This window comes from Rhodococcus sp. G-MC3 (assembly GCF_030063335.1).
In the GTDB taxonomy this organism is placed as follows: domain Bacteria; phylum Actinomycetota; class Actinomycetes; order Mycobacteriales; family Mycobacteriaceae; genus Rhodococcoides.
In genome coordinates this window covers 1-56,545 of sequence record NZ_JASISW010000015.1, presented here as the reverse complement: position 1 = coordinate 56,545, position 56,545 = coordinate 1, and the positions used below count along the sequence as shown (strand labels likewise).

Below are 56,545 nucleotides of genomic sequence, written 5' to 3'. Positions count from 1 at the left end.
GGGTCACGAGTGCGGTAGTGGCCGAACAGTTCGAGCTGCTGCAGTGCGGCGCCCATATTGTGTGCCACTCGGTCGTGGAGGTCGCGGGCTATCCGGCTGCGTTCGTCCTGCTGAGACGACAATAATTTGGTCAACAAGTAGTCGACGTACGGAATGGACCCGACCGCCAACCGGCGCTGTATCTCCCGCTCCAGTGCCGTGCCGAGTTTTATCACGTCGGTCGACGGCAATGCCGCGTCGACGAGTACCGGAAACAGGGCCTCGAACATCAACGACGCGGCCCGCAGCGACTGTGTGGGATGGATACCCGAGCGGGCGCGCTGCTCGCCGATGTCTTCACTTGCGTCCGGGAGTGGTACTTCGCGGAAGTCGCCGTGCAGATATGTCGGGCCGATTGCGCGAACCACGGCCTCTGCCTGCTGGACGAGTTGTGGGCGGATAGCTGACGTCGGGCTTCCTGCGTGTTCGAGGAGATCGGAATACGCAGTCACGGATCGCGCGATGAGCCGATCCACATCGACTGCCACGTTCACCCGCCCTCGTGTTGCGCCCGTCTTCGTACAGAGAATGTAGCGTGTTCGGACACTCGCCACGGACTGGTATTCGCCCGAGCCACTGGGCGGAACTACAACTTTGGTCGCAGCGGGCGCTGTACCTTCGTCGCACAATCATCGGTTGAGCAGTCGCCCTGAAGTAGATTTCGTCCAGTGGAGACGCGCGTTCTCAGGGCTTTCGTAGCAACGTTGGTGGTCGCCGCATCGGCAATGTTCGCCGTCAATCCGGTTGCTGCAGAGGCTCAACCGACGATGGCGCTGCAGTCGGCGGTCGACGATTGGGCGTCGGCGATCGGTGCGCCCGGCATGACGGCTCAGATAGTGGATCTCGGCGGGGTAGTGGCCGAGGCATCGACCGGTGTCGACGGCAACGGCGCACCGGTCGACACCGCGACACCGTTCGTGTGGGGGTCGGTATCCAAACAGTTCACCGCAGCGACCGTTCTGGGCCTCGAACGCGACGGTGTGATCGACACTGAAGAGCCCGTCGTCGACGTCCTGCCCGAGGCTCGGCGGATGCTTCCCGATGTCGCGGTCACGATCGGCGATCTGGTCCACCACACCAGCGGACTTCCGCACGACATCACCGTCACCGACGACTGGACCCGTCGGGGATCGGCGACCGACGCCGTGGCGTCGATCTCGCAGCTCGACGACACCTCGGAGCGCGGCACTTTTCGGTACTCCAGCCTCAACTACATGCTGTTGCAAGCTGTCGTCGAGCAGGCGACGGGGGAGTCGTTCTCCGTTGTTCTGCGCCGAGTGGTGCTCGAGCCTGCCGGGGCAGGTGCCACGATCACCGATCCCGATGAATTCACCCGCGTCGTTCCGCCCGGTCATGTGCCGTTCTTCGGTTCGTCCAAGCCCATCGATGTCGGTGTCGATTCGGCAGGGCTCGGCTACGGCTATCTCGCCGGTTCCGTCGACGACCTGGGTCTGTACGCGTCCTGGCGCCTAGGTCAGTTGCGGGAAGAAGGCGCTGGAGACGAGGTGGAGACCGGGCAGGGCACCGAGTACGGCAACGGCTTGTTCCACGAGAACATCGGCGAACAGAACGTGTGGTGGCATGCGGGTGCGGTGCCTGGCTACTACACGTACGTCGCGATGATTCCAGATCAGGACAAGGCCGTGGTGTTGGCGACGAATCGGTACGGCGAGATCGAGGCGGAGCGCGTCGCGGCAGTCGGGAGGAATCTCACGACCTTGATTCTCGACGGTTCTTCCAGTGAGCTGCCCACATCGATGGCTCGCACCGCGCTCGGCATCATGCTCGGAATTCTCGCGGTAGTCGTCAGCCTCATCGTGTGGTTGGCGGCGAGGATATTCACCGGTGCGTCCACCGAACGCTCGCTCGCCGGAGCCGTCGTGCGAATTCTCACTACCGTCGTTCTCTGCGGCATTGCGGTGATCGGCGCCCTCGCAGGGGTGACTTCGATACTCGGGGCGAGCCTTCTCGTTATGTGGCGTTGGGCTCCGGATATCACGTTGACCTTGTGGATTCTGCTCGGCGCCGTGCTCATCGTCGCGGCGCTCGTGGTGGCCAACGAGGTTGTGGGCTACAACCAGCGTCGCAAACCTACTGGCCAGTAGGTGTCGTTTACAACCTCTGCCCCGCACAGTGTCCCGTCGAAAGTTTAATGTTGGGGTTGGACGTATCCAAAAGACGACGTTGAAACTGAGGCAAAGGCGAAACATGACTGCGAAACAGCCGACCATCATCTACACATTGACCGACGAGGCGCCGATGCTTGCGACGCACGCGTTCTTGCCGGTCGTGCGTGCCTTCGCCAGTGCGGCTGACATCGACGTCGCATCGACCGACATCTCGGTGGCAAGCCGCATACTTTCCGAGTTCCCCGATTACCTCACCGAGGATCAGCGGGTTCCGGACAACTTGGCCGAGCTGGGTCGACTGACGCAACTGCCCGACACCAACATCATCAAGCTGCCGAACATCAGCGCATCGGTGCCGCAGCTCCGCGCGGCCATCAAGGAACTGCAGGACAAGGGCTTCGCCATCCCCGAATTTCCGGGAAACCCGAAGACCGACGAAGAAGCAGAAATCCGCGACCGTTACACCAAGTGCCTCGGAAGTGCCGTCAACCCGGTTCTCCGCGAGGGAAACTCGGACCGTCGTGCGCCGAAGGCCGTCAAGGAATTCGCGCGCAAGCACCCGCACAGCATGACCGAGTGGTCCATGGCGTCGCGTACCCACGTCGCGCACATGCGTGAGGGCGATTTCTACCACGGCGAGAAGTCGACGGTCGTCGAAGGCGACCGTGAGATCAAGATGGAGCTCGTAGCCGCAGGCGGCGAGACCGTCGTACTCAAGCAGCAGGTATCGCTCACCGACGGCGACGTCATCGACAGCATGTTCATGAGCAAGAAGGCGTTGCTCGATTTCTACGAGCACGAGATGCAGGACGCCTACGAGACCGGCGTCATGTTTTCCCTGCACGTCAAGGCGACGATGATGCGGGTCTCGCACCCCATCGTCTTCGGACATGCTGTGCGTGTCTTCTACAAGGACGCATTCGCCAAGCACGGCGACCTGTTCGACGAGCTGGGCGTCAACGTCAACAACGGTCTCTCCGATCTCTACAGCAAGATCGAGACGCTGCCCGCGTCCAAGCGAGACGAGATCATCGAAGACCTGCACAAGTGCCACGAGACTCGCCCCGAGCTCGCCATGGTCGACTCGGCTCGCGGCATCTCCAACTTCCATTCACCCAGCGATGTCATCGTCGACGCATCCATGCCGGCGATGATTCGCGCGGGCGGCAAGATGTGGGGCGCCGACGGTCGTCCCAAGGACACCAAAGCGGTGAACCCGGAGTCCACCTTCTCCCGCATCTACCAGGAGATGGTGAACTTCTGTAAGACCAACGGCGCATTCGATCCGACGACGATGGGCACCGTCCCCAACGTTGGTTTGATGGCTCAGAAGGCCGAAGAATACGGTTCGCACGACAAGACCTTCGAGGTCCCGAAGGCAGGCACCGTCAATATCACCGACATCGCCACCGGCGAAGTTCTGCTGACGCAGGAAGTCGAAGAAGGCGATATCTGGCGTCTGTGCATTGTCAAGGATGCGCCGATTCAGGACTGGGTTGCGTTGGCAGTGCGACGCACACGCGAGTCCGGAATGCCGGTCGTCTTCTGGCTCGACCCGTACCGCCCGCACGAGAACGAGCTGATCAAGAAGGTGCGTACGTACCTGAAGGATCACGACACCGAAGGTCTGGACATCCAGATCATGTCGCAGGTTCGCGCCATCCGCTACACGATGGAGCGCCTGGTCCGCGGACTCGACACCATCTCCGCGACGGGCAACATTCTGCGCGACTACCTGACCGACCTGTTCCCGATCCTCGAACTCGGCACCAGTGCCAAGATGCTCTCCATCGTCCCTCTGATGGCAGGCGGCGGACTGTACGAGACCGGTGCAGGCGGATCGGCTCCGAAGCACGTCAAGCAGCTCATCGAGGAGAACCACCTCCGTTGGGATTCGCTCGGCGAATTCCTGGCGCTGGCAGTGAGTCTCGAAGATCTGGGTCGCAAGACCGACGGTAAGGCCACTGTCCTGGGCAAGGCGCTGGACGCCGCGACCGGCAAGTTGCTCGAGAACAGCAAGGGACCCTCGCGCACCACCGGCGAACTCGACAACCGTGGCAGCCAGTTCTACCTCGCGCTGTACTGGGCGCAGGAACTCGCGAACCAGACCGAGGACGCGGAGCTGGCCAAGCACTTCGCTCCGCTCGCGAAGTCGTTGGCAGACAACGAGGACACCATCGTCAAGGAGCTCAACGACGTGCAGGGTGAGCCCGTCGAGATCGGTGGCTACTACTACCCCGATCCCGAGGCCACCGCTGCTGTGATGCGCCCGAGCAAGACGTTCAACGACGCGTTGGTGGCGGCTCAGAAGTAGGCGGCTTCGCCGCCCGTGCGTGGATAAGCACAGCAGGACGTACTTTTCCGCTCACGGGGCTGGTCTCATTTGAAGGGTCCATTCATACGATTCGATCGTATGAATGGACCTTGCGCGCGTTCAGGACAGTCATACCTCACGGCATTCAAGCTTCACGGCAGTGTCGTCTCACGATCTTTGCGTGGCAGCAACATCTCGATGAATGCCCGCGAGCTCGCACTATGGTGGCGCCTCGGAAGCTGCACCACCGAGATGGTGCGGTACGCCTTCGGCTCGAGTGGGACATACGTCAGCGGCGCGAAGGACATCATCGGTACGACGAGTTCCGGCACAACCGTGATACCAAGTCCCGCGGCGGTCAGCCCGGCGACGGCGCCCACGTTGTGAGCTCGAACGACGGGCCCGACGTGGACGCCTGCATTGTCCAGAGCTCGTCGCACAGGTCCGTCGATGCTCGATTCCGGACCGAACGCTATGAACGACTCGCCCGCCAGCTCGGTCCAGTCGACCGAGTCGCGTCCGACGAACCTGTGGTCGGACGGTACCGCGCAGACAAAGAGATCCCTCGTCACCGGCTCCGCGTCCAGTCCGTCCTCCCGTTCCGCAGCGGCGGCGAGAGCAAAGTCGACGGAGCCATCTCGTACCGCAGACAGCACGTCGTCGCGCAGGCCGTCCTGAATGTGCACGGTGACCTCGGGATGCTGACTACGGAAGTCGACGATGTACTGCGGCAGGTACGTCGCCGCCAGGGATGGCAAGCAGGCGATGGTCACCGTGCCGCGCTCGCCGGAGACGAAGCGCCCGATCTGTCGTAGGCCCTCGTCGAACTCGAACAGAACCCGGCGGGCGAACGACGCCACCTCGCGGCCGTCTCCGGTGGGTGTCACGCTTCTGGTGGTGCGCACGAACAGGCGGACCTTGAGCCGCCGTTCTGCCTCGGCAACTGTCCGGCTGAGGCTTGGTTGGGACACGTCGAGCGCCCCTGCTGCTGCCGTAAAACTGCCGTGATCCGTCAAGGCCACAATTGCCCGCAGATGCGCGATGCCGATATTGATACTCACAGTGCATAAACCTATGCCCTATTGATGTTGGACCGCATGAGGTGACCCACGCAACAATCGACATATTCGATGAAGGGGTTCACATGCTTACTCTGTTGGGGTTCACGACCATGGTCGTGATCCTGGGCTTGCTGTTCACGCAACGCGTGGCTGCAATCGTGGCCCTGGCGGGTGTTCCGCTGGCCGCGGCATTCATTGCCGGAAACTCTCCCTCCGAGGTCGCAGGATTCGTCAAGGAAGGCCTCGGCGGAGTCGTCGGCGTCGCCGCGATGTTCCTGTTCGCGATCGTGTTCTTCGGAATCATGCGCGACGCCGGATTTTTCGACCCGATCATCGCGCGGATCGTACGCTGGGCCGGAAGTGCACCCCCCACCGTCGCGGTCGCGACGACAGCACTCGCCGTCGTTGCCCACCTGGACGGTGCGGGCGCAGTCACTTTCTTGATCGCGGTACCCGCGATGCTGCCGATCTACGAGCGACTCGGGATGAGCAGGCTGGTCCTCGCCACCTGCGTCGGACTCGGTGCCGGCGTCATGAACATCGTGCCGTGGGGTGGCCCGACGGCACGCGCCGCGGCAACGCTGGGGGTCGACTCGAACGAACTGTGGGTTCCGTTGATCCCCGCCCAGATCGCCGGTGTCTTCTTCGCGCTCGGCGTGGCGTACTACCTCGGCAGGCGCGAACGGACCAGGCTTGCCAAGGTTGCAGCCGGTGACGTCTCCGCCGAGGTGGAGGAGTCGACGGCCCGTGTTGGAGAACGTTTTCCGGTGGCCGCAGGCAGTGGTAGCGCGGGAATGTCGGGCGGTGGTGGCGATCATTCCGAACCCGATGATCCACAAGGCAAGGCCCCGGAAAGCGACGCAGCCGCGGGGGACGACCTGAAACGACCGAAGCTGTACTGGGTGAACGTCACCCTCGTTCTCGCAACGCTTGGCGTCCTCATCTCGGCGATCATTCCTCCTGAAATGTGCTTCCTGATCGCGACAATCGTTGCGCTGCTGATCAATTACCCCGGGATGAAGGCGCAGTCGGCGCGAATCGACGCCCATGCGACCGGTGCGATGCTGATGGTCGGCACGTTGCTTGCCGCCGGTGTGCTGCTCGGGGTGCTCGAAGGCAGCGGCATGATCGAGGCCATGGCGGTCAGCACGGCCAATGTCATTCCCGACGGCATGGCACCCGCGCTCCCTCTGATCGTCGGCATCCTGGGGGTCCCGATGAGCCTGGTGTTCGGACCGGACGCCTACTACTTCGGTGTGCTGCCGGTGCTGATCGAGGTCGGCGATCAATTCGGTGTCAGCGCAACCCAACTCGCGCAGGCTTCGATGCTCGGTGAGGAAACCGTCGGCTTCCCGATCAGCCCGATGACCGGTGCGTTCTACCTGCTCGTCGGCCTCGCCAAGGTCGATATCGGTCGCCATATTCGACACACGATCGGGTGGGCGTGGCTCGTAAGCCTCGGCATGCTCGGTGTCGCCGTGCTGACCGGTGTCATCCCGGTGTGGGCGTCATGACGCGCCGGGAGACGGTCCGGCTCGGGGCAGGCGCCGGCTTTGCAGGCGATCGCATCGACCCGGCTGAAACATTGGCCAAGCGCGGCGCGCTCGACTACTTGATCTTCGAGTGTCTCGGTGAACGCACCGTCGCGGCCGGGCAGGCTCGCCGATTGGTCGATCCGAATGCCGGTTTCGACCCGCTTCTTGCGGCGCGGATGCGCGCAGTGCTCGGTGCGACGACGGCGCAGGGCACCACCGTGGTAACCAACTCCGGTGCGGCCAATCCTGTTGCGGCAGCTGATGTGGCCGCCAAGGTGGCGGCGCAGGTGGCTACTCGCTCCACTCGCGTCGCTGCAGTGACCGGGGACGATGTGCTCGCGGCCGTCCGCAAGCACAATCCGGTCGTGTGGGAGACCGGCGCGCTTCTGTCCGAGCACTCGGAGGAGTTGGTGTCGGCCAACGCATACATCGGTGCCGATGCAGTGCTTCCCGCGCTCGACGGGGGAGCCGATGTAGTCATCACCGGCAGGCTTGCCGATCCAGCTCTGTATCTGGCACCCCTGATGTTCGAATATGGTTGGGCCGCGGACGATTGGGAGATCCTCGGTGCGGGCACCGTCGTCGGGCATCTGCTCGAATGCGCCGGCCAATTGACTGGCGGCTACTACGCCGACCCGGTCACCAAGCCGGTGAAAGGGCTTGCGAACTTGGGGTTTCCGTTCGGTGATGTCAAGGCCGACGGAAGCGCGGTATTTGGAAAGGTCGAGGGCACCGGAGGCGAATTGACCATCCGTACGTGTGCTGAGCAGCTGCTTTACGAGGTGGGCAACCCGGCGAGCTACCTGACGCCCGACGTGACTGCTGACTTCACCGGGGTGTCGTTCGAATCTGTCGGGTCGGACCTGGTGGCGGTGAGCGGTGGACGGGGCTGTGAACGGCCGGACGAGCTGAAGGTGACGCTCGGGTTTCGCGGTGGGTGGATCGGCGAGGGGCAGATCAGCTACGCCGGCCCTCGCGCTCGCCAGCGGGCTGAGCTTGCAGGAGAGATTGTGGTGCAAAGACTCTGGGATGTGCACGGCATCCCGTCGGAAGACGTCGGTATCGAGTACGTCGGAACCGGTGCAGCTTTTCGTGGGCTCGGACCCGCAGTCGATGCTCCGGAGGTTCGGCTGCGCGTCACCGCGAAAGTCGCTGACGCGGAGTCGGCTTCCATCGTGGGGTGGGAAGTCGAGAGCCTGTATACCAACGGCCCTGCGGGCGGCGGTGGCGCGAGGCGCGGTAGCAACGAGGTGCTCGCCATCCGGTCGTGCCTGATCCCCCGCACATTGGTGTCCACCGCAGTTCACATGACGGAGGTGAAGGTATGAGGACCGTCGACGATGTCGCGGATGTGCGTACCGGAGACAAGGGGGACACGCTCATCCTTGCTGTCTTCCCGCGGACCGACGAGCACTACGAGTTGCTGACGCGGGTGCTGACAGCCGACGCGGTAGCGTCGCATTTTGCGCCTTCGGTGACCGGGCCGGTGCGGCGATCGGAGATGCCGCTGGTCTCGGGCCTGGTTTTCGAGCTTCCGGGTGTGCTGGGCGGGGGAGTGACCGGATCGCCAGTCCTCGACGGGCATGGCAAGTGTCTGAGCTATCACCTGCTGGGGATGCGGTTGCCCTGATCGTTGTCGGTCACGGTGCCGGACTAGACGACTGGTCTACTAGCGTGTACGGTCGGTGACATGCCAGTGACCGAAACAACCGACACGCGAGAGGCGATCATCGCCTGCTCTCAGCGTCTGATGGCCCGAAAGGGTTATACGGCAGTCGGGTTGAGTGAGATCCTGGCAGCGGTGCACGTCCCGAAGGGGTCGTTCTACTACCACTTCGCGTCGAAGGATGCGCTCGGCGAAGCGATGCTGCGGTCCTATTTCACGGACTACCTGGCGGACTTCGACGAGATCCTGAGCCGCAGTGACCGAACATGGGCGCAGCGGATCATGGACTACTTCGCATCGTGGATCGAATCGCAGAGCAGTTTCGAGTGCTCGGGCAAATGCCTGGCAGTCAAGCTGGGAGCCGAGGTCGCGGACCTGTCCGAGTCGATGCGTATCGCGTTGAAGGACGGGGTCGCGGCGATCATCGAGAGGATTGCGCGTGCCATTGCAGGCGGTATCGACGAGAAGTCGGTGACGCTGGTGGGGGACCCCCAGATGGTCGCGGCGTCGCTGTACGACCTGTGGCTCGGCGCAAGTGTGACCGCCAAGCTGAGTCGGACAACGGACTCGATGGACAACTCTCTGGTTCTGACTCGAAAGATCCTGGGGATCTGAAGCCTTGTCGCACCCTGAGCGGCATGGTCGTACCAAGTACTAGTCGACCGGTCTACTGGTCGCCGATGAAAGGAATATCCATGAAGGTTCTGATGGTTCTGACTTCCCACGACACGTTGGGCACCACTGGTCGCAAGACTGGTTTTTGGTTGGAAGAGCTTGCTGCGCCGTACTTCAGGTTCAAGGACTCGGGCGCCGACATCGTGTTGGCATCGCCTCTCGGTGGCAAGCCGCCACTTGATCCGAAAAGCAACGAACCCGACTTCCAGACGGACGACACTCACCGCTTCGAGGCCGACGAAGCTGCCACCACACAGCTCGCGGACACCGTCGTTCTGAGCTCGGTCGACGTCTCCGAGTTCGACGCCGTCTTCTACCCCGGTGGCCACGGACCGCTATGGGATCTCGCGGACGATCGTACGTCGATCGCCCTCATCGAAACTGCACTGCACCAGCAGATCCCGGTTGCTCTGGTCTGCCACGCGCCCGGTGTGTTGCGGCATGTCGTGAATGCTGACGGACAGCCTCTGGTGCAAGGTCGCAAGGTCACCGGATTCACCAATGGTGAAGAAGAGGGCGTCGGCCTGACCGATGTAGTGCCGTTCCTGGTCGAGGACGAGCTGATCAAGCTGGGCGGCGACTACAGCAAGGGCGACGATTGGGGTTCCTACGTCGTTCGCGATGGCATCCTGATTACCGGGCAGAACCCGAATTCGTCGGCAGCGGCTGCGGCTGAACTCATCGAACTGGTCGGCGGTACGGCCGCTAACTGATGTGGTTCGCTTGAATGGTCCTTTCATACGATCTGATCGTATGAAAGGACCGTTCGCTCGTTCATGGGTTGGTGGCCACAGGGTTTCGTGGCGGGACGACAATGACATTCGGGGCGCCGTTGTCGCGAAACCACCGTTGAAGTTCGTCACCGCCGATGATGTGGGGTTCGTCTGAACCGATGTCGATTGAGTCTTTGACATTGCCACTCATGCCGGTGATGTCTGCGCCACCCAAGCGCGCGTCGCTGAGGTTCGCGTTCCACGGAGCGGATGCCCACTCCGCGTTCGCTAGAATCGCAACGGTGACCGACCGGCCGATTACGCTCGATACCCTGGGCGCTTGGGTGATCAAATGCAATCCACACACCACCGACCTCGCGCCCATGGTCACTGCGGGACGGGCCAACGAGTGGTGGTGCGTGGCAGAGAACTACCGAAGCCGTTTGATGGCTCCCGAGCAACCAGTTCTGTTCTGGGTCAGTTCACATCGACTGCGTGGGCTGTGGGGAGCGGGTCGTCTGACGGGTGTCGCGGTGCCCGGTCCCCGGTGGAAAGTTCCGACGGATATCACGCTTTTCGACGAGCCGATCCTCGCGGCCCGGCTTTCAGCGATTGCGGAACTTCACGCACTGGAAGTCTTTCGCTCGCCGCAACAGTCGAACCCGTCGTGGATCGACCGCGACGCCTGGTCCACTGTCCGTGCATTGATGCCGTAGACACGTAACTTCGATCAGGCCCGCACCGGCGGCACGCTCTCCCGGTCCGCGGTGACGGAGACACGAATCCGTCCGAGCACCACCACGACTATCAGAGCGGCGAATACGGGGATGCAGGCGAGCAGCACTATCGTGCTCGTCTTGGTCCCGAGGCCGATGAGAGCGCCGCCGACAATCGGGCCGATGACCGAACCCAGACGCCCCATCGACGATGCCCAGCCGACGCCGGTCGCAGCGGTCCGCTGCGGGTAGATCGATACCGCCACTGCGGCCTGGCCGATCATGCCTGCTTGCAAGCCGAGGCCGACACCGCCGAAGACCAGCAACAGCAAAGCCTTGTCCGGTCCGAGGAATGCCGAGATCACCAGGAAGACGATGGCTGCGGCGGTAGTTCCGGCCAGGACGGACGTCATCCGGAACTTCAGCACGCCGACGATGAGGATGCCGGCACCGATGATGCTTCCGACGCCGAGCGCGGCAGATCCGAGTGGGGCAAGTCCGGTGCTGAAGCCGTAACTGATCAGCAAGGTTGGTAGCCACGACGAGAAGATATAGAACACGGAGAACACCAGGAACGAGAAGGCCCACAACAGCAATGTCCGTGTGCGAACTTCCGGATCGAAGAGTCGGGCGACTGAAGCGCTGTGCTTGGCATCGGAGACGGGAACATGGCCGGTCGTGGTGCGCTCGTCTGGAAGCCCGAACCATAGGAACGGGAACAGCACGGCCGAGGCGGCAGCGCCAAAGACGAATACCGACGGCCACCCGAAATTGCTGACCAGTTGGCTACCGGCGATGCCGGCGATCAACGCGCCGAGCGAGATACCCATCGTGACGAAGACGGCGATCGATTGGCGCAAACGCGCTGGGTTCAGCGCGGTCGCCTGAGAGACAGCCGCAGGCATGACGGCACCGAGGCCGAGGCCGGTCACGAACCGCAAAGCGGTCAGCTCGAGGATGCTGCTGGACCAGGCTGTAAGCAGAGAACCGACGGTGAAGACCGCTACGGCGAACAATATGACGTTTCGGCAGCCGAACCGGGCGACCAACCGTCCCACCGCGATGTAGCCGATGGCGACGCCCAGGCTTGTCAGTGCCAGGGCGGGTGTGAAGTGCGATGCCGAGACGTCCCAGTCTCGTGCGAGAGAGGGGATGGAAAGTCCGAGGGCGATGGTGTCGTAGCCGTCGAGCACGACGGCTACGAAGGCCAGCGCGAGCACTGGCCAGTTCGTCCGTGTGATGTCGGTGGCGTCATTTCTTGTCATGGTCGGTCCGCTCATTATGCGTCCTGGAGGTTGTGTCGGCACCTGTTGCGCCGAATCAGACAGGGTGTACGTCCATGGATCGGACGGAAGGAATGAAGCCGTGAGCCTCGATCTCGACACTGAGATCCGGTTCGATCAGTGCTGCTACTTCGAGAAGCGTCGAGCAGGGGAAGTCGCCGGTGAAGACGTCAGCGCGTGCACGCCCCACGGCAGCTTTGTCGTCCATGTCGATCAGGTAGATCCGAAGCGAGACGATGTCGTCGACCTCGGCGCCGCACGCTTCGGTCAGGGCGGTAATGCGTCGGAACGTCTCGACGGCCTGCGCGTACGTGTCCGTGCCGCCGACCGGGCCCGACGGTGTGCCCGCGTGCATGCCGGAAAGGAAGAACTGGTTGCCGATGACGCGGGCGTTGCTGAACATCCTGGGCCGAGGAGGTTCAGGGACGTCGGGATGGGTGATGCGAGTCATGGCGCGAGAGCTTTTCGGCGTTCGTCCGACTCCCGTACGAGCCGCTCGCGCACGGGTACGAAGTCGTACGTCGGATAGAAGTCTGTGGTGAATGTTCCCCAGGCTCGGCGTTCGAGTTCGACGTTGACCGCGGCCAAGCGGTGTGCGGGGAGCCGAAGCGTGACAATCTGCCCGATTCCCATGGCCACCACCCAGGACACGATCTCGCATCCCTCGGGCGGGAATCCGTGCCACCAGTCGTTGTCGTCGAGGCGGCCCTGTAGCTGTTCGAGATTTCTACTCTGATCGTGGCGTAGAAAGACCGTCAGCATCAGAGTGTCGTCGGCAGTCATGTGTTCGCGGCTGCGAGTTGGTCGGCTTGGGTGATCGCGTCGGACCGGTACAACCGCCGAATTCGCGAGACGCCCAGGTCGTGCTGGTACAGGTGTTCCTCGTGGTCGGCGTCGGACGCGAGCACCTCCAGCACCGCACGATCCTGCTCGAGTACTTGCCAGTGCTTTGCTTCGAGGACGGTTCGGTACAGGAACCGCCACGACTCGCGCTCCCAGTCGCTGACGCGTCTGGTGCGCCAGTGGAAGATCGCGGAGTTCTCGGCATCGACGGGAGTGCTCATTCCGACAATTCCGAACACACCGCCGGGTCCGGCTCCGGGCCCGTACGGAATTTCCAGATCGACGAAGTCCATGCACCCCCGAACGAACTCGACCCAGTCGAAGTTGACGCCGCGTTGATCGGTCTTCTCGAAGAAGAAACCGCGGTCGGTCTCCCTGATGCGGAAGCGTGCCGAGACGTCGCCACCGAACATCGAGTGCGAGTCGCGATGCAGGAACGCCCCGTGCATCGGGTCGAGAACGTTGTCCATGTAGAACCGCCAGGGGCCGGCCCACTCGGCGTAGTTGGGGAACCACGACACCTCGGGATCGGCCAGTCGGTTGGGTAGCACGAAGGGCGTGGGCACCGAGTCGTTCGTCAGTGGAACGAACGCAAATATGGTGTCGGCGGCTTCGACCACCTCGAGGGACACCGTCGCGCGTCGGCCTTCGAGCGCGCATCCGGGCATGCCGGGAACGGAGACCACTGTGCCGTCGCCGTCCACCTGAACTCCGTGATACATGCACGCGATGCGGTCGCCCAGATGTTGGCCGGCCGAGAGCGGCGCACTGCGGTGCGGGCACCGATCCTCGAGCATGCGCACTGTGCCTTGGGCGTCACGGAACAGAACCCAGTCGACGTCGAGACGGCGCACCGGCACCATCGCACCCGGGTCGACCATGTGCGACGGCAGGATTGGATACCACCGATCTCGTATCCCGGTCGCGGCGATGTCCTCGGCTCCCAGATGGCGACGGGTGCCGACGGCAAAGGTCGGGCCGGATCGGCGACTCGCGGGGCGCGTTTCGGTAGTGGTCATCTCAGTTCCCCAATCTGCGCATCTCGGCGCGAAAGTTCTCGGTGGTCCACGGGCCGCCATCGGGGCCGTGAAGGCCTAGATCGTTGAGCCCGGCGACGACACCGTCCAGGGTGTCGACTCCGCTGGAGTAGATCTCGGTGAGCGATCCGGCGAGTTTGCGTTCGTAGGGCGTGATCGGTTGCGGGTGCGTTTGATTCACTTCCAGATACGGCTCGCGGGCTGTGCGAGTTGTCATCGGGATGCTCCTTCGACGAGGGGAGTGGGCGGGGTCAATGCAGTTCCCGAGCGACGGGCCAGTCCTTCGGCGATGGTGACGAAGGACGAGGTCCACTCGTGGAACGATTCTCGGTTGCCGGTGTGGACGGGGTGAGTGCAGTCGTCGATGACGACGAATACTGCGTTGTCGATGTCGCCGGCGAGGTGTTGAGCGACAGTCAGGTCGGTGGTCGGTGGTCGGGTCCGGTGCGGATGCGACGACGAGCGTCGGAACCGTTACCGCGGCAAGCAATTCGCGGTGTGTCTCGACGTCGAAGACCGGGTCGGCGAGGATCAGGCTCACGACAGTATCCGGGTGCTGGACTGCTAGTTCGACGGCTGCCAATGCGTCGACCCCGGCGGCGAAGACGTGGGTGGGAATCTGGGCGGACACTGCCATCGCGGCACCGTCGTCCCACCAACGGATGGCGGCGACGGCGGTCATCGGTCGGCCTCCTGAGGAATGTGGACGGGCGGCACGAAGGCACCGGGGGTTGGCTGGATCGACGCGACGTCGACCTCGATGAGGCTGGGTCCCGTGCGTTCGACTGCTATGTGCAGGGCGTCGGCGAATGCGCCGGAGTGTTTGATCAACTGGTAGGGGATGTCCATCGACGCTGCCAGCAGATCGAAGCGTGGAGTGTGCAGGTCGACGCCTGCGCGGCGGAACCCGTTCTTCTCCTGCATGTTCCGGAGGACTCCGTAACCCCCGTCGTTGAATACCACGACGATGGCGTGCGCGTTCGATCCGGCCAACGAAGCCAGCTCGCCCAGGTGGACCGCGAGACCGCCGTCGCCGACGATGATCAGGGTTGGGACGTCGGGCCGGCCGTGGGCGGCACCGATCCCCATCGCGAGGCCTTGGCCGATGCCGCCGCCGAGCGGGAAGATGTTCGTTTCGCGTTCGAGGATCGGCAGCAGTCGGTTACCCCACTGGCTCGAGGGGATGGTGACGTCGCGGGCGATCGGGGAGCGTTCGGGCAAGATGGACCGGATCGCGGTGCAGATCTCGGCGTAGCCGCCGATGTACTCGGTCAGGTCCGCGCGTACGTGCTCACGCACCTCGGTGACGCGGGTCGTCCAGCCGTCCTTGGGGCCGACCTGTTCGGCCAGGGCGGCGACGACTGTACGGGCGTCACCGGTGATGCCGACAGCGGCGGGGTACACCCGTCCGATCGTCGTCGGCTCGATGTCGATTTGAATGATGTTGTCGGGCAATCGAAGGCTGTACGACGCTGTCTCGTTGGACCGGAAGTGGGTTCCGATGGCGATGAGAAGGTCGGCGTCGGCGAGCAGCGCGCGCCCCTGCGGCGTGGTGGCAAAGTTGCCGACGACCAGTGGGTCGGATTCGGGGACGATCCCGCGGCCCGAGTTGCTGGTGATGATGCCGGCGCCGAGGCGGTGCGCCAGGTCCGTCAGTTCACGGCCTGCGCCTGCTGCGCCGCCGCCGAGCCAGAACAGCGGCGTTTTGGATTCGCTGATCAGCTCGACAGCGCGAGCGATGGCCGCGGGGTCGGGATCTGCGACTGGCGACTCCGTCATCTCGAACGGACGTTGCTTCTCGGGCGACGCGAGGTACTGCAGGTCGGTCGGCCACTCGATGCTCGCCGGTCCGTTCGGGGCCGAGCGAATGCGGCGTATCGCGGTTTCGAGCTCCACCACAACGTCTTTGACGTCGGTGATGGTTGCGCTGTGCACCGAGATGGCGTCGAGGAGTTGTGGTTGCTTCGGAGACTCGTGAATGACGCCGCGGCTCGGTGCCGGACGGCCCGGGGCCAGAAACTCGGTTTCGATCTGGCCGGTGATGTGCAGAACCCGGCTACCCGCGGTCAGGGCCTCGATCATCGAACCCGCTGCGTTTCCGGCGCCGGTGCCGGTGCTCGTCAGCGCGACGCCGATGCCTCCGGTCGCTCGGGCATAGGCGTCGGCGGCGTTCACCGCGGCGGCTTCGTGTCGCATCTCGACGAACTGCAGATCGCGGTCCACGGCTTCGACGAGCGGAAGGTTGTGGATGCTGATGACGCCGAATGCTGTGGTGACGCCGTGGCGTCGCATCACGTCGACGAGCACGTCACCGCCGGTGCGGCGGGTGCTTGGCTCTGTGGTCATGTCATTCTCCTGGATCTGCTTGGGTGAGTCAGACGTAACGGTGGACGCCGCCGCCGACGTCGAGAGATGCGCCGGTGATGTAGCTGCTGCGGGGAGACAGCAAGGCTGTGATGGGGAATGCCAGCTCGTCTGCGGTACCGAATCGGCCGAGACCGATGCCTCTGTCGGCGGCGATCTCCGCACTCCAGTCCGCGAAATCCAATTCGGTATCGCTGTCGCCGTGGCGACGTTGCCACTGCCCGGTGTCCACCAGCCCGAGTAACACCGAGTTGACTCGGATGTTCTCGGCGGCATAGTCGTTGGCCAGCGAACGGGAGAGGTTGAGCAAACCCGCCCGCGCAGCGGCCGTAATGGCCAAGCGTGACTCCGGCTGCCGAGACAGTATCGCGTTGACGACGACGATCGAGGCCGAATCCGACGATGCCAGCGCCTTCTTCGCAGCGCGCACCACGTTGAGTGCGCCGAAGATCTTCAGGTCGAATTCTGTTCGGATGTCGTCGTCGGATGTGTCGTCGACGGTGCTCATCAGGGAGCGGCCCGCGTTGCAGACCACGCCGTCGAGTCCGCCGAGACGGTCGATCGCCTGCGACACGAAGTTCTCGACCGACTGCCGATCGGTGACGTCGCACGTCGCGGTCACCACGTCGGTGATCTCGGCCAGTGCTGCTGTTGCCTCGCGGAGCCGAGGTTCGTCGCGTGCGCACAGGGCAAGCCGGGCGCCTTCTCCGGCGAGCATGGTCGCCGTCGCGAGCCCGATGCCAGAGCTTGCGCCCGTGATCAGGATTCGACGGCCCTTCAATTGCAGGTCCATTGATTTAGCTCCTCAGCGGAAGATGAATCCGCCGTCGACGACGATGGTCTGGCCGGTCACGAACGCTGCGTCCTCGGACAACAGGAATCGCACGACGCCTGCTACGTCCTCGGGCGTCTGCTCTCGGTCGAGAGCACGGCCGTCGGTGTACGTGCGATAGCGGGCGTCGGGGACGCTTTCGGTCGCCTCGACTCGGATGAGGCCCGGCGCAACAGCATTGACTCTCACGCCGAATTCACCGGCGTCTCGCGCCATCGACCGGGTCATGCCGATGACCGCCGCTTTGGAGCTGACGTAGTGAACGAGCCGCGGTGATCCGTACATCGCGACGTCCGAGGCGATGTTGACGATCGACCCCTCGGACTTGGCGATCGCGGGCCATAGATATTTCGACACCGCCCAGGTACCGCGAATGTTGACGGACGTGACGCGGTCGAACTCGGATTCCTCCAGTTCGTAGAAGGTTTTGCCGCCTACACCGTCGGCGATGGCCGCGTTGTTGACCAAGCCGGTGACGTTCTCCGAACCTACGCGGTCGGCGAGCGCCCGTACCGAGTTGCTGTCGCCGATATCGGTGACGATCGCTTCGGCGTCGTAACCATTGCTGCGCAATGCTTCTGCTGTGTCGTGAGCCGTCTCGGGATTGCGTTCGGCGACGATGACTCGCTTGCCTTCGCTGCACAGTCGCTCAGCGATGGATCGACCGAGCCCACGGCCGCTTCCGGTGACCACTACGGTGCCGCTCACGACAGACGCTCCAGAAAGTCGGTGACGAGTCCAGCCGCCACCGCGGGTTGTTCCTGGATGGCGACGTGGCCTGCGTCGGCGATCTCGTGCAGGGTGGCGCCGGGAATGCGGTTGGCCAGCAGGCGTGATTCATCGACGCCGGTGACCACATCGGACTCACCGAAGAGAACGAGAGTCGGACAGGTGACATCCGAGAGCCGCGGTCCGTGGTCGGTCGACGCCATGAACTCTGCTGCAGCGCCGAATCCTTCGATGCGCAGGGCTGCCATGGAGGTTCGCACCGATTCGACGATTGCGGGATCGGACCCGGGTGCGACGAGCCGCGGGGCGCGTTCGGTCGCTACGGAGTCGGGACCACGTCGTGCCAGTTCTCGGGCACGAGCGCGCATGGCCTCCGCCTTCTCCGGTGAGGTGCCGCTGCCACGAGTGCTGTCCGCCAGGACGAGGCCTGCCACGCGATCGGGCCGAGCGAGAGCTGTTGTGAGGGCGAGCACTCCACCCCACGAGGTCCCCAGCAATACCAGCGGCTTGTCCGGGGAGATGGCGTCGGCGACTCGGAGAACGTCGGCGACGAAATCGTGCGAGTTGTCGGCAGGATCGGCGGACTCGCCGTATCCGGCGGCGTCGAGGCACCACGCGTCAATTCCGCGATCTGCCAACTCTTGCGCCAGCGGTGCGCACGACTGCGAAGATCCGCCGATGCCGTGCAGCAGAAGAACCGTTACGGCGGACGGCACCCGGGGCTGATGCCGGACAAGATGCAGACCGTCGACGACGGTCGATGCCGTTGCCGTCATGTTCGTCACGACACGGCCTCGAGTTCGGGTACCGGTATGAAGTAGTCGCGGTGCTCGGCTCCGAAGTGGATCCGTGCGCCCAGATCCGGAATGCCGGCCATGGCGGAACGGACGGCTGCGGTCGGCGGGCCTGCGGTGCCCCACTGGTCCGATAGTTCGGGAGTGCGGCGCCAAGTCCGGCAGAGCCATGCGTCCTCGTCGATTTGCTCGACTTCGGAGGTGTATTCGCAGACGAGTCCCGCAGGATCGGTGAAGTAGGAGAAGGTGTTGTCGCCTGGTCCGTGTCGGCCGGGTCCCCACTGCGGTGTGATGCCGTGTGAGCGGAGGCTGCCGATGCCGCGCATGAAGTGGTCGATGGTGGGCATCTCGTAGGCGATGTGGTTGAGAGAAGTCCACGGCGCCTGGTTCAACGCGATCACGTGGTGGTCGGAGTTGCACCGCAGGAACGTCATCTGTCGCTCGGACCAGTCGGAGATTCGCATGCCGAGGACTTGGGTGTAGAACGCGGCGGTGCGTTCGATGTCGACGGTGTTGAGGACGACGTGAGCAATCTTGCGGGGAATTGCACGACGGCCGGTCGGATCCTGGGCCGGGACGGCGTAGGCGTCGGCAGAGAGCTCGACGATGCGGCCTTCGGGATCGACGAGACGCAGCCCGTATCCGCCGCCGGCGTGGTCGAGCATTCCGGGCTCGCGCAGGATGGGCACGCCGATGCGGTGCAGGGCACGCGCGGCGTCGTCGATCTCTTTCGGTGATCCGACGGCAAAGCTGATCCGTCCCAGAGCATTCGAGTCGCCGCGCTGTAGGTCGAGTACATGGTGATCGGTGCCCGTTGCACGCAACCAGAAGCGGTCGCCGTCTTCGTCGATCGTGCTCAGTCCCCACACCTCGTGGTAGAAGTCGCGGGATGCGGTTGGGTCAGGCACTGTCAGCGCGACGGATCGAAGGCTGCGCAATGCGCACACGGGCTGATCGGTCAGCAGGGGCTGACGATGGGTGGGCACGCGGTCGGCAGGAGTGAAGCCTGCGGAATGACTCGGGTTGGGCGAGTGCATGATTGATTCCTTCAGAGATCGAGGACGAGTTCGGCCGAGCGGCATCGGGATACGCACGGAAACATGGTCTTGTTCGCAGCGTGTTCCGATTCGCCGAGGAGGAAGTCGCGATGGTCGACGTCGCCTTTGATCACGCCGACTTCGCAGGTTCCGCAGATGCCTTCGGTGCAGGAGCTGGGTAGGTCCAGCCCGGCATCGAGCAGTGCGTCGAGCACCGATTGGCCGGAACCGACTGCGACGCGTTCGCCGCTACGGTCCAGCACCACATCGAACGCGGTGTCGCCGCCCTCAGGAACGATGGCTTCGGGTGCAGCGAATCTCTCCGTGCGCAGCGCCGCGCCGGGTGGAATCGCGGCCGCGACCGCATCGAGCAGCGGAGCCGGTCCGCAGCAATAGACAACGGCGCCGGCGCCCAACCCGCCGAGCAGGGCGGAAAGATCCGGCAACCCGCCCTGCTCGTCGTCGGCGTGAATTGTCGCGGTCTCGGTGGCGGCTACCTCATCGACGAAGGCCATCGATGTTCGAGAACGTCCGGCGTAAAGCATGGTCCAGTCGTGGCCGGTGCTGCTGAGCTTTCGCATCATCGCCACGATCGGAGTGATGCCGACGCCGCCGGCAATCAGCACATGCTTTGTGGCATCCTCGTCCAGCGCAAACGCGTTCCGCGGCCCGTCGACCTCGATCGAGGCGCCGACGGACAGCTTGTCGTGCACGTGGGCACTTCCGCCGCGTGACTGCTCGGCTCGCAGTACCGCAACGGTCCACTGGCTCGTGTCCCGCGGGTCCGAGCACAGCGAGTACTCGCGGACGAGCCCTCCCGGGAGACGAAGAGCAACGTGGGCGCCGGGTTCCCACGTCGGCAGCGGCGCACCGGTCGGGTCGACCAGGGTGACACTGGTGACGCCGTCTGCCTCGTAGCTCTTCTGCTGCACCCGCAGAGTTCTCGCTGTGTTCTCTGACATCGGAAGTTCCTTCTGTGTGGGCTCGATTGACGCGGGTCAGCGCGTGACGCCGTACATCTCCGAGCTCGGTGGGTACGTCGGCAGCTGGGGCTTGGGAGCGCCGATGACGACGCAGAACAGGGCGTCGGTATCGCCGACGTTGGCGAGGCTGCGCGGGACGCCCGCCGGGACGCGGATGAGGTCGCGGTAGCCGAGGCGTCGGACAGCTTTCTTGGTGCCGTCCTCCACATCGTGGACGGCCACTTCGAGTTCGCCTTCGAGGACGTAGAAGACCTCTTCGACGTCGTGGTGGGTGTGCTCGGGTCCCACCGCGCCTGCGGGCAGACGCATGTTGGAGAAGGTGAAGTGCTCGGACGGAAGTGAGCGTGAGTCACCGTCGTGGTTGCCTGTTGCGCCCGAGCCGATGTAGCGAATCTGGGCCCGCTTGAAGCGGTCGCCGCCCTTCGCTGCCTGGAATCCCAGCGTGTCCCAGTCCTCGAAACGGGTTTCCTTGCTGGCGATGCACGAGTCGATCAAGTTCTCGAGATCGAAGGTGGTCTTCTCGGGAGCGGTCATGATTGTTCCTTCCGGGTTGCGGTAGAGGGTGGTCGGGCGGGGGACTCAGGGTCGGTAGGCGATGGCTTCGATTTCGACGGTTGCGCCGTAGGGCAGGGCCGCGACTTCGACGAACGACCGCGCGGGGCGAGGTGCGGTGAAGATGTTCTGGTAGTGACGGTTTGCTGCGTCGCGGGTCGCGACATCGGTGACGAAGTAGGTGGTTTTGACGACGTCGGTGAGCGTCATGTCGATGGTTGCGAGGCGTTCGGTCATCCGTGCGACGGCCGCATCGAGTGCTGGTTCGACGCCGTCGACTGCTACGCCGTCGGAGTCGACGGACAGTGCGCCGGAGACGAATCCGAATCCTGCGACCGCATAGGCGGGGCTGTACGGGTGAGCGGTCTCGTTGGTGAATGTGTTTGTCATGGTTGTCCTTTCGTGCTTCAGTTCCGGCCCCAGGCAAGCGGGGAGTCGGAGATGTCGAGGTAGATGCTTTTCTGGTTGGAGTAGTGGCGAACCGCGTCGCGACCTTTTTCGCTGCCGAGTCCGCTGTCGCGCAGGCCGGTGAACGGAGTCGATATCGAGAATTGCTTGTACGTGTTCACCCAGACGGTGCCGGCGTCGATCGCTTTGGCGATGCGCAGTGCGCGTCGGTAATCCTGGCTCCAGATTCCGCAGGCGAGTCCGTAGGCGCTGTCGTTGGCCTGCTCGACCAGGTCGAGTTCGTCGTCGAACGGCATGATGACGGCAACCGGGCCGAAAATCTCTTCCTGGCAGATGGCGTCGGTGTTCACGACGCCGGTCAACACGGTAGGTGGGTAATACGCGCCCTCGGCAAGCGGACCCTCGGTCGGCACCGCGCCACCGCACAGTGCTCGAGCCCCGGCATGTAGTGCAGCGTCGACCATTCGAGCCACTGAATCGCGATGTGCGATGGTGATCATCGGCGCGACGTCGGTGCTCGGGTCCGTTCCCGGACCCATCCTCAGGTGCCGCGCCCGCTCGACGAGTTGTGTCGTAAAGTGCTCGAACAGGCTGCGATGAACGAAGATTCGCGAACCGGCGATGCAGCTCTGGCCGCTGGAGGAGAAGATGCCGTACAGCACGCCCTGAAGCGCACGTTCTACGTCGGCGTCGTCGAAGACGATCGTCGGCGACTTGCCGCCGAGTTCGAGGGTGATCGGCATCAGTTTCTCGGCCGCCACGTGTGCGAGGTGGCGCCCGGTGGTGGTGCCTCCGGTGAAGGTCACCTTGGCGATGCCGGGGTGACGAACCAACGCTTCCCCTACCGTTCGTCCCGGGCCGGGGAGTACGGAGAGCAAGCCCGCGGGCAGTCCCGCCTCGTCGCACAGGCGAGCCAGCAGGAGCGTCACCCACGGCGCCCAGACGGGTGGCTTCGCAACCACGGCGTTTCCGGCTGCCAGTGCAGGAGCTATCTTTTGGGCGTCGGAGGCAATGGGGGAGTTCCATGGGGTGATAGCTCCGATGACGCCCATGGGCTCGTACGTCGACATCGTCATCCACGGTCCGCGGGGTGTCGTGAGGGCGCCGTCCATTGTCTCGACCGCCGCTGCCATGTAGCGAAATGTGTTGGCAGCGCTCATTGCCAGCGCACGTGTCTCGGTGAGAGTCTTCCCGGTGTCGAGGGTCTGCAGTGCACCGATCCGGCCGGCGTTGTGCTCGAGGGAGTTGCCGATGCGATGAAGAACGGCCGCCCGCTCGTGTGGCAACTGCGAGGACCAACCGCTGCGGTGCGCGGCCGTGAGGCCACCTTGGACGGCGGCGTCGACGTCATCGACCGTTGCTGCGTGCAGGGTGGCGAACACGGCGCCGGTGGCGGGGTCGACCGTCTCGATCTCGTCTCCGGCGCCGCGGGTCCAGCGACCGCCGACATAGATGCTGTCGAGCAGATCGGCGGTGGGCGGTGTCGCTGTGACGGGGGGAGCGGCGAGTGTCATCAGTGGTGTCCGTTCGGCAGAGGCTGTGTTCGAAGCAACAAAGTATCTTTGCGCTAAGACAGTTGTAATCCCTTAGCGCTAAGACGTCAACGTGGCAGCGGGCTTTCCGAGCAGGGTTTACGTCAGATTTACCGAATGGAAACGAAGGAGATGCAGGTCACATGGCGTGTGCGCCGGGTCACTTTTGTTAAAAAAATATTTTGCTACACCGACGTGATCGCCGAGGTTTTCTCTCCGGTGGGGCCATCCACCATGCGCGCGGAATTTTCCAGACGTGCCAGGAGGGCTGAGAGGGTCTTCACGTCGTCCTCGTTCATATCGCCGAGCATCGCGCTCAGCTTCTTGAAATGCTCGTCCGCGACGTTGTCGACGAGCGCACTGCCGGTGGGGGTGAGTTCGACGTAGACCACCCGGGCGTCGCCGGCATCCCGAGAGCGCGTAACGAACCCGGCGTCTTCCAGCCTCTTGACCCGAAGTGACAGGCCACCCGTCGTGACCAACGTCTGCTCGGCGAGTTCACCCGCAGTGAGGCGATGATCGGGTACCGCACGCCGTAGGCAGGCGAGGACATCGAACCCGGAGTCGGTGATGTCGTGTTTCTCGAAAGTCTCGGCAATGCGGCTCTTGTACACCAGGAAGCTGCGATGTAGTCGGCCGAACACTTTCAGCCCGGAGACATCGAGTTCGGGGCGTGCGACAGCCCAGTGCGACACGATGACATCGACTCCATCCATGGACCCAAGCTACCGCGCATCGTCGCGTTCTACGGTTATCCGGGTTGGTTGGGACGTCGTCGTAGGTATCGCGAGCCGCTGGCCATCGATCGCGAGGTGGCGGACCTCCGGAGTCAATTCAGCTGTCGGACAACGTCAGCGGCCGGTAGTGCGACGGGGAACAGCTGATGGCTGCCCTTCATGCCCTTGAGTTCGACCTCGCGCGGTGTACCGAGCGAGATGTCATGTGCAGTGCCGATCGCTTCACGAACCGTCTCGCTGACGAGGATTTCCCCGCCCTCGGCCTGATTGGCGACCCGGGCAGCCATAGCCACGTTCAGCCCGAAGATATCGTCGCCGCGTCGCACCGATCTGCCGACGTGCACGCCCATGCGTACCCGGATCTGGTCCCAGCGATCTGGGTTCTCGGCAAGCGCCTCCTGCACGCAGATGCCGCATCGCACCGCCTGGGCTGGGTCGGAGAACGCGATCATGAAGCCGTCGCCCTGATTTTTTACGACGTGGCCGCCGTGCTCGCCGACCTGCTTGGAGATCAGTCTGTTGTGCTTCTCGAGCAGTTTCATCCACCCGCGGTCGCCCAACTCCTGGTTGCGCGCGGTAGATCCTTCGATGTCCGAGAACATGACGACGATGTCGCCGTTGGCGGTCATTCTGGCCAGGTCGGGGCGTTCGACCCTTGCCCAGCCTGCGAGGTCCTCGACGGAGTTCCGTACGGTCGCGCCGAACCCCTTGTTGATCAGCGAATCCGCAGCACTGAACGTTGTCTTGATGGCGAGCGGGACCAGGCCGCGGCGGCGGCGGCGCGGTGATTCGCTGAGGGCGCGTTCCAAGGCTGACCGAGTGGATTTCAGCTTCCTGCTCGACACGATGAGGAGAACACCGAGCGCGATGATGACGGCGAGCTCGACTCCGGCTGCAACTATCCACAGGATCACAGCGCCCATCATTGTCTGAGTGTCATCGTGGGTGTCAATCAGCCCGGTGTGGCGGCTTCAAGAGGCGGAACCGATGGTGTCTTGGAAGCGTCGACAGAGTGGGTCGACGCTTCCCTGAGGTTGATCGGTGCCTTCATGTCCAGATCGCCCACCTCGTGTGACAAGTGATTCGTGGCGGACACCTGGACTGCGATATCGGCGTCGTGCATCTCGACTAGTCGGAGCTCGACTACTCGACTGGGTAGGAACGCCGCCATCGCCGATGCTGCTTGATCTCTGGAGTCCCAATCTGGCGAACAAGATGCGGCGAGCAGATTTGCGATTGGCTCTGTGGTCATGAAATTGGTTTCACAGTTGAAGAACTCGGGAAGCGCTGCACTACTTGTCCTTACGCGCACAATGGCCGAATAGCTGTTCGAGCTCGGCTAGCCCGGATCTCACGGAGGGATCCGCGCCCTCGGCGACGATGGCTCTTGCGTCTTGCAATATCGGCATGTCGCGTAGGCCTTGGAGCTCCTGAAGTAAGTATGCGATGTGGTCGGCGTCAGGGTCTTCAAGCCGTTCGCCGAGATCGCGCAACACGGCAGTGAGCCCTCGTCTCCCGCCTTGCGTGACCAACGCTTCGGCAGCAGCGGGTTGTACGGCAAGATTTGGATCCCTGAGCAACTCCGCGAGGCGGTGTTCGAGGGTGGAGTTGGGCAATAGCGCGCCCATGTCGACACACGCTTTTTCTCTCGCGGCCCAATCAGTTGACCATGATGCGGACAACAGCGAGTTGACAGCGTCGTCGGTCATGGAATCTCTGTGATTGTCATGGTGGTCATCAGTTGCAATTCGCATTCGCAATATTTGTGCGGCGTATCATCGATGTCCCTGTCACGTGTAATGGCCGAAGAGTTGTTCGAATTCGGCAAGTCCCAATTTAACTAACTCGTGCATTTCGTCGGCGACGACCGTTCGCGCTTCTTGCAGGACAGGAATGTTTCGTAAACCTTGCAGCTCCTGCAGTGTGTAAGCGATGTCGTCGGCGTCGGAGCCTTCCAGCCTTTCGCCGAGTTCGCGCAGCACACTCCAGCCCTGATCGCCCTGCTCGGGTCGTCAAGGATTCAGCTGCATCGGTCTGTATCGCGATGTCAGAATCGCGGAGCATCTAAACGAGTCGGCATTCAACCATGGGATCCGGGAGATATTTAGCCAACTCTATGGCTGCCTGGTCCCGCGATTCGAAGTCCGACGATCGGGATGCTGCGAGCAGTGCGCGAAGGGCGTCGTTTGTCATGGGATCTCCTCCGGTGTCAGGTCTTACTTCTCGTTTGAATTCGCTGGGCCTGGTCAATTCCGTCGCAGGGTCGCGATCGTGGACAATCTGGACTCTGTGAGGTGCTCGGCCGATACACCCAACTGACTCATGATTGCCCCCAACACTCATCCCTCGGTTGACCACCGCAGCGAGGGTCCCTGTCTGCTTGGACGCACGCCGACGGCGATCGGTTCCCCCGTCGGAGAAAATCCGTCGTTCGGCGACCGATCGCGGTTGTCAGGTCATCGAGTACCGCGACGGACGGTCTCTGAAATCAGGGAGAGACTTTTCGGTCAGCCCAGATCTGGTTTCGTTTGCCCGCCGTGATGGCGACGACTTGTTTGCACGAGGGGACGTCAGTTCACGTTCTGCAGAAATACCACGAAGACGAGTATGCCGAGCAGCAGTGCGGCGTTTGCTTTCCAATAGCGGCGCAGGATGGCCGCGAATTCACGCAAGAATGCTGTCGGAGCGTAGAAGCGAGCAGTTCGGGCTCCGGTCACATGGGCGGCCAAACCCAGATCACGCGTGAATGCGGCCGTCCGAAGGACGTGGAAGTCGCTCGTCACGATAATCATCGGTTCCGATGACAGCTCTCGCGAGTCGAGCAACTTCTTGGTCAACACGAGGTTCTCGTGCGTCGTTCGCGACTGCGTCTCGGCGAGGACCTGATCGGCGGCGAGGCCACGCGAGGTCAGGTAGTTCTTCATCGCTGTGGCCTCGGCCGTCGACTCGTCCGTCCCCTGCCCACCCGACATGACGAGGGCAGGCCGGTTACCGGCGTCGAGTTCGGCGCGGTACACCTCGAGCGCGCGATTCACACGGCTTGCGAGCAGCGGAGTGACGCTACCGCCAGCGCCCAAACCACAACCCAGAGCAACGACGGCGGCACTGCCCCTCGGCGGTTCGATATGACCGTAAATCAGTGCGTGCACAGCGAATGCCGCAAGCTGTATCGCCAAGCCCACCGCGAACAACACCGCGGTCCACACGCACGCGAGAAACCACAGGGGGAGTGAATGGGATTCGAGCAGCGCAACAATGGCGGTCAGAAAGCCGATGCTCGAGACCGTGACGACTGCAAATGCGAGAGGCAGCACCGTCGCCAGGCGAAGTCCCTCGCGCCTGATCACCACCACACCGTTCACGGCAGCAGCGCTGATGACGCCGATGACGGCTAGGAAAATGAACGTCGCCGCGATCACGATCAGTACTGCTTCGACGCGGACCTCCAATCGGTTGAGCAGACTGAGCGCCCCCAGCAACCAGGCGGTGAGAGCGGCGACGAAGACGAGTCCGTTGACCAACCGCCGTGGATCGCGCTTGAAGGCGACGGCCGATACGGCTGTCAGCACGACTGCGAGAGCGATGAAGAACATCTCCCGAATCTAGCGGCACCGACGGGAAGTCGCGTGTCGGTTCCGCACTGTTCCCGGCGGCCAGGCCAACGCGATTCTCATTGGCGAAATCGATGCGGCTTCACAGCTCGGTAGACCCTTGGCGCGGGGCCGTGAGCTTGTCCCAACCGGTTCATGCAATAACCGTTGCCGAAGCGGGCCTCCGCGGTAGGGCAGTCGGCGCCACTCGCGTCTTGAGTTGGCGGCGCGCCGCCGGGCGGCGATGATGCGCCGCCCGGCGGAATCACGTGCGCCAGATGGTTAGTTGGTTCCGAGCAGCGCGGTCATCTGGGCGTAGAACTCGGAGGGATCGCCAGCGAGTGATGCCTTGACCATCGCGGTCCAGTCGTCGACGATCACCTCGATCGAGCCGGCGGCAAGACCATCGAGTGAAGAGCGCGGCACGTCGCGGGGATCGATCTTGGGTCCGTCGTATCCGGCCGCGATGTCGGTGTCTGCTGCGCCGAGAAGCACACCCTGCACGAAGGTCCCCTGAGCGGCTAGTTCGAGGCGCACGCCGTTCGTCATATTCCACTCGGCTGCCTTTGCCGCGGAATAGGCACCAGAAGTCGGTGTGGCGAACCAGGATAGAGCCGACAGAACGTTGACGATCGCGCCGCCACCACTGGCGGCGAGGACCGGGGCGAATTCGCGGATCACACCGAGGGTTCCCCAGAAGTGCGTGTCCATTTCGCGGCGAATCTCGACCAGGTCGCCGGTTACGAGTGAGGCACCGGTCGAGATTCCGGCGTTGTTGACGAGCAGGGTGACATCGGATGCCGCAGCCGCCGCCGCGACGACGGACTCGGCGTCGGCCAGGTCGAGCCGGAGCGGCACCACCCTGCTGTCGTCGAAGTCGAGCGTCTCGGTCCGACGAGCCGTCGCATACACCTTGCGAACCCCACGTTCGAGTAGCTCGGCTACGAACTGGCGGCCGATGCCGCGGTTGGCGCCGGTGACGAGGGCAATGTGATCTGAGATGTCCATGGGGACCTTGCTTCCTTGTGAGTCTTTCGTTTCTCGGGTCGCTTCGGGCCCGATATCGACTAGGCTAAAACCTCACGTTGGCGTCAAGGTCAAGTCCGAGGCGAAACGACCGACTCGAGGAGCATCTGGATGCGCATAGGCGAGGTAGCACAGCAGGCAGGTGTCAGCACGAGAGCACTGCGCTATTACGGCGAACAGGGCTTGCTCGTCTCCGAACGCAGCCTCAGCGGCCAGCGCATTTACCATGAATCGGCCGTGGAGCGCGTGAAGCTGATCCAACACCTTTTCACCGCCGGCCTACCGAGCCGGACAATCTTGCAGTTACTGCCGTGCATCGACTCGGGTCAGAGCTCACCCGAGTCCTTCGACATTCTGACCGCTGAACGCGACCGCCTCACCGCCGCGATGGCAAGCATGGCTGCCGCCCGCGACGCACTCGACTCGATGATCGACATTGCGCATAACCCGACGCCCGAGCATTGCCCGGCTCTACGGGAAACCCCATGGGCGCCCTTTGATTCCGCCACCGCTCACGCGCACGTATGAGAAGCTCGGATTAGAGGGGTCAAGCACCCGCAGTTCAGAACAGTGTCGGCTGGGCGTGGCTGCCGAAGCGCGCTTCGCTTTTCCGGGCGCTCCACCGCTGTACGAGCCACATCTCGATGAGTTCAGGGCTGGTGCCGATATCGGTTGCCCAGCTAGTGAGGAGTTCGACGTAACGGTCGTAGCGCCGCCGGGTGAATCCGGTGACAGCGGGATCCTCCAACCATCCTTCGTGGATAAGGGTCGACACCCCGTATTGGTCGATCAACTGCGCCCGCCCGCCGTCCACGGACGCTTTGGCCGCCCACAGGAACGTGGCCATCAGGGACATTCCGACGCCCGGGGTGTCTGGCCATCCCGACCAGGATCCGTTCGCAAGCTCCGGGACCGCGCGGTCACGTAGGCACCGTTCGAGCACGGTCATTGTTTTGGCGACAGGATTCTCGTCGGGGCGCGTCAGGTGCGGGTTGTGGACGTCGGGGAATCTCCGCATCGCTTTGCGGTATTTATGGCTGCCCTGCCAGGCGGCGCAGAGAAACAGCAGGCCGAGCGAAGGGTGTTCGGCCTCGGCGAGATCGGTGTCGATACGAAGATCGTTGCGCTGTACCGTCGCGAGCCCGCCGGAGACAATCTGACCGTCGAGGTTGCGTCCGCGCAACCGGATGTCGTGGCCTGCGCGGTCGAGGTGCCTGTTCCACCAGTCGAGGTCAACCTCGACGCCGTCGTCGAGGACATTCAGGTCGTAGGTGCGCAGCTGGCACCATTGCACACAGGCCGATGGTGGGGCGAAGCCCTCGTCGAGTCGTGACATGCTGCCATCGTGGCATCAGGCACCGACAACTTTTTCCCAGTGAGTGTGCGTCGGCCGCTCGGTCCGATGACGTTTTCGTAGGGCGTCACTGCCCTCCCCGGATTTAGAAGTCCTCGCGCAACAGTGCGAAGACGAATGTGTCGGTCCACTCGCCTTTGCACCACCAGTTTCGTCGAAAATGCGCCTCCTGCTGCATCCCGACGCGTCGAGCAAGACGAGCGGAGGCGTCGTTGCGCGCGTCCATCTGCGCACTCACGCGATGTATCTGAGGTTCGCTGAACACGTGGTCGATCAGGGCGGTCACTGCTTCGCTCGCGTAGCCGCGGCCAGACTCGGCGGGGGAGAAGGTCCACCCGAGTTCGACGAGTGAGGGCGAATCGTCGATGAGCCATGCCCCGACGTTTCCTATCACGCGACCGTCCAGCTCGACGACACAAGCGATTGCGCCAGAGGCGAGATGGGTACGTTTCATTCGTTTTTCGACAGCGGCTACAGCATCATCGAACGTCCAGGCTTCGTAGAGCAGGTAGCGGCACACGTCGGGATCCGCGTAGTAGGTCAACATCCGCTCGGCGTCCGCAGGCTCGTAGGTGCGCAGCAGCAACCGCTCGGTGTGGATCGGCTCGGTCATGGCAACAGGGTAGCCAAGGCTGGTGTCAATTCCAGGTTGCCGCTTGCATCGACAGGGAGAAGCCGTGTCCGCCGCCGGCGTCGCAGACCATCGCGTCCATACGTGAAGTGCAGGTGAAGCCTCCGGAGCTGATGGACTCGTTGTAGCCCAGCACCTTTGAATTTTCGCTGCCGAATGTGCCCTGGTTGAAGCAGGTCGGCGTCACCAGGCCCGGATTGAGATAGAAGCCTTTGCTCAGTTGATCGATGGTGAAGGAGGGCGTCACGCAGTCGGCCCCGGCAGGTATCGGCGCGCTGCCTGATTGGCATCCGCTCGAGTACTGGCCCTCCGCGATTCGACAAAAGATCTTCCCACTCGGCGAGACCCATGCAATGCCGTTCCCTTCCTGCGCGAAACCGGCGGGGTCGACGACGGTGACAGGTGCGGATTCACTCTTCGTGACCTGCTGAGTCTGCGGCGTACCGGTACCGGGAGGCGCCGCCACCGAAGGCTCGGGTAGCGAAGTTGTCACGGGCGCAACGCCTGTGGCTGAGGGTGGCGCGGCAACGGGAGCGGATTGATCACCGCACCCCGTCAGCGCGGCGGTAGCGAGAGCCATGGCAGCGGTGACAACGAGTATTCGACGAATCATGTTCTAGCCCTTCTCAGAATGCGATGTTGACGTCGCGGGAGATCATGAAACCCGACCCGGATCCGCTGTAGCAGGTAACGCCGGCCTCGGTGGACCTGCAGATGTCGCCCTGTACGCCGATGGTCTGACCGTACTCGAGTACGCGCGGGTCGGTGTTGACGAAAATCCCCTGATTGGTACAGATCTGTTCGACGGTCCCGCCGTTGCGGATCTGGACGCCATAGGTGTTGTTTTCGGTATTGAGGCACAGGCGACCGGTGTTACCGGGAACCGAGTAGTGGACCTGGCATCCGACGTCGGTACCGGGAGCGTTGGAGGAATGGAATGCGCAGAATGCGTTTCCGCTGGGCGTCTTGAAGAAGTATTGGCCGTCGCCGCGCTCGAAGTCCCGTGCATCGACATTGACGTCGTCGCGATTGGGGACCGGCGGTATCGCAACAGGAGCAGAATTTGCGGCGGCTTCGGCAGGATCCGGTGTCACCACCTCCGGTGTCACCACCTCCGGTGCCGCCGCGGGTACTCCTGAGGAATCGGTGGCCTCAGGTGCGGCGGTCGCCAGGGATGTCGCCGGTGGCGCAGCAAGGTCGGTGCCGGCGCTGGGTTCGGTGGACCCGCAGCCAGAGGTAGCAAGACCGAGCACTGAAGTGAGCGCCAACGTAGCCAAGATCCTCTGAACCCGCGTCATCGAATGTCCTCACCGGTGACCGCAGACTGCCGCACCTTGTGACTAGGAAATCGGCGATCCCAGACGCGGCGTTAACGGATTCGATGTCACGACCCCGTCACGAATAGGTGTACGGGCGGAGCTTCGATGGTTGACGCTGCAATGGTGGCCGCATTGCGAAGGGCACAGGGAAAGTTGAAGTTTCACATTCGCGCTCGACCCGGAATGCCGGCCGCAACCAGCGTCGACACCACCATGTCGCCGCGATCCGGTAGTGACCGCGGCTGTGCTGTTCGACGTTATTCTTCGAGCTCAACGTCTTATAGTTGAGCTCGCGGAACTGATCGTCACGCAATCTACGCGTCACGCAGCCTGGTGAGTTCGATCAGAGCGACACGTGCACTGGCCAACAGTTGTTGTTCGTCGAGATCTTCCTCATCGCGGAGTCGGTCCTCCGATACGAACGCGTCGACATCAGAAAAGAGGCGGTTCACTGCGGCCGACACTTCCCGATCGAAAACTCCCGGTGTGTCCCTCACAAGGCGCAAGTATCGCATTTCGAACTCCTCGGCCGTGGACCTCCCAGCAACGAAATCCTCGATCGCGGGGATGAAGACAGTGCTTTGCTGAGCTGCGCCTATCGGTGCGGTCAAAACAGCCTCCCGTTGGTGAGTACTGATGCAAGCTGATCCTCGCCAAGCTTCCATCCGCTGAGAAATGACCCGTCCAAACGTTGCACAACAACAAGTTTGGAGATCGGATCGACGTTGATGATACATGGATCGCCTCGGTAGACTCCATCGAGATGTTGCGTTGAGGGGTTGGAAGAAAAGTCTTTCAAAGCCTGGGCGAACTCGTCGAACCCGGCACTTCCTTTCGGTGTCTCGATGCCGAAAGCCTCTGCGTGTTTGAACTTCTTCTCAACCTGTTTCCGATCTACCGTCAGATCAGTGGGCTCCAGATGTTTGGGAACGGAGGTCGGTTCTGGTCTGTGCGGCGGAGGTTCAGGTTCGCCGGGTCGTCGCTTCTTCTTGCCGAGCAAAAACGTCGCACGTTCCGTGATTCGGGCCACCTCACCTCCGACACGTTCGGTAGGTAGCTTCATCAAGACTTTGGCCCGTAGTGCTTCGACAATAGGTCGGATTAGTCTGGCAGCGGCTTTGGTTGCTCTCACAGCGTTCGCGCTGCCTGCGATTGCGGATGCCCCAAAGCTGACGAACGCGGCAAGTACTGAAATGGCCACCGTGATGCCTAGTTCGGTCATCAGAGCTTCGAGTATGCCGAGTATTTCGGCGCGGGCGTCACCGATCGACTGCTTGTGCTCAGTACAGGTGGTTGCGAGGGCACTGCAGGCTTGACGCAATTCCGACGTCAATTGGTCGAACTCCTCAGCGTCCTCGATGGCAAAGATGGACTCGGCCGCAATAATGTCGTTGAGATGCTGAATCGCACTCGAAATTAGGCTGTTCGGTGAATCGTTGTTGCTTGCGCGTGTCCAGATGTCGATCGCTGTCTGCAACCTGTCCGTGTCTCCGTTAGGGCACGGAATACCGATCTCATCGATCAACTCCGCGAAGGCTCGAAGTCCCGAACCTTGATCTCCCTCCGCTGATGGCGGATTTATTGGCGTGACCCGAGCAGTCAGAGGGTGGTCGGGCGGTAGGTCGGCTTGCGATTGCGAGTCGGCTGCGTCTGCGATGGCATAGTTTCGGCCCGCCTGCATCATCAGACCTGAATGATTATCGAGCGCCTCGATCAGCAGGTTCGACGAGGTCAGAAGATCCCTCACTGCGGAGTCGTAGTCGCGTGCCCAAAGCGCACCGGCCTCGTCGTTTCCACCCATGCATTCGCAATCCGCAAGGTCGTTCACGGACCTTTGCAGCCCATCCGACAGTGAGACGGCTGCCTCGGTGAAAGCTGCTGCTGCGTCGTAATAGCGAGTTGTGTCGACGTCGATCGTGCTTGGTGGCGCCATCAGTACCCGGCGAACATCTGCTTGTTCGCGTCACGTGCCAATTGGTAACTCTGCAAAGTGAATACCAGATCGACATGAACCGCCCCCAAGGTGCTGCGGAGCTTGGTCGCACGCGCCATCCAGTCCCTGTGCATTTCGCTGTGAGCGTCTGCGCTGTCGCCCTCCCACGATCTATGCAGATTGCCAACGGTTGTATTTATAGTTTCGAAGACCTCTCCCAAATGGTCGATCAGAGCGGAGAGCTGGTTGGCTGCTGTTTCTAGCTCCAAGAGGTCGACCCTCAGCTGGCTTCCCATCAGGACAGGTCCAAGAGAGAAGTTTTCACAGCGGATTCGTGTTCGGTGGTGATGACGGACTGAATGACCGCGCTGAGACGAGAGTGATCGAGGTCAAGCTCGCCCGTCAGCGTGCGAGCGACATCTACGAATTCTGACCATCGATTGAAATGCGCCGTCGCGCTCTCGCCAGCCCAGGATGTCTTCAGGGAGTCCTGCTCATTCGACGAGATATCAATGGCCTGCTTGAACGACTCAGATGCGTTGGCCAGGATCCCGAGAGCCTCGGAAAACTGCAGCTCGCTGGCGTGTACTTCGTGGTCGTCCACCCGTTCCTCTCCTGTCCAAGTGCCCCTGTTGACTTGGACGTCGAAAATCCTCAATTGGTTCCATCCATTTACGGAAGGATGGTGATTGTCGATGTGCGGATGTCGTCGTGCCCGGGATTGCCAGGTCACGCGCAGTTCTGGTCGTTCCCATGAGCAGCGCGTGGGCGGTCGGAACGACAGGTCACCGAAGGTTTCGTTGTGCGACGCGATCCCTGTAACAGACCGGCCGGTTCGGCGATCTATGTCGAGTCAGTTCCGTGCACAACGCGCGGACGCCAGGAAGGCATCTCGAATGATCAAGTTCGGCCGCACTACCGTCTCAGCAGACAACAACAAGGTTCGTCCCGTTGCTGGCGTGGTGCTTGCGTTTGCTCTTGCCTGCACGGTGGCCGCGTGCGGATCGAGTGAGGAGCCGACGGCGGCCTCTTCGTCATCGAGTGCTGTCGCGATCCAAGAGTCGACTACCTCTGCACCGGCTGTCACGACCACAATCGCTCCGGCACCAGTCACCGCCGCGCCCCCAGCGGCTATCACCCCCGAACCTGTCGCGGCGGTCGTTCTCATGCCGCCGGTGGTGTGCTTGAACCTGCAGGCCGCGCAGAATCTGATACAGGACGCGGGCGTCTTCTTCTCGCGCAGTGAGGACGCGACCGGAGCCAGCCGGATGCAGGTCAACGACTCGAACTGGATTGTCGTCGACCAGCAGCCCGGTGTCGGCGTGCCCATCGGTGAAGGTGACGCAGTCCTCTCGGTCGTGAAGATCGGGGAGCCGAACAACTGTTGATTCTGCAGGTTGTCCCGGGTGTCAGATGCTGGAAGCGACGAAACAGATACATCCCATTGCGCTGTACCGCAGACCACTGCGGTGTGGGGTGAAACTGAGGAGTCGGCGGACGAAACCGTTTCGACCGATAGGGGAGTGTCTGTCATCGGAACCGACCGGGCCATGGACTGACCGCTCATTGAGGTTATCTTCAACTCCATTGATGCCGACAAAGATCTGACCGACGACGCCAAGTAGCTGGTCCTGGGAGAACAAGTAACGCGGTGCTCGAGCTCGCTACCGGGGGCCGGCAACATTTAGCCGCCTGCGCTGGCAGGTCTCCGCGCCATTGCCGCAGTTACAACACCATCGAACGGACAAATCGAATCGGTCGTCGCGACTCTCAGAGCTGCTGTGTCGAGGTCAGTGGTCCTGGCCAGTGACGCCTTGACATCGCTGAGCGACTCAGGGCGTTGCTCAAAGCCAGGGACGCTACTTGGTCTCCCATTGCGTCGCGGGCGGCGTTATCGGCGCGACTACCGTTCCAGTCCACATAGCCTCGAAGTGCGCAGACGCTCCGGATACTGGCTTGGTCGGCGAAATCCACGCGGTAACACACCGCGGTGTCGCCGAAGACAATTACCGCGGCAACCCCAGCTTGTACTGCAATGCGTAGGCCAGCTTGCCCGGCTTGTCGTCCGAGTACGGCGCGGATAGCTTGCCGAATTCACCCGTCGTCGCCGACTTGCCGTCGTTCCATGCGTCCAGTGCGCCCAGTTCCGCAGCAGTCCGGCCGCTATTGATCACGGCGTCTTTCGGTGCCGCGACCTGCGCGCGCGAGACCGATTCGACGGTACTCAGGTAGCTACCCAGGTTGTTGCTGTCCCAGCCGCTGATGTCGACTGCACCGGAATCGCGAACCCAAGCGCCCCAATAAAATTCCTGGAACGGGATCGATCCCTGCGCGAACCCGATGTCGCGAGCGAAATACGTGAGGCTTCGGTATTTATCGTTCTGGAACTTGGAAAGTCCGACGCCCGCCGGGAGTGATTCGACCGGCACTTCTTTGCCATCGACGTCGAAGTTCCATACCCACTTCTCGGCCTGCATCCGCGCCCAGAAGTCAGCGGTGCTCAGATCGCTGAGGTTCGCGACCACCCGCAGACGAAGATGCAGATTCGGTCCACCGTCGGCTGATTCGAAGAACGAGGTCAACGTGTGGTGGCCATCAGTCAGGTAGGGCACCCCGCCGGGCCCGATCACGACGGTCTTCATCGGTGCGATGCTGTCCGGAGTTTCCTGACCGACAGGGACCTTGCAGGTGAATGACGACGGCTTATCGAGTCGCGCGTCGGGTAGAGCGGAGGCGGCCTCGACCTGGCCGTTGGCTTCGCACCAGTCGTCGAACTTCTTGTTGATCTTGTCCTTGCCCTGGGTGTATCGCCCGAGCTTGTAGTACACCTCGTCGTAGCCGAGCGACGGTTGAGTCGCGCGCACAGCACCGATCGGAAGATCGAGGAGTTCACCGGCTTCGGCGCACCCGTAACCAAGCCCCGCTGACGATCCGGTAGGGAGTAGGTCCGCGACCTGGCACAACGGTGATGCCGTTCTGGCCGGCGCGGCAGCAGCCACACTTCCGATGGAAGCAGAGGTGACAGTGACCAATGCGAGTGTGCCCAGTAGTGCCGCTCTACGAAGCGATGTCATTCGTGAAAACTCCTGTGTGTCCGAGAAGTGCAGGTTCATGAGGATGCCGCACCGCGGTCACCGGCCGGTGATGTGTAACCAACGGGCAGGTGGTCGCGAGGTGAATGGACAACGTCCCCGCCTGGGATTGAAGTGCACCGGCGAGTCCGGAGACTTCGTTGCTCTTGACCGGTACGCCGATCGAGAACAGGGTCGATGAGTTCCGCACTCTGGTCGAGTACGTACAACCGGATACCGCGCGCCGCATTCATGTCCGCGAAGGATTGGGTGGTGCCGACTCTTTCTGCAAGGCAGTTGCGCCGGCGTACCTTCGTCGTAATCAGATCGACGTTCTGAAGGAGTTGCCGGATCTGATCGAGGTCGAGGACTGGGTCCAGCCGCTCCCTGAGGATTCAGGGCGCTATCGCGACGCCGTCGCGTCCGGGAACTTCATGGCGATGAGGCAGGCGGCGTATCCCATGGAACCGGGAGGGAAGTCAGCCAAACTCGAACGACTGTTGGAGATCGTCGAGGAGGCCGAAGGAATCGATGCGAAAATCATTGTGTTCTCGTTCTGTCGGTCTGTTCTCGACACAGTTCGTAGAAACGTCGCTGGCGCTGTTTTCGGCCGGTTGACCGGTGCCACGACGACTGTTCAACGACAGAGGATGGTCGATGACTTCACGGCCCATCGGGGTCGTGCGGTCCTCATCAGTCAGATCGAGGCCGGGGGAGTAGGTTTAATATCGCGAGCCCGCCGGAGACGATCTGGCCATCGAGGTTGCGTCCGCGCAACCGGATGTCGTGGCCTGCGCGGTCGAGGTGCTTGTTCCACCAGTCGAGGTCCACCTCGACGCCGTCGTCGAGGACGTTCAGGTCGTAGGTGCGCAGCTGGCACCGACAGATCGTTCGGATTAAGCTCGCTGCATAGTTGGTCGACGTGCAACCAAGGTCGACAGAATGTGATTCATGATGCTGAACAAATTCTTCTGATCCGAAAGATATACTGCACAAAGCAAATTCGAAGAATCGGATGACTGACGCAGTTTGGTCGACTGCCGAAATCAGACGCTATGCCGAGTGCTGGGTACTTCCGAGAACGGGTTGAGGCGAGACGACCGGCCCCAGCCAGCGTTGTAAGTAGCGGCGCAGGTCGTGCTCGCTGCGGGGCGGGTTTCCCGGGGAGATGAAGAACGACTGCATGATTCGGAGTTGATGTTCGACGAGTCCGCGCAGGGCTTGCTCGTCGTAGCCGTGGTATTCCCAGTCGACGTCGAAGCGCCTGATCATGGTCATGCCGAAGGCCATTGCTTCGTCCGAGGCGATGCCCTCGGTGTGTGCGTGTGCGCCCGAAAGCATGATGGCCAGGTGGGGGGTCCGGGGGACGTCGCCGAGTGCGTAGATGACGGCTTCGATGACTGCTTCGGCCGGATCGTCGATGCCATGCACGTGATCGGTGAGACGATCGAGGAAGGCGCCGACGGAGGCGATAGCCGCGGCCCGGAAGAGAGCCTCGGCGGTGGGGAAGTACCGGTAGACAGTTTGCCGGATGACACCGAGAGAGTCCGCGACGTCGGCGATGGTGACCTCGCCGCCCGTGCTGCTGATGAGTTCGACGGCAGTAGCAACGATCCGCTGCGCGGCTTCTTCGTCGCTCTCCGGAGGTGTCCCACCCCACCCGCGCCTACGTGCCACTTCTGTTTGTCCTCGTTTCTCCGGGTGGGCCCCTGGTGTTCGTTGCCGGAATCCCGAGACTATCGCGAATCAGGGCGACGCCGTGGCACCGCTCCTTCAGTGCCTCAGGCCAGTTCAGGGGAAGACTTCAAACCAACATACGTATCGACGCCCTCATGTATGTTTGTCTCTTGATGTGGGTCTCATCTCGCCACCCTCTGAGACCTCCGCCCCTACGCCAGTAATGATGAGGTGTCGCGTATGACTGATCTTCAGCCCCGGAAGATGGACTTCGGATTCCAGGACGAGGACGTCCCGTTCCTGTGGAACCCGCAGAACCCAGCATGGTCGAGCATGTCGAACGCGGTGTCGTTCCTGGCGATCGGTTTCGAGAAAATGATCGTGAAGGCGATCATCCAGTCCAAGGCGTCGATGACCGATCCTCGGATTGCGGAAGAAGCCACGGCGTTCATGCGTCAAGAGGGTCATCACTCGACCGCTCATCGGCAGCACGTGAAGGCTCTGATCAAGCAGTATCCCGGGCTGCAGAACACCCTCGATGCGGTGCTCGGTGAGTACGATCTCCTCACCGAGGCAACCCCGTTGAACTATCGACTCGCCTACACGGCAGACCTCGAGGCGACATTCACCCCGGTGTTCAAGCTGATGCTCGACAACGAAGTTACTTTGTTTGCGCCGGGTGACGACCGTGTCGCATCGCTGTTCCTCTGGCATTTCGTCGAGGAAGTCGAGCATCGCAGTTCCGCGCTCATCATCTTCGACGCCCTCGTGGGTAGTGAGATCTATCGAATGCGGATGGCGCCGTCGATTTTCGCTCACGTGATGAAGGTGATTCGGATTGCTTGTGCAGGTTTCAACCAGCATGTGCCGCTCGAGGACCGCAAGGTCGACTCACTGTCAATGTTCGCCTCTCACCGCGGGAAGCAGAAGCTGTTGACATTCTTCGCGCCGTACCTGAGCAAGGGGACGATGCCGCGAGCGTTCGACGGCCTGCCCCGCAGTGAACAGTTCGCTGCCCTCTCGGGTGCGTTCCGGAGTCAGATGCCCCGGCACAAGCCCCAGCACGAGAAGCTCCCGGTGCTCGCCGGCGAGTGGTTCAAGCGCTACGACGAGGGCTACGACTGCACCCGCTGGTATACCGCTACGCCGTCCGATCAATCGGTTGCACCGGTATCCAGCTGATGACGGATTCCTGCACGTTTACCTTCGATCAGCTCTCCACGGCGTTGGGATTCTCCTGCGCGGAAGCCGGTGGGCTGTTCGAGCTTCGCAGCCCGTTCGGGTTGGAGAACTGGACCCTGCCGGTGCTCGAGCTGATGATCGTGCTCGGGTCGGTGCTCGCGCTCGTCTACGCGATCGTGCGCCTACGTCGCCACGGTGACCCAACCAACGTGGTTGTGTGGTTCGGCGCGACGGCCTACCTGTTCATCATTGAACCGCCGCTGTACTTCCCGGCGGCGTTCGGGATCGAGGAACACGTCGACACGATGTTCGCGCACAACCTGTTCACCGTCGAATTCATGTGGGGGCGACTCCCGCTCTACATCGTCGCGATCTATCCACTGATGGCGACGCTCGCCTTCGACATCGTCCGGATGCTCGGCGTGTTCCGCAGATACGGCGCGATCCTCGGTGCCGTGTGTGTCGGATTCGTCCACCATGCCTTCTACGAGATCTTCGACCACCTCGGCCCCCAGTTGCGGTGGTGGGAATGGTCGACCGACAATCCGATTAACCAACCTATGTTCGATGCTGTCCCGATACCGAGTGTCGTGGTGTTCGCCGCTCTATGGCCGATGTCGTTGGCCTTGTGTGCCCAGTACTTCGTCGGCCGCCATGTCGATCATGGCCGGCGTTTCAGCGGTCTCGAATTGGTTTGGCGCACAGTTGTGATCGGCCTGCTGGCATCGGTCGGCACGTTCGTACTGCCCATTCCGGCGACCGTCTTCGGGATGGGTAGCGACACCGCCCGTGGCATCCTCTACGCGGCCGAGCTCATTATTCTGGCGCTCGTGGCGATCCCAATCCTGATCCGCCAGTGGCGCGCCCTGCGGGTTGGCGAATCGCACGACCCGGTGTATTCGAACGGTTTCGTCCGTGTCTACAGTCTCGTCTACCTGGGCATCATGGCGGTCCTGTGGGCGAGTGCGCTGCCGGACTACTTCGCCGCCGTCGACGGTGTCACCGACAACGGCGATCCGATCGGCAACCTCTGGTACACACTCGCATGCTTTGTCATGGCAATCACTTGTGTTGCAGCAGTATTCACGATTCCGCGGGCAAGCTCAACTGGCCGGCGCACCGCACCTGACACCACGACTCAGCCTCATATCGACGCGTGATCGGTGCGAGGTAGGCGCCCAGGTGGACAATTCAGGTAGCGACCGGGGTGGGCGAATCAGCGTATAGACCACGACGGTGTGCTGGGCCGCGCTACCGGTACGCGCTCTGCGCTCCAACGCTGACGAGCCACATTTCGACGAGCTAGGGGCTGGTGCCAATGTCGGTCGACCATCTCGAGCAGTTCGGCGTATCGGTCGTAGCGGCGTCTCGTGAATCCGGTGACGGCGGGACCTTCGAGCCACCCCTCGTGGATCAGGGTGGAGACACCGAACTGGTCGATCAACTGTGCCGCCTGCCACGGATCCTTTCGACGCCCACAGGAACGTCGCCATCAGGGATACCCCGACGCCCGGAGTGTCCGGCCAGCCGGACCACGATCCGCTCTGGAGGTGGGGCACTCTGCGGTCTCGTACGCAGCTCTCGAGCACGTTAGCGTCTTGGCCAGCGGGTCCTCGCCGGGGGAGACGTGCGGGTTGTGGATATCCGGAAATCGTCGTACCGACTTGCGGTGTCTGTGGCCGCCCTGCCAGGCAGCGGAGAGAAGAATAGACAGAGCGAATCATGTTCGACGTCAGCCAGTTCGGTGCCGATCCGAAGGTCGTTGCGCTGGACGGTCGCCATGCCATCGGTGACGATCTTCCCGTCGAGATTGCGGCCGCGCAGACGTAGATTGTGGCCTGCCCGCTTGAGGTGTTCGTTCCACCAGTCCAGGTCCACCACGACGCCGTCATCGAGCAGGTGGAGCTCGTGGGCGCGAAGTTGGCACCACTGCACACAGCCCGAAGGTGGCGCGAATCCCTCGTCGAGTTGTGACATGCCCTCACCCTGGCATCGGGCACCGACACGAATGATCCCGAGGGATTTATAACTGCAGGGGGTTGCTCGCCAAAGTAAGAAAAGTACAACCGTCCGGTGGGTGCAGCACATGTCGCTGCGATAATCCGGCTCACCGACTACTCAGTGCCTGGAACCGGGGCCGTGGGGCATGATCGGCGAGTGACTTCGTACCCGATCATCGAACTGACGCCTGATCAACTGCTGACCACGACGCTTACAGTCCGTAAGCGCCTCGATCTGACGAGGCCATTGCCGCTGGACATACTGAAGGAGTGTCTTGAGGTCGCGCTGCAAGCTCCTTCTGGATCCAACCAGCAGGGTTGGCAGTGGGTGGTGGTCACCGATCCAGCGCGGCGTGCGCAGATCGATGCGATCTACGGAGAGTTGTTCGCAAAGTATCAGGAATCCAAGAGCTCGGCGGCCAGCCTTTTCGCCGACGATCCCGAACGAGCGACGATCCAGAAGCGCGTCGGAGACAGTGCCGGGTGGCTCGGTGAGCATATGGGGGAGGTACCGGTGCTGCTGTTTCCCTGCATCAAGGCAGGCAAGGAACTGCCGAAGGGCAACCAAGCCGGACTGTAGGGTTAGTTGCTGCCCGCCGTGTGGAACTAGGCTCTGGCTGCACGGGCGCGTCGCCTTGGAACCGCGTGGACCACAATACATCTGCAACGCGAAGCCGAGGTGGCCAAGATTCTCGGCATACCGGCGGAAATTTATTTGGGCGCGCTGGTTCCGACGGCCTATTACACGGGTGAGACGTTCAAGGTCGCCCCGCGCGATCCCACCGAGACTATTTTGCACGTCGACAGTTGGTAGCCAGAATCAGAACAGCGCCGGGTCCTCGGGAAACAGGTTCGTCGGCCATTCGGTAGTTGCAGCCGAGGTCGCCCGGCTTCCGGGTCCTGCTTGTCCCGGAACCAGGTGACGCAGGTTTCAGCGGGCAGCCTGCGGTCCCTGGTGAACATGTAGCTGACGATGCGGTCGTCGAAATGTTCCTGCAGGTGACTTATGGACGGCCCCTTGCGGGGGTCGAGCTTTTCTAGTTTGCCGAGTCAGAACTCCTCTTCGCTGTTGCCAATCGGCCCGCCTGCAGTCATTACTGCGGCCGACAGTCGTCGTCCCACCATCCCCCTTGCTGCGCGCGGGACCCACGTGACGTATCGAAGATCCGGGCACGGCGCGGGTGGTACAACAGCTGACCGGGCTGAAGCCGTCTGCGTTCGCGGCGCGCTGAGATGTTAGATGTGGCGGGCGGCCCGTGTACAAGGGTGCGGGACTAGGATTCGGTGCGTGACCCACCTTCGAGATCCTCGACTTGGAGAAGCGAGTATTGTCGATTTGTTCGCAGGTCCCGGCGGCCTAGATGTGGCAGCACGTTGGATGGGAGTGCCCACTGTCGGCATCGAGTGGGATGAAAACGCGTGTGCAACGAGGCGGGCCGCGGGACTTTCGACGATCCAAGGTGATGTCAGGGCATTTGGGCCTAGCGACTTCAGCAACGCGACGATGTTGGCTGCGGGACCGCCATGTCAGACGTACACCGTCGCCGGAAAAGGCGCTGGCCGTCGATCCTTGGAAAAAATCCTGGCTTGGATTGAGAGGTTGAGCCGCGGGGACGACATCACACGGTCCATCTCAGAACTCGACGATGAACGAACCGGTCTCGTGTTAGAGCCTCTGCGCTGGATCCTGGAGGCCGAACAACTCGGGCGTCCCTACGAAGCAATTGTGCTAGAGCAGGTTCCGGCGGTCTTACCCATCTGGAATGCTGTAGCCGGTGTGCTCGCCGACAAGGGGTACGACGTTCAAACCGGGATTCTTCGGAGCGAGGAGTTCGGCGTCCCGCAAACTCGGCGCCGCGCGGTCATGATCGCAAGTACAAGGGCGGCAGTAGTGATCCCCACAGCCACGCATCGTCGTTACTTCAAAGGTCGGGCTAGGTTTGAGGGCGACAGCAACCTACACCCTTGGCGCACGATGGGAGAGACGTTGGCTAGGCAGTCAGCGTTCATAGTCGTGTCGAATTACGGGTCCGGTGGTGACCCGAAGGCCCGTGGTCGAAGGACTTCCGACCTCCCTTCGGCGACCGTAACGGGCAAAGTGTTTCGCAACCGCCTGTTGTCTGCAGCGGGAAGGGAGCTTGCCCGCTTTTCGCAGGACGAGGCAGGCCAACTGCAGACCTTCCCGCCAGATTTCCCTTGGCGCGGCAAAGACATTGCCCAGCAGATTGGTAATGCCATACCGCCGAGATTGGCTGTTTATGTAATAGCGAGTGCGTTAGATCTCGTCCCAGCCGTGTGGTCACTCGACTCCGCGGCACAGACAAGCTGGTTGACCGCTTCTGACGGCATTGTCGAGATGACCGGCGGAGGCCGCCCGACGGCAAGGGCAGCCGGGGCCGACATCGGCCTGCAGCAATCGTTGTATCGCGTGTAGGTGAACTACTTAGCCAGGCGCCGTCTGCAGGGAGGCCGTTCAGTCGGCAACCAAGACAGAGGCTGCGCAGGGACTCCTTCCTGAGACATCGCACGGGGCCAGGTCGTTCGCCGTTGACCAGCGAACAACCAACTTGACTGCGAATGTTTCGTTTGCCTGGCAAAATGTAACGTGTAGTTCGTTCCGCCGGATAAAGGCTTAACGGATAGCAACTGGGAGAGGTAGCGCAAACTGTGAGCGTCGAGATTGATGAACAGTACGAGCAGTTCCGCGGACTGATTGACAGCAAGACTCCTGAGGAGGCTGTCAAGATGCTCGAGTTGTTCAACGTCGACGATGCGCTCATTCAGCAGATCCGCGACCGCCATGAGACCGAAGCAATCGAAATACGGGAAAGCGGAAACGCCGATTCGGTCATTTCCAACAACAGGTGGACTTGGTATACGGGACCTCAGCCGACGGACGCGTGCTGGCCCAGCCTGCGGAGGCAACTGGAAGCTAAGAACTGGCCCGACACTTCCATTGATGCGTTGGATCGATCCTCCACGCAAGTCGTGTCCTTGCTCAACCATCCTAAAGAAAAACAATTTTCCACAAGAGGTCTGGTTGTTGGTCACGTACAGTCAGGAAAAACCACAAACTTCACCGCGGTGATGGCCAAGGCTGCAGATCGAAATTACAAACTATTCATTGTTTTTGCAGGAGTCCACAACAGTCTTCGGAGGCAAACTCAACTTCGGCTTGTCCAGGACCTCATTGCTCCTAACGCCACTAAGTGGATGCAGCTCACCGTGCCCGAGAAAGACTTCGTAGCACCGGCGAACGCAGCCGCGTACTTTGCTAAGAGTAATCAGCAACATGTCCTGTGTGTGGTCAAAAAGAATGCTGCGGTGCTTAGGCGATTTAGAAAGTGGCTCGACTCGGCGGCTGGGTACTTGCAAGACTGCCCGGCAATCATCATCGACGATGAGGCCGATCAGGCAACGGTTGCAACCAAAACCATAAACCCGCTCGTGAGAGACATTATCGACCGGCTTCCACGCTCGGCCTATATAGGCTACACGGCCACTCCGTTCGCCAACCTTCTAATAGACCCAGCGGCCGAGGATCTGTATCCAGAGGATTTCATAGTCAGCCTGCCCAAGCCGGAAGGTCATTTTGGTACCGAGGTTCTTTTCGGTCGAGATTTGCTAGATGGCGAAGATCCCGACGCAGCGGACGATGGTTTCGACATGATTCGCACTATCCCTGACGGCGAAATTAGTTTGGTTCGACCAGCAACTGCCGCGGATCGTGACCAGTTCGAGCCCGCGATAACTGGGCAGCTCCAGGACGCGCTCTACTACTTCTGGATGTCGACTGCTGCAAGACGTCTGCGGCACGCCGCGCAGCAGCACGCGACTATGCTAATTCATACGAGCGTGAATACTGTTATTCACGACAGCTTTAAAGCACCGATTGAAGCCCTGCAGACGCGAACGCTGTATAGTCTCGACGCTAACGATACTGACGCTGTCGAGCGCCTAAAACGCTTGTGGAATAGTGAGATGCAGCGGGTTCCGGCTTCCGATTTCGGCCACACGCCCGTGGAGTTCGATGATCTGCGCGAGACTTTGAGCAAGGTGCTCCGCGATTGCACCGTGATACTGGACAATGCAAGTAGCAAAGTTCGGCTCAACTACGAAGGTGACCCCGTTACCGCAGTCGCCGTGGGCGGCAATACACTTTCACGCGGGCTCACTCTCGAGGGACTGTCGGTTAGCTATTTCGTACGGTCCGTGTCAGCATATGACACGCTCCTCCAGATGGGTCGCTGGTTTGGATACCGAACCGGATATGAAGATTTGCCTCGTGTTTGGATGACTTCTGAGCTCAGAGACTGGTTCCGACACCTAGCGACAGTAGAGTCCGAGATCCGCCGTGACATAGGAATCTACATGGTCGAGGACGAGACACCACGGTCCTTCGCGGTGCGAATTCGTACCCATCCATCACTGCGGGTTACGGCAGCGGCGAAGATGGATTCGGCCGTACGTGCGTTCGCGGCCTACGGCGGCCGGAGGATTCAAACGAGGTACTTCGATCTCGATCGACAAGTGCTTCTTGACAATCAGAACGCCGCTCGCTTGCTGATCGAATCATCTGCAGAAAATGGAAATTTAGAATCGGTCGAGTCTGCCCGTCAGGTCGTGATTTGCCGTCAGGTACCAGTCAAACACATACTTCGCTTTCTTTCGGAATACTCTTTTCATCAAAAGTCACAGGACTGCAACGCGCTATTACTGGGAAAGTATATTCGTAAGCGTAACGGAAAATCTGCACTAAGCCACTGGACGGTTGCTGTAGTGGGCAAACCGAATCCCGCTGATGAGCCTTTCGATTTCGGTAACGGCATCAAGGTCGGCAAAGTTACTCGATCGGCTGTCGAAAAAAGTGCGATCACCGATATTAAAACCCTTATGAGCCGCCGCGACGCCGCAGTAGACCTGGATACTAGTAACGTAGAAGGGGAGTTGACCGAGGAGAAAATCTTCAAGTTGCGGCAGAAGACGGCACCCGACGTCGGATTAATTGTGCTCTATATTATTGATAGGAACTCGACCCCTACGGGGCGACAGCTTAAGTCCCGCGTTGCGCTCAACGCGCCGGAGGACGTGGTCGGCGTCGGCGTAGTGTTTCCCGCGCCACTCGATCGAGACAGCGAGGTCGAGTGGGACTACGTAAGTGCTGACTTGTCCGGGATCGATATCGAAGAAAGCGACCTGTCGGCATTGGAGTTTGAGGAGATATGACCTCGGAGGGTGTAGAAAGCATCCTGTTTGACCACTGGGGCCAGCTTGAGAAGGGTGACCCGCCCGGTTCAGGTAGGCTGCGGACCACAGGGCTCCCAGTCGATTGCGAGGGAGGGCGGCTGCTAGCTGGTTTGGACCCGGCAAAGCGGCGCCATCTGCTTATTCCCCTTGTGGCGGCACAACATGTGAGCGTGAACTCATTTGGCACAAATCTGCGGTTCAGTGAGCGCATTATTACAACCGGAACTGCAGTTAAGAGATTTGCGGACATAGCTTGCCTGAATCCCGAGCTCGGCGATCTCTTCACTCAGGTCTGTTCAGATATTATTTTGGCTGTCGCGGCCAGTCCATCTTCTGCCCTGAGGGCGACCACAACTGTCCTTAACCGTTGGAGGTCGCTATTTTTATCCTCAAGCTCGGTCTTGGCGGACTATCAGATAGTCGGCCTTTTTTCGGAGCTGCTACTTCTGCGAGAGCTGTTAACGCGAAATACCTCAGCTTCTCAATTCTGGACTGGACCATCGGGGGATCGACACGATTTTTCTCTTGACGGAGACGCGATCGAGGTGAAGTCGACGACCGCGACCGACAATCGCCGAGTTGGTGTACACGGGTTGGACCAACTCGACCCACCTGGTACGGGCAAATTGTGGCTGTACTGGGTGAGGCTGGAACGCCGTTCCGGTGCAATGTGCCTAAGTACACTAGTTTCTGATGTTCTAGCTCTCACCGACGACTACACCGGATTGCTGACCAAACTTCGGGCTGTGGGATATCAGCTTGCCGACCAGGAGTGGTATGTCGAGGAATCATTCGAAGTGGTCGAGAGTGGTTGGTATGGCGTTGAAAACGATTTTCCACGGCTAACGCGGTTGCAGCTGGCAGCGGCAGGTGTCGCAATCAACGTGTCCAACGTTTCCTACTCGCTCGACTTACCGGATCCCGGAGTTTCCGGGATGAGTGACAGCGCTGTGCGAAGGATGCTCTATCGATTAACCGGGGGTGGAAGTCGATGAAGGTTGGCTGGCACTCTCAAAAGTATCCACCGACGGGCGCAACGGCGGCAGATGGAATCAGGAATCAGCTTGGCAGGCCAGCTCTTAGCCTACTGACTGTACTTGTCCGTGAAGCGGTGCAAAATAGTTGGGATGCGCGGATCGAAGGGCGGCAGGTTGAGTTTGAAATCGAGATCAAGGAACTCCGAGCAAGCATGGCACCGATTTGGCGCCGCTATCTTGAGGCGGGTGCGCCGACCACGGCGCAATTGCCGCTCAGGGGCTCGCTAAGCAAACCGCTACGGCTGCTCTCCGTGTCTGACCGTGGTACCAAAGGACTTGGCGGCCCTACCCGCGCCGACAATGCGGTAACCGGTGATACCGACTTTGTATCATTTGTGCGAAACATCGGGGAACCCCGTAGCACTGAATATGGCGGTGGCACATATGGTTTCGGAAAGAGCATCTTTTATCTAGTATCCAAGTCCGCTACTGTGCTCATCCATACCCGCTGTGCTACCGAGGGCGGCTTTGAAACAAGACTCATTGGATGCAGCATGTGGAAGAGCTACTCCGTTGGCAAGGGACTGGAGGGTAACCGGTTTACTGGACGTCATTGGTGGGGTGACGACATGGGGGACGTCCTCGAGCCCCTCAAGGGCGAAGATGCCGAGGGAGTCGCAAAGAACCTTGGTTTAACACCGTTCCGCGCCGAGGAGACCGGGACGACGATAGTGGTCATCGACCCTGATCTAGACGGCCGGGAATCGATAGAGGCAGCTGGCTGGATCGCGGATGCTATGGCGTGGAACCTTTGGCCGAAGATGATTACGAAGAGAGACGGCAGCGCCCCTGACATCCGTTTCTCTGTTTCTTGCGATGGTGAGCAGATTACAGTGCCGGACCCGGCGACGATTCGGCCGTTGCGATTATTCGTGGACGCCTACCGCAATATGGAAGGAAGCGAAGGCCAACTACTTATGGTGCTGAAGCCCAAGGTCCAGCTAGGGAGGCTGGGTCTGCATAAGACGATGATGCCACCGTTCGAGCCGTCGGGAGTGTCTGAGGAGTGTGGCTTCGATCGGACCAGTCATCACGTTTGCCTTATGCGCACGGCAGAACTTGTCGTGAAGTATTTTCAGGGGCCGGGCACAGGCAGTGATTCGATCTCGTACGCAGGAGTATTTCGTTCTGACGCTGAAGTCGATCAAGCCTACGCGCGGTCAGAGCCGCCGACTCACGATGATTGGCGATCCGAGACACTCGACGGTCGGGACAAGACGATTGTCAGAACGACTTATCGACGAATTCGTGAATCACTGAGCAAGTTCGTCGAGCTAAAGACCTCAACTCCTGAGGCGACGCTAACGCCCCTCGGGGCAGCGAGCCGTATGTTCTCACCACTAGTTTCCGCAGCGCTGGGGTTCGGCGGGCTTACTGCATCGATTACGACCAAGAACACGGGCACTTCCGAAGCGGGCGACGAACCTGAGGACGATGGGTCCAAAGAGAGACAAGAGCCACGCGACCCGAGCGGCGCCGGCCGGCAAGATGCGGGTGTCGGGATTGATTCGTCTGATGGCGCGGAGATGGACCGAGACGGTGACGCGGGGTTTGGTAGCAACCAGTCTAATCCGGGTGCACCTACCCCGGGTCGACACCGACGCTTGGCGATACCTAAGGTCCGCTACGTTGGAGAGCCAGGTATAGAGGATCGCAACGGCTACGCGGTCGTTGTGCAACGGTTCATCGTGCCGCAGCATGTCGACGCGTTGGTCAGAGCTGACGTGAGCGTCTCAATTCCGCTAGCGAAGGGGCGGGAGACGAGTGCGCCCGTAGGGGCACCCCAGCCTGTGGTCCTTGGTTGGCGTTCTGAGATTCAGCAGGATGATGTGTTAACTCTTGGTCGTTCACTTTCGATGCGTGGTGGCAAGACTGTCTGGGCCGTTTTTGTGAAGCCAGCTCCTGATACGGTTACGTCGATTGAATTGACTGTCGAGCGTGCGGCGGACAAGTCGTGAGCAGGAATGCGTTCCCCTATCGCATTCCGCCAGATTCTGCGATCGATTGTGGTGAGTGGCAGATGGATATCAACGGCGGCGAGGCCGTTTTGCCAGAGAGCCTGCCGGACTGGGATTACCAGACGGACCTCAGCTTGGCGCGGTCCATAGTCGTTGACATGGACGCAATCCGGATTGCCACTGGGCTGCCGCCATCCTCTGGAGTCGCGATCTCGATTGTTTGGGCGGCGACAGGTTCCAATTTGCGTGCGGCTGCGTTCCGCGCCGAGGTGTTCGGGGAGGGCCTCCAGAAGGTCGCGCTCGCTGCAGAATTACGGGGGAGTGATCTTGGCGGAGTGCTTTCCTTGGAGACCGTTCTCACACTTGCCACAAGCGATGTAGCTGTTTCGTCGTGGGCGCCCAAACACGCAGGGTCCCTCCTCTGGTCCGACCGTGTTGAGGTTCGACTGCAAGGAGATGCGGCACAATTTCCTGTTGCAATCGTCGATTTTTCTTCGACCAACTATCCGGTTGACGCTGGTTGGTTTCTTGAGGTGGGTGGCAGCCTGGATGCAGCGACCATGGGTTCGCTGCTGCTGGTGGTGAACGAGGCAAACACGGCTGTATGCGCTGCATTCAAAAATGCGGCAAGTCCCTCCCAAACAGATATGGCTGTAATGTCTGCGGTCTATTCGGATGTGGCTCGAACGCTGATCGAACACGCCTTGTGCAACCTCGACTTCGAGGAGTCCGTCGAATATCAAGACGGCAGTATTGGCGAGACGTTGCAATCGTTGATCGGCATGCGATTTCATGGGAGGACTGTGGAGGAACTTCGGAATACACGAAACAATTCCCCAAGTTTGTTCTCCGCCGAACTTCAAGCCGCAGTCAGCGTTTTTTCAGGAATTGGGGATACATGAGTTTGTTATTTCCACGACTCCTTCCCTTTGTTGCACGTTCGATGTATAGCGCCTACGTCGAGATGTCTGAAGACGCGCTAGGTCGAATGTCAAGCCCATCTCACGAGAGTGCGGTCTACATAGCGACTGGAGGTGCTCGAATATCAGAGGGAGAGCTTCGTGCGCTCCGTAATGAAGTCGTGGTGCTTGCCCGAGAACATGGATTTCCGCATCAAAGCTCAACTGCACTGTTTGCTGATTTTGATCTCAAGCTTGCGCGGCACCTTCATTCATCTATGAATATCGTTGCGGCAGAGGCAGCTTCGGGTGACATCTGGGCGTTTCTTGGCTTAGTGCTGATGCCAGATATCTGTTCTTGGCGATTCCCGGATCGACCGAGAGACCGGATTTTGGCGTCAGATATAACGCGACACACATTTGGCCGACTGTGGTGGCGCGCACACTTGACATATAATCCGAATAACGCGGACCCGTACAAGGATCTCGGGCTGTTGAACGAATCGGAGATCGACCAAATCTATGCACGTCGGACATCGCTAGGCGCGAGTTCCTTCGTTGTGCGCGGCATCTTGCGGATCTGGACAGAAACAAATCCTGAAAGGAATCGGAGAGGCGTCCTTCGCGACTTCCTGAAAAGACTTCTTAGACTTGCCGCCTTCACCAGGTTCGACGCTCAGTCTGAAGAGGAATTAGCGGACACGTTGCGGAAAGCACTCAACGCCTCGGTAGCGGCGGTTGGAGGGCCCGGCTAGCGGTGTCGGACGACGAAGCTGCATGGCGCAGTCAGATACGGTGGCTTACCGGTCGCTACAGTCGGCGTTGCAATGCATAGTCATTTTCCTTGCGGGCCGGTGAGAGTGGCGGCCGCAAGAACGTCAAGAGTGGGGCTCGGCCTGAACGTTTGCGACTAATGTGCGAAGAGCGGCGCGTGTTTCTGGATCTGTCGAGTAAATGACAGTTCCCACCATTCCTCTGGTCAGAAGGACCTTGTAGATGTTCCGGATCAAAAGGTCGACGCGGATGTCACTGATTTTCTTGGTGTTCTTCAAGTCGGGATCACGGTTGGCCTCACGTTTGATGATCAATTGCCCGTCACGCCAGACCAGGTCGGGGCCGAAGATTACACCGTTCCAGTCGTACTCGAATCCCTGTGCCGTATAGACACATCCGACCTGGTCGAATCCACCATCTTCCGTTGCCCACAGCGGCGCCGGAGGCGCGTCGCCGATCCGTCTGTCGCTCTTGCTGTTCCAAGGACGTGACCAATCGCCGATTGTGACATCCTTGACGAGCGACCCGTCGTCGCGTGCATTGCTCCAACTCCAGCAATACCCAGCTGTCATTCGCGCGGAGTAACCACGTTCGATCTGCGCTGCGAGTAATTGTTCGAGTTCGTCTGGGCTGTCTGCCACCCGGACGTCGAACTGAGGATCGCCAGGCCAGGGGATTGCTCCGCCCTCTGTCAAGCCTAGGAGGCGCTTCGTCCAGAGCACGTACTCTTCGCTTCCTCCGCAGCGGAATTGTTCTCCGAGGTGGACGTGGTGCGATGTCAATCCAAGCGACCTGGTGTACTGCTCGATCTGCTCGAGTGAACCCATCTCACCGGGTCTCACGATCTGATGCTCATCGAGAAGAAATACTGGGACACGCGCTGCAGCGATGAGCTCATCGACCTGTGGACGGTCGGATCGGAGTTCCGCTCGTGTGTAGCGGTCGACGGAGGTCTCACGAATTCGATGTGCCTCATCCAGGATGAGTACGTCCAAACTGTTGCGCTCAGCGGACATGAATTGGTTGAAGTACTTGAACATTTTCTGAACGCGCGGCGCGCGGTGGCCGGCAACCTTGCGTAGCGTCTGGGTGAATGACCGTGATCCCGTCGCGTGCAGTACTGCGCGACCACGCCTGGCTAACTCACCCACTAGTGACAACGCGACAACGCTCTTTCCGCTGCCGGGCCCGCCTGTCACGATGATGACCTGCTTGCTGTCAGCTTGGCGAGCTCGCTCCACGGCGTGAAGAACGAGGTCAACGGCCAGTTGCTGCTCGCCTAAGAGATGGAACTGCGGCCTGTCGCGAACTTCGGCGGCGGCGACCTTCAACAGCTGCTGCGAGGGCGCTACTGCGGAGCGGATCAATGAGTCTGCAGACGAGCGGCTGGCACTGGTCGCCGATAGTCGTGACCGGAGGAAATCGTAGAGGTCGTTTCGGTCGGATGCGGTAAACAGCCGTCCTTCTGTGGATGGAGGCAGAGCACGTAAATCTGAGACGGCTGCCGGGTCGAGCGCGTTGTGTAGGTAGGCGACCCCCGCCAAAGCGTCGGGCTGGTCAGCGAGCGATTTGGTGAAGTCGGCCATGTACTCGCAATATCCGCGAACCTGGGCGACGGGATGTAGTTTCGGGCCGCCCGGCATTCCAGGCACATCGACGAGCTCTTCGCTGCCCTCGAACTTGTACGCGGACGACCACTGTTTCAGTTCGACGAGCACGTATGAAGCTGCGCCCGAGACTGGGTGAGTGCCAGCGAGCACGACGTCGACGCGCCTCGAAGTCAAGGGGAGCTGATACTCGACAAGCATCTCGACGTTCGACAGGCCTGCGTCGACGAGGTCCAGGGCGAATGCAGGCAGGCTCTTGCTCCACGACGTTTGCTCGGAAGGACTTGCCCGACGCCCGGTACGAAAGAGCATCTGTTCCAGCAATTGCTCGCTGAGCGACGCCGGATCTGCCATGCCAACGATTCTGTCAGCGGTAGTGCGAAGCAACGTCACAGATGTGTCCCCAAGGCAGCACGAATCGATTCGTGCGGGTGGGGGCATGTCCGTAGCTGTACATCACAGCGGAAGTCCGTCGGGCCGCAGTGGGAAGGCTAGCGGATGCCGGTGGTCAGATGTCGGACCGACCTACAAGTAGCGTGCCGTGCAGACGGCTCGGTCCGCGCGTCGATAGCGTATTCGGTATGACCACACTTCGGAATGTGATGGACGACCAGCGGGCGTTCGCGATCGAGCGCGACTGGGGCCAGTTTCACACTCCGAAGAACCTAGCTATGGCTCTGGGGGGTGAGCTCGGTGAGCTCTCCAGTGCAGTCGTCGATGCGCTTGAGTCCCCAGGTGGAAAAGTCGAGCTGTCGTCCCTGGATTCGGTGACGAGCGAGATTGCTGATGTCACGTTGTATCTATTGAGGTTGTTCGATGTCTTAGGTTGCACTGTTCCTGAAGACCAGGCCCGGAAGGTCCGGAACGTCAGTGCGTTCGACCAAGAGCGCGCGGTTTTGGTAGCCCTTGCCAACCTCGTCGGGACTATCGGCGCGGTTCTTGAGATTTGGCAGTGGTCGGAGCCCGGAGACAACCAAACGGCTTTGCATGCCGAGGCCCGAATTGTCGCAGCACTCCGCGGTGTAGCTGGGTTTGCCGAGTTGGTTGGCGTGGAGCTGGCAGACGTCGCGTCGGCCAAACTCGCGAGAAACGCCGAAAGATACCCAATCAATAAGTGTTACGGGTCAAATGTGAAGTACACCGAATTCGAGTGAACGGTGTTATTCTTAGTGCGCGCCGTGTGTAAAGTGCGACGGACGGTTGACCAAAGGCTGTTTCCGGCATTGAGCGAATCGCGAACCCTCCTGAACGACCACGCTTCGTGGCTGAGCGGACTTGAAATCCGCACATTGTCGGTTCGAGTCCGACTGGGGGCACCCGGCAGGCGGATTCGTATTGCTGGGGTGTCCGTCGCCGAATTGCGCCGCGCCGAGATCGAAGCGCGGGACTCGCGAACTGGACTCGTCTGGTATCTGAAATGGCGCGAGCCGATGCTCTACGTTTCAGCGACTACATGGATCTCCGACCATCCTGAACGGGCGCATAACGCGAATTATTGCACCCAACCTACTACGGCCGAGAAGTCGTCGTACCCGGCGCTTCTGCTCTAGTTCCCGGCGGGTTGTCCGTTCCTGGGGCACCCCGTCGAGCAATTCAGGGTGGCGAAGCTGGGTTCTCAGTGTCCGCCCGCGTACTCGGCACCGGGTATGACGTTGGGATCGATGGGCTGACGGCATTCGGGGCATGTTTTCATGCGTCGACTGTCGCATATCTATTCGTTTTAGGCCACTTAGCTTAGAGCGCGCCGCAGTTATTGCTCCCCTATGCAGTTATTGCTCCCCTATGCAGTGATGAGCGCTGTCACCGTGGAAGTCTTTCAGGTCTAGTGCGCGACCTCGTTCGGTAATAGGGTTCGCTTCTTGAGGCACGGCTACACTTTTGCCTATAAGAGAGTCGAGTGGAGATGATGCCTTGTCTTCCATGCTTGAGGTCATTATGGCACAGAGTTATCATGGACGGGATAGCATATTTGTGGTTATCATGGACGGGATAGCATATTTGTGCTCAAATGCGGATACCAATTGTTATCTAGATAATAGCGTGCGGGGTATATGGAAAAAGAAGAACCGACATTTACATGCCGGGCCTCTTCGCTATCTAGATATGCTATTTTTATATCAATATTGCGCTCTTGTGCAAATACCTTTACAAGAAATCAGTACGCAGTCTGAAGCTATAGACAACGACGAGGATGCCCCGAATAGTAGAATTGGCCGCAGATGGCTCTACTAGGATTCATCCCACGCAGTCTCGGCTGGGTGTCCTCATCCATGTCTATAACGATTGAAAGTAGCTGAGAGGTGAGCCGTATCTGACTTAACTAGCCAGCTCTACCCAGGACGTGTGACCCGCAAGGGAATCAGTTAGTCTGATTGAAAGTTATCGCGTTAAAATCCTGGACACCTCTCACATGCTGTCAATAAAACTGTACTGCACACAACTGCCCCTCCCCATAGTCGACGCAAAATGAAGTGAACGTGTGCGAAAGAACTTGTATGTGACGTTAAGTCCAGGCTCTGATAGTCCTGTAGAACGTGTTTCTTTAGATCCACGGGCGACAGGCGTATTGCCCCTACTACGTCAACCTGGCCAATGCGACGCATATACAGTTCGGGTAGTTGTCACTTAGTACTTGGAGATGGAACGGTCGTAGATAACATTTGTATTGGGTTGGGTTCACAATTGTTCCCGTTTAGCTGCGGAAGGGGGGCTTTATGTATCTCGGCCATTGCCAACAAGCTCAATCGGTGGTGCTTGAAGCAGATACTCCCTGACTATTCCGAACACAGCCGTCCTTGAAGATCTGAGCTGTTTTAGCTGTTTGGCCGACTCTTCAAAGTCGACCTCAGACATGTTTTTGACTGTGACATATTCGATATGACGCTGGTTTACAAATGTGCTGAATCTAGCGTACGTGCTGGTTATCGCCTTCTGCGTGTGAGGTTCTGCGATCGTTAGTAGGGCTGGCTCGAATACGCTATCGACATGACGTGTGAACTTAGTCCATTCTTTAAAGACGAGATGGAGCGGTTCAATAGCTGTTTTTTGGTTTCTAAAGCTGGAGTTGCCGACTATTCCTTGTCTGGCTGCCTCCATAGCAATTATCAGTTCGTTATATCTGTCGTCGAGTTCAGCGGCTCTTCCGGTTTTAGAGTGCATCGAGTGCGCGGGTGAGGTTGCCGCAGTGCAGTAGTGATCGGATTCGGTAGTGGGTGAGGTTGCGGAATCCGAGAGCGTTGCGCCGCAGCGCTTCCAATCTGC

Annotated in this window: 57 protein-coding genes and 1 pseudogene (1 of these 58 cut by a window edge); 21 read left to right on the top strand and 37 right to left on the bottom strand. The window is 61.0% G+C overall.

Annotation, left to right across the window (positions count from 1 at the left end; translation table 11 throughout):
* A protein-coding gene (locus tag QMK17_RS17175) for a sensor histidine kinase (protein ID WP_283510497.1) crosses the window boundary here: on the bottom strand, positions 1-527 show its beginning. The gene continues 529 nt to the left of window position 1, outside the view; the window shows 527 of its 1,056 coding nt (coding positions 1-527); its start codon is at positions 525-527; the stop codon falls past the left edge of the window.
* 180 nt (positions 528-707) lie between these two features.
* Between QMK17_RS17175 and QMK17_RS17170 the strand changes: the two genes are divergently transcribed.
* Both QMK17_RS17170 and QMK17_RS17165 read left to right on the top strand, forming a co-directional pair.
* The gene (locus QMK17_RS17170; protein ID WP_283510496.1) at positions 708-2,144 is read left to right on the top strand and encodes a serine hydrolase domain-containing protein; all 1,437 of its coding nucleotides are present in this window, start codon (positions 708-710) and stop codon (positions 2,142-2,144) included.
* A gap of 103 nt (positions 2,145-2,247) precedes the next feature.
* Entirely contained in the window at positions 2,248-4,482 is a 2,235-nt protein-coding gene (locus QMK17_RS17165) for an NADP-dependent isocitrate dehydrogenase (protein ID WP_283510495.1), read from the top strand.
* A gap of 152 nt (positions 4,483-4,634) precedes the next feature.
* On the opposite strand, the gene QMK17_RS17160 is transcribed toward QMK17_RS17165, so the two are convergent.
* A complete protein-coding gene (locus tag QMK17_RS17160; RefSeq protein WP_283510494.1) occupies positions 4,635-5,543 on the bottom strand; it encodes a LysR family transcriptional regulator in 909 nt (302 codons plus the stop codon).
* Between the two features lie 83 nt (positions 5,544-5,626).
* On the opposite strand from QMK17_RS17160, the gene QMK17_RS17155 reads away from it, so the two are divergent.
* From QMK17_RS17155 to QMK17_RS17130, 6 genes are all read left to right on the top strand, one after another.
* Positions 5,627-7,057, top strand: coding sequence for a CitMHS family transporter (locus QMK17_RS17155; RefSeq protein WP_283510493.1), 1,431 nt, complete (start codon positions 5,627-5,629; stop codon positions 7,055-7,057).
* Positions 7,054-8,406, top strand: coding sequence for an acyclic terpene utilization AtuA family protein (locus QMK17_RS17150; protein ID WP_283510492.1), 1,353 nt, complete (start codon positions 7,054-7,056; stop codon positions 8,404-8,406). The genes QMK17_RS17155 and QMK17_RS17150 overlap by 4 nt, the downstream gene beginning before the upstream one ends.
* Positions 8,403-8,708, top strand: coding sequence for an AtuA-related protein (locus QMK17_RS17145; protein WP_283510491.1), 306 nt, complete (start codon positions 8,403-8,405; stop codon positions 8,706-8,708). Before QMK17_RS17150 ends, QMK17_RS17145 begins: the two co-directional genes overlap by 4 nt.
* Before the next feature lie 60 nt (positions 8,709-8,768).
* On the top strand, positions 8,769-9,359 hold the full coding sequence (locus tag QMK17_RS17140; RefSeq protein WP_283510490.1) for a TetR/AcrR family transcriptional regulator: 591 nt from the start codon (positions 8,769-8,771) through the stop codon (positions 9,357-9,359).
* Positions 9,360-9,439: 80 nt separating this feature from the next.
* Entirely contained in the window at positions 9,440-10,132 is a 693-nt protein-coding gene (locus tag QMK17_RS17135; protein WP_283510489.1) for a type 1 glutamine amidotransferase domain-containing protein, read from the top strand.
* A 302-nt stretch (positions 10,133-10,434) separates the two neighbouring features.
* Positions 10,435-10,848, top strand: a complete 414-nt coding sequence (locus QMK17_RS17130; protein ID WP_283510488.1) for a hypothetical protein — start codon at positions 10,435-10,437, stop codon at positions 10,846-10,848.
* Between the two features lie 14 nt (positions 10,849-10,862).
* Here QMK17_RS17130 and QMK17_RS17125 read toward each other — a convergent pair whose 3' ends face one another.
* The 21 genes from QMK17_RS17125 to QMK17_RS17025 form a co-directional block, all read right to left on the bottom strand.
* Positions 10,863-12,128: an MFS transporter gene (locus QMK17_RS17125; protein WP_283510487.1), complete on the bottom strand. Its 1,266-nt coding sequence runs from the start codon at positions 12,126-12,128 to the stop codon at positions 10,863-10,865.
* Positions 12,129-12,168: 40 nt separating this feature from the next.
* Positions 12,169-12,582 carry a RidA family protein gene (locus QMK17_RS17120; RefSeq protein WP_283510486.1) on the bottom strand — a complete coding sequence of 138 codons (414 nt, stop codon included), beginning with the start codon at positions 12,580-12,582 and terminating at the stop codon, positions 12,169-12,171.
* Positions 12,579-12,914 (bottom strand): hypothetical protein, encoded by a 336-nt coding sequence (locus tag QMK17_RS17115; RefSeq protein WP_283510485.1) that lies wholly within the window; start codon positions 12,912-12,914, stop codon positions 12,579-12,581. Before QMK17_RS17115 ends, QMK17_RS17120 begins: the two co-directional genes overlap by 4 nt.
* Positions 12,911-13,993: a Rieske 2Fe-2S domain-containing protein gene (locus tag QMK17_RS17110; RefSeq protein ID WP_283510484.1), complete on the bottom strand. Its 1,083-nt coding sequence runs from the start codon at positions 13,991-13,993 to the stop codon at positions 12,911-12,913. The genes QMK17_RS17115 and QMK17_RS17110 overlap by 4 nt, the downstream gene beginning before the upstream one ends.
* Position 13,994: 1 nt before the next feature.
* The gene (locus QMK17_RS17105) at positions 13,995-14,228 is read right to left on the bottom strand and encodes a recombinase-like helix-turn-helix domain-containing protein (RefSeq protein WP_283510559.1); all 234 of its coding nucleotides are present in this window, start codon (positions 14,226-14,228) and stop codon (positions 13,995-13,997) included.
* Positions 14,229-14,689: 461 nt separating this feature from the next.
* On the bottom strand, positions 14,690-16,357 hold the full coding sequence (locus QMK17_RS17100) for a thiamine pyrophosphate-binding protein (protein ID WP_283510483.1): 1,668 nt from the start codon (positions 16,355-16,357) through the stop codon (positions 14,690-14,692).
* Between the two features lie 28 nt (positions 16,358-16,385).
* Positions 16,386-17,168 carry an SDR family oxidoreductase gene (locus QMK17_RS17095; protein ID WP_283510482.1) on the bottom strand — a complete coding sequence of 261 codons (783 nt, stop codon included), beginning with the start codon at positions 17,166-17,168 and terminating at the stop codon, positions 16,386-16,388.
* A gap of 12 nt (positions 17,169-17,180) precedes the next feature.
* Entirely contained in the window at positions 17,181-17,915 is a 735-nt protein-coding gene (locus tag QMK17_RS17090) for an SDR family oxidoreductase (RefSeq protein WP_283510481.1), read from the bottom strand.
* The gene (locus QMK17_RS17085; protein ID WP_283510480.1) at positions 17,912-18,712 is read right to left on the bottom strand and encodes an alpha/beta fold hydrolase; all 801 of its coding nucleotides are present in this window, start codon (positions 18,710-18,712) and stop codon (positions 17,912-17,914) included. The genes QMK17_RS17090 and QMK17_RS17085 overlap by 4 nt, the downstream gene beginning before the upstream one ends.
* Positions 18,713-18,717: 5 nt before the next feature.
* Positions 18,718-19,767, bottom strand: coding sequence for a VOC family protein (locus QMK17_RS17080; protein ID WP_442972784.1), 1,050 nt, complete (start codon positions 19,765-19,767; stop codon positions 18,718-18,720).
* Positions 19,768-19,778: 11 nt separating this feature from the next.
* Positions 19,779-20,729, bottom strand: coding sequence for a PDR/VanB family oxidoreductase (locus QMK17_RS17075; protein ID WP_283510479.1), 951 nt, complete (start codon positions 20,727-20,729; stop codon positions 19,779-19,781).
* A gap of 36 nt (positions 20,730-20,765) precedes the next feature.
* Positions 20,766-21,284 (bottom strand): cupin domain-containing protein, encoded by a 519-nt coding sequence (locus QMK17_RS17070; RefSeq protein WP_283510478.1) that lies wholly within the window; start codon positions 21,282-21,284, stop codon positions 20,766-20,768.
* Positions 21,285-21,329: 45 nt separating this feature from the next.
* Positions 21,330-21,692 (bottom strand): RidA family protein, encoded by a 363-nt coding sequence (locus tag QMK17_RS17065; protein WP_283510477.1) that lies wholly within the window; start codon positions 21,690-21,692, stop codon positions 21,330-21,332.
* Between the two features lie 17 nt (positions 21,693-21,709).
* Entirely contained in the window at positions 21,710-23,224 is a 1,515-nt protein-coding gene (locus tag QMK17_RS17060) for an aldehyde dehydrogenase (protein WP_283510476.1), read from the bottom strand.
* 203 nt (positions 23,225-23,427) lie between these two features.
* Complete coding sequence (locus QMK17_RS17055) at positions 23,428-23,958, bottom strand: MarR family winged helix-turn-helix transcriptional regulator (protein WP_283510475.1); 531 nt, start codon at positions 23,956-23,958, stop codon at positions 23,428-23,430.
* Between the two features lie 113 nt (positions 23,959-24,071).
* A complete protein-coding gene (locus tag QMK17_RS17050) occupies positions 24,072-24,902 on the bottom strand; it encodes an adenylate/guanylate cyclase domain-containing protein (RefSeq protein WP_283510557.1) in 831 nt (276 codons plus the stop codon).
* Between the two features lie 29 nt (positions 24,903-24,931).
* A complete protein-coding gene (locus QMK17_RS17045) occupies positions 24,932-25,231 on the bottom strand; it encodes a hypothetical protein (RefSeq protein WP_283510474.1) in 300 nt (99 codons plus the stop codon).
* Positions 25,232-25,271: 40 nt separating this feature from the next.
* The gene (locus tag QMK17_RS17040) at positions 25,272-25,688 is read right to left on the bottom strand and encodes a hypothetical protein (RefSeq protein ID WP_283510473.1); all 417 of its coding nucleotides are present in this window, start codon (positions 25,686-25,688) and stop codon (positions 25,272-25,274) included.
* Between the two features lie 81 nt (positions 25,689-25,769).
* Positions 25,770-25,961 (bottom strand): hypothetical protein, encoded by a 192-nt coding sequence (locus tag QMK17_RS17035; RefSeq protein ID WP_283510472.1) that lies wholly within the window; start codon positions 25,959-25,961, stop codon positions 25,770-25,772.
* 588 nt (positions 25,962-26,549) lie between these two features.
* Positions 26,550-27,572, bottom strand: coding sequence for a YdcF family protein (locus tag QMK17_RS17030; RefSeq protein WP_283510471.1), 1,023 nt, complete (start codon positions 27,570-27,572; stop codon positions 26,550-26,552).
* A gap of 279 nt (positions 27,573-27,851) precedes the next feature.
* The gene (locus QMK17_RS17025; protein ID WP_283510470.1) at positions 27,852-28,577 is read right to left on the bottom strand and encodes an SDR family oxidoreductase; all 726 of its coding nucleotides are present in this window, start codon (positions 28,575-28,577) and stop codon (positions 27,852-27,854) included.
* A 129-nt stretch (positions 28,578-28,706) separates the two neighbouring features.
* Between QMK17_RS17025 and QMK17_RS17020 the strand changes: the two genes are divergently transcribed.
* Positions 28,707-29,123 (top strand): MerR family transcriptional regulator, encoded by a 417-nt coding sequence (locus QMK17_RS17020; protein ID WP_283510469.1) that lies wholly within the window; start codon positions 28,707-28,709, stop codon positions 29,121-29,123.
* 34 nt (positions 29,124-29,157) lie between these two features.
* Here the strand turns inward: QMK17_RS17020 and QMK17_RS17015 are convergent, their stop codons facing one another.
* The 8 genes from QMK17_RS17015 to QMK17_RS16985 all read right to left on the bottom strand — a co-directional run bounded on the left by QMK17_RS17015 (position 29,158) and on the right by QMK17_RS16985 (position 34,565).
* Entirely contained in the window at positions 29,158-29,931 is a 774-nt protein-coding gene (locus tag QMK17_RS17015) for an 8-oxoguanine DNA glycosylase OGG fold protein (protein ID WP_283510468.1), read from the bottom strand.
* Between the two features lie 103 nt (positions 29,932-30,034).
* Positions 30,035-30,562 carry a GNAT family N-acetyltransferase gene (locus QMK17_RS17010; RefSeq protein WP_283510467.1) on the bottom strand — a complete coding sequence of 176 codons (528 nt, stop codon included), beginning with the start codon at positions 30,560-30,562 and terminating at the stop codon, positions 30,035-30,037.
* Between the two features lie 25 nt (positions 30,563-30,587).
* Positions 30,588-31,193: a DUF6636 domain-containing protein gene (locus QMK17_RS17005; RefSeq protein ID WP_283510466.1), complete on the bottom strand. Its 606-nt coding sequence runs from the start codon at positions 31,191-31,193 to the stop codon at positions 30,588-30,590.
* A gap of 13 nt (positions 31,194-31,206) precedes the next feature.
* Complete coding sequence (locus tag QMK17_RS17000) at positions 31,207-31,878, bottom strand: hypothetical protein (protein ID WP_283510465.1); 672 nt, start codon at positions 31,876-31,878, stop codon at positions 31,207-31,209.
* A gap of 335 nt (positions 31,879-32,213) precedes the next feature.
* On the bottom strand, positions 32,214-32,510 hold the full coding sequence (locus QMK17_RS16995; RefSeq protein ID WP_283510464.1) for a colicin immunity domain-containing protein: 297 nt from the start codon (positions 32,508-32,510) through the stop codon (positions 32,214-32,216).
* The gene (locus tag QMK17_RS16990; RefSeq protein ID WP_283510463.1) at positions 32,507-33,424 is read right to left on the bottom strand and encodes a colicin D domain-containing protein; all 918 of its coding nucleotides are present in this window, start codon (positions 33,422-33,424) and stop codon (positions 32,507-32,509) included. Before QMK17_RS16990 ends, QMK17_RS16995 begins: the two co-directional genes overlap by 4 nt.
* 407 nt (positions 33,425-33,831) lie before the next feature.
* Complete coding sequence (locus tag QMK17_RS26505) at positions 33,832-34,128, bottom strand: WXG100 family type VII secretion target (RefSeq protein ID WP_442972783.1); 297 nt, start codon at positions 34,126-34,128, stop codon at positions 33,832-33,834.
* The gene (locus QMK17_RS16985) at positions 34,128-34,565 is read right to left on the bottom strand and encodes a hypothetical protein (RefSeq protein ID WP_283510462.1); all 438 of its coding nucleotides are present in this window, start codon (positions 34,563-34,565) and stop codon (positions 34,128-34,130) included. The genes QMK17_RS26505 and QMK17_RS16985 overlap by 1 nt, the downstream gene beginning before the upstream one ends.
* A gap of 163 nt (positions 34,566-34,728) precedes the next feature.
* Between QMK17_RS16985 and QMK17_RS16980 the strand changes: the two genes are divergently transcribed.
* Positions 34,729-35,220, top strand: coding sequence for a hypothetical protein (locus QMK17_RS16980; protein ID WP_283510461.1), 492 nt, complete (start codon positions 34,729-34,731; stop codon positions 35,218-35,220).
* A 618-nt stretch (positions 35,221-35,838) separates the two neighbouring features.
* On the opposite strand, the gene QMK17_RS16975 is transcribed toward QMK17_RS16980, so the two are convergent.
* From QMK17_RS16975 to QMK17_RS16965, 3 genes are all read right to left on the bottom strand, one after another.
* Positions 35,839-36,906 carry a ParB/Srx family N-terminal domain-containing protein gene (locus QMK17_RS16975; RefSeq protein WP_283510460.1) on the bottom strand — a complete coding sequence of 356 codons (1,068 nt, stop codon included), beginning with the start codon at positions 36,904-36,906 and terminating at the stop codon, positions 35,839-35,841.
* Positions 36,907-37,306: 400 nt separating this feature from the next.
* Entirely contained in the window at positions 37,307-37,447 is a 141-nt protein-coding gene (locus QMK17_RS16970; RefSeq protein WP_283510459.1) for a hypothetical protein, read from the bottom strand.
* Between the two features lie 509 nt (positions 37,448-37,956).
* Entirely contained in the window at positions 37,957-38,580 is a 624-nt protein-coding gene (locus QMK17_RS16965; RefSeq protein ID WP_283510458.1) for a TetR/AcrR family transcriptional regulator, read from the bottom strand.
* 240 nt (positions 38,581-38,820) lie between these two features.
* Here QMK17_RS16965 and QMK17_RS16960 point away from each other — a divergent pair, with 240 nt between their 5' ends.
* Positions 38,821-39,762 (top strand): metal-dependent hydrolase, encoded by a 942-nt coding sequence (locus QMK17_RS16960; RefSeq protein ID WP_283510457.1) that lies wholly within the window; start codon positions 38,821-38,823, stop codon positions 39,760-39,762.
* Positions 39,762-40,922: a DUF7802 domain-containing protein gene (locus tag QMK17_RS16955; protein WP_283510456.1), complete on the top strand. Its 1,161-nt coding sequence runs from the start codon at positions 39,762-39,764 to the stop codon at positions 40,920-40,922. Before QMK17_RS16960 ends, QMK17_RS16955 begins: the two co-directional genes overlap by 1 nt.
* Positions 40,923-40,978: 56 nt before the next feature.
* On the opposite strand, the gene QMK17_RS16950 is transcribed toward QMK17_RS16955, so the two are convergent.
* The gene (locus QMK17_RS16950) at positions 40,979-41,206 is read right to left on the bottom strand and encodes a hypothetical protein (protein WP_283510455.1); all 228 of its coding nucleotides are present in this window, start codon (positions 41,204-41,206) and stop codon (positions 40,979-40,981) included.
* A gap of 146 nt (positions 41,207-41,352) precedes the next feature.
* Entirely contained in the window at positions 41,353-41,739 is a 387-nt protein-coding gene (locus QMK17_RS16945; RefSeq protein WP_283510454.1) for a hypothetical protein, read from the bottom strand.
* A gap of 180 nt (positions 41,740-41,919) precedes the next feature.
* Between QMK17_RS16945 and QMK17_RS16940 the strand changes: the two are divergent.
* The 7 genes and pseudogenes from QMK17_RS16940 to QMK17_RS26500 all read left to right on the top strand — a co-directional run bounded on the left by QMK17_RS16940 (position 41,920) and on the right by QMK17_RS26500 (position 51,658).
* Positions 41,920-42,576, top strand: a pseudogene (locus tag QMK17_RS16940) (nitroreductase family protein).
* A gap of 426 nt (positions 42,577-43,002) precedes the next feature.
* Positions 43,003-44,196, top strand: a complete 1,194-nt coding sequence (locus QMK17_RS16935; protein WP_283510453.1) for a DNA cytosine methyltransferase — start codon at positions 43,003-43,005, stop codon at positions 44,194-44,196.
* 233 nt (positions 44,197-44,429) lie between these two features.
* On the top strand, positions 44,430-46,988 hold the full coding sequence (locus QMK17_RS16930) for a Z1 domain-containing protein (RefSeq protein ID WP_283510452.1): 2,559 nt from the start codon (positions 44,430-44,432) through the stop codon (positions 46,986-46,988).
* Complete coding sequence (locus QMK17_RS16925; protein WP_283510451.1) at positions 46,985-48,004, top strand: PD-(D/E)XK motif protein; 1,020 nt, start codon at positions 46,985-46,987, stop codon at positions 48,002-48,004. Before QMK17_RS16930 ends, QMK17_RS16925 begins: the two co-directional genes overlap by 4 nt.
* Positions 48,001-50,004 carry a hypothetical protein gene (locus tag QMK17_RS16920; protein WP_283510450.1) on the top strand — a complete coding sequence of 668 codons (2,004 nt, stop codon included), beginning with the start codon at positions 48,001-48,003 and terminating at the stop codon, positions 50,002-50,004. The genes QMK17_RS16925 and QMK17_RS16920 overlap by 4 nt, the downstream gene beginning before the upstream one ends.
* Positions 50,001-50,906 (top strand): hypothetical protein, encoded by a 906-nt coding sequence (locus QMK17_RS16915; RefSeq protein ID WP_283510449.1) that lies wholly within the window; start codon positions 50,001-50,003, stop codon positions 50,904-50,906. The genes QMK17_RS16920 and QMK17_RS16915 overlap by 4 nt, the downstream gene beginning before the upstream one ends.
* Positions 50,903-51,658: a DUF6339 family protein gene (locus QMK17_RS26500; RefSeq protein WP_442972782.1), complete on the top strand. Its 756-nt coding sequence runs from the start codon at positions 50,903-50,905 to the stop codon at positions 51,656-51,658. Before QMK17_RS16915 ends, QMK17_RS26500 begins: the two co-directional genes overlap by 4 nt.
* 123 nt (positions 51,659-51,781) lie before the next feature.
* On the opposite strand, the gene QMK17_RS16910 is transcribed toward QMK17_RS26500, so the two are convergent.
* Entirely contained in the window at positions 51,782-53,677 is a 1,896-nt protein-coding gene (locus QMK17_RS16910) for a DUF2075 domain-containing protein (RefSeq protein ID WP_336620166.1), read from the bottom strand.
* 188 nt (positions 53,678-53,865) lie between these two features.
* Between QMK17_RS16910 and QMK17_RS16905 the strand changes: the two genes are divergently transcribed.
* Both QMK17_RS16905 and QMK17_RS16900 read left to right on the top strand, forming a co-directional pair.
* Entirely contained in the window at positions 53,866-54,438 is a 573-nt protein-coding gene (locus QMK17_RS16905) for a hypothetical protein (RefSeq protein ID WP_283510447.1), read from the top strand.
* A gap of 69 nt (positions 54,439-54,507) precedes the next feature.
* Positions 54,508-54,834: a hypothetical protein gene (locus QMK17_RS16900; protein ID WP_283510446.1), complete on the top strand. Its 327-nt coding sequence runs from the start codon at positions 54,508-54,510 to the stop codon at positions 54,832-54,834.
* The last annotated feature ends 1,711 nt before the right edge of the window (positions 54,835-56,545 follow it).

Coding starts and splice junctions, on each gene's coding strand:
- QMK17_RS17045 (WP_283510474.1), bottom strand. CDS start 25,231: ATGACCACAGAGCCAATCGCAAATCTGCTCGCCGCATCTTGTTCGCCA.
- QMK17_RS16945 (WP_283510454.1), bottom strand. CDS start 41,739: ATGTCACAACTCGACGAGGGATTCGCGCCACCTTCGGGCTGTGTGCAG.
- QMK17_RS17110 (WP_283510484.1), bottom strand. CDS start 13,993: ATGACCACTACCGAAACGCGCCCCGCGAGTCGCCGATCCGGCCCGACC.
- QMK17_RS16975 (WP_283510460.1), bottom strand. CDS start 36,906: ATGACATCGCTTCGTAGAGCGGCACTACTGGGCACACTCGCATTGGTC.
- QMK17_RS17140 (WP_283510490.1), top strand. CDS start 8,769: ATGCCAGTGACCGAAACAACCGACACGCGAGAGGCGATCATCGCCTGC.
- QMK17_RS17125 (WP_283510487.1), bottom strand. CDS start 12,128: ATGAGCGGACCGACCATGACAAGAAATGACGCCACCGACATCACACGG.
- QMK17_RS17005 (WP_283510466.1), bottom strand. CDS start 31,193: ATGATTCGTCGAATACTCGTTGTCACCGCTGCCATGGCTCTCGCTACC.
- QMK17_RS17135 (WP_283510489.1), top strand. CDS start 9,440: ATGAAGGTTCTGATGGTTCTGACTTCCCACGACACGTTGGGCACCACT.
- QMK17_RS17070 (WP_283510478.1), bottom strand. CDS start 21,284: ATGACCGCTCCCGAGAAGACCACCTTCGATCTCGAGAACTTGATCGAC.
- QMK17_RS17010 (WP_283510467.1), bottom strand. CDS start 30,562: ATGACCGAGCCGATCCACACCGAGCGGTTGCTGCTGCGCACCTACGAG.
- QMK17_RS16925 (WP_283510451.1), top strand. CDS start 46,985: ATGACCTCGGAGGGTGTAGAAAGCATCCTGTTTGACCACTGGGGCCAG.
- QMK17_RS16935 (WP_283510453.1), top strand. CDS start 43,003: ATGTGGCGGGCGGCCCGTGTACAAGGGTGCGGGACTAGGATTCGGTGC.
- QMK17_RS17025 (WP_283510470.1), bottom strand. CDS start 28,577: ATGGACATCTCAGATCACATTGCCCTCGTCACCGGCGCCAACCGCGGC.
- QMK17_RS17115 (WP_283510485.1), bottom strand. CDS start 12,914: ATGACTGCCGACGACACTCTGATGCTGACGGTCTTTCTACGCCACGAT.
- QMK17_RS17165 (WP_283510495.1), top strand. CDS start 2,248: ATGACTGCGAAACAGCCGACCATCATCTACACATTGACCGACGAGGCG.
- QMK17_RS16960 (WP_283510457.1), top strand. CDS start 38,821: ATGACTGATCTTCAGCCCCGGAAGATGGACTTCGGATTCCAGGACGAG.
- QMK17_RS17095 (WP_283510482.1), bottom strand. CDS start 17,168: ATGGACCTGCAATTGAAGGGCCGTCGAATCCTGATCACGGGCGCAAGC.
- QMK17_RS17120 (WP_283510486.1), bottom strand. CDS start 12,582: ATGACTCGCATCACCCATCCCGACGTCCCTGAACCTCCTCGGCCCAGG.
- QMK17_RS17050 (WP_283510557.1), bottom strand. CDS start 24,902: ATGGGCGCTGTGATCCTGTGGATAGTTGCAGCCGGAGTCGAGCTCGCC.
- QMK17_RS17100 (WP_283510483.1), bottom strand. CDS start 16,357: ATGACCACAGAGCCAAGCACCCGCCGCACCGGCGGTGACGTGCTCGTC.
- QMK17_RS17155 (WP_283510493.1), top strand. CDS start 5,627: ATGCTTACTCTGTTGGGGTTCACGACCATGGTCGTGATCCTGGGCTTG.
- QMK17_RS16970 (WP_283510459.1), bottom strand. CDS start 37,447: ATGATTTTCGCATCGATTCCTTCGGCCTCCTCGACGATCTCCAACAGT.
- QMK17_RS17030 (WP_283510471.1), bottom strand. CDS start 27,572: ATGTTCTTCATCGCTCTCGCAGTCGTGCTGACAGCCGTATCGGCCGTC.
- QMK17_RS17060 (WP_283510476.1), bottom strand. CDS start 23,224: ATGACACTCGCCGCTCCCCCCGTCACAGCGACACCGCCCACCGCCGAT.
- QMK17_RS17105 (WP_283510559.1), bottom strand. CDS start 14,228: ATGACAACTCGCACAGCCCGCGAGCCGTATCTGGAAGTGAATCAAACG.
- QMK17_RS16920 (WP_283510450.1), top strand. CDS start 48,001: ATGAAGGTTGGCTGGCACTCTCAAAAGTATCCACCGACGGGCGCAACG.
- QMK17_RS17085 (WP_283510480.1), bottom strand. CDS start 18,712: ATGACGGCAACGGCATCGACCGTCGTCGACGGTCTGCATCTTGTCCGG.
- QMK17_RS17145 (WP_283510491.1), top strand. CDS start 8,403: ATGAGGACCGTCGACGATGTCGCGGATGTGCGTACCGGAGACAAGGGG.
- QMK17_RS17065 (WP_283510477.1), bottom strand. CDS start 21,692: ATGACAAACACATTCACCAACGAGACCGCTCACCCGTACAGCCCCGCC.
- QMK17_RS16955 (WP_283510456.1), top strand. CDS start 39,762: ATGACGGATTCCTGCACGTTTACCTTCGATCAGCTCTCCACGGCGTTG.
- QMK17_RS26500 (WP_442972782.1), top strand. CDS start 50,903: ATGAGTTTGTTATTTCCACGACTCCTTCCCTTTGTTGCACGTTCGATG.
- QMK17_RS26505 (WP_442972783.1), bottom strand. CDS start 34,128: ATGGGAAGCCAGCTGAGGGTCGACCTCTTGGAGCTAGAAACAGCAGCC.
- QMK17_RS17080 (WP_442972784.1), bottom strand. CDS start 19,767: ATGCACTCGCCCAACCCGAGTCATTCCGCAGGCTTCACTCCTGCCGAC.
- QMK17_RS17075 (WP_283510479.1), bottom strand. CDS start 20,729: ATGTCAGAGAACACAGCGAGAACTCTGCGGGTGCAGCAGAAGAGCTAC.
- QMK17_RS17040 (WP_283510473.1), bottom strand. CDS start 25,688: ATGACCGACGACGCTGTCAACTCGCTGTTGTCCGCATCATGGTCAACT.
- QMK17_RS17015 (WP_283510468.1), bottom strand. CDS start 29,931: ATGTCACGACTCGACGAGGGCTTCGCCCCACCATCGGCCTGTGTGCAA.
- QMK17_RS16905 (WP_283510447.1), top strand. CDS start 53,866: ATGACCACACTTCGGAATGTGATGGACGACCAGCGGGCGTTCGCGATC.
- QMK17_RS16980 (WP_283510461.1), top strand. CDS start 34,729: ATGATCAAGTTCGGCCGCACTACCGTCTCAGCAGACAACAACAAGGTT.
- QMK17_RS17055 (WP_283510475.1), bottom strand. CDS start 23,958: ATGGATGGAGTCGATGTCATCGTGTCGCACTGGGCTGTCGCACGCCCC.
- QMK17_RS17150 (WP_283510492.1), top strand. CDS start 7,054: ATGACGCGCCGGGAGACGGTCCGGCTCGGGGCAGGCGCCGGCTTTGCA.
- QMK17_RS17000 (WP_283510465.1), bottom strand. CDS start 31,878: ATGACGCGGGTTCAGAGGATCTTGGCTACGTTGGCGCTCACTTCAGTG.
- QMK17_RS17020 (WP_283510469.1), top strand. CDS start 28,707: ATGCGCATAGGCGAGGTAGCACAGCAGGCAGGTGTCAGCACGAGAGCA.